The organism is Streptomyces sp. NPDC015139 (assembly GCF_043079785.1).
Classification (GTDB): domain Bacteria; phylum Actinomycetota; class Actinomycetes; order Streptomycetales; family Streptomycetaceae; genus Streptomyces; species Streptomyces albidocamelliae.
The window spans coordinates 57,121-113,298 of record NZ_JBIBUW010000017.1; the positions used below are offsets into that span (position 1 = coordinate 57,121).

At 71.0% G+C, this 56,178-nt stretch carries 53 protein-coding genes, 1 tRNA gene and 1 pseudogene (1 of these 55 only partly in view); 14 read left to right on the forward strand and 41 right to left on the reverse strand.

Translation table 11 applies throughout. The features are described from left to right. A protein-coding gene (locus tag ACF08B_RS33550; RefSeq protein ID WP_392320836.1) for an ABC transporter permease crosses the window boundary here: on the forward strand, positions 1-424 show its end. It extends 452 nt beyond the left edge of the window; 424 of the gene's 876 nt are visible here — the last part of the coding sequence; the start codon falls outside the window, past its left edge; the stop codon is at positions 422-424. Positions 425-431: 7 nt separating this feature from the next. Here the strand turns inward: ACF08B_RS33550 and ACF08B_RS33555 are convergent, their stop codons facing one another. Further along, entirely contained in the window at positions 432-758 is a 327-nt protein-coding gene (locus ACF08B_RS33555) for an ATP/GTP-binding protein (RefSeq protein ID WP_392320837.1), read from the reverse strand. A gap of 221 nt (positions 759-979) precedes the next feature. Between ACF08B_RS33555 and ACF08B_RS33560 the strand changes: the two genes are divergently transcribed. Next, positions 980-2,008 (forward strand): LLM class flavin-dependent oxidoreductase, encoded by a 1,029-nt coding sequence (locus tag ACF08B_RS33560; protein WP_392320838.1) that lies wholly within the window; start codon positions 980-982, stop codon positions 2,006-2,008. 116 nt (positions 2,009-2,124) lie between these two features. Here ACF08B_RS33560 and ACF08B_RS33565 read toward each other — a convergent pair whose 3' ends face one another. Next, positions 2,125-2,517 (reverse strand): SCO5389 family protein, encoded by a 393-nt coding sequence (locus ACF08B_RS33565; RefSeq protein ID WP_093474650.1) that lies wholly within the window; start codon positions 2,515-2,517, stop codon positions 2,125-2,127. Between the two features lie 276 nt (positions 2,518-2,793). Here ACF08B_RS33565 and nucS point away from each other — a divergent pair, with 276 nt between their 5' ends. Then, on the forward strand, positions 2,794-3,465 hold the full coding sequence (nucS, locus tag ACF08B_RS33570; protein ID WP_073889605.1) for an endonuclease NucS: 672 nt from the start codon (positions 2,794-2,796) through the stop codon (positions 3,463-3,465). A 37-nt stretch (positions 3,466-3,502) separates the two neighbouring features. Here nucS and ACF08B_RS33575 read toward each other — a convergent pair whose 3' ends face one another. From ACF08B_RS33575 to ACF08B_RS33590, 4 genes are all read right to left on the reverse strand, one after another. Beyond that, positions 3,503-5,953 (reverse strand): ATP-binding protein, encoded by a 2,451-nt coding sequence (locus ACF08B_RS33575; RefSeq protein WP_392320839.1) that lies wholly within the window; start codon positions 5,951-5,953, stop codon positions 3,503-3,505. Between the two features lie 272 nt (positions 5,954-6,225). Beyond that, complete coding sequence (locus tag ACF08B_RS33580; RefSeq protein ID WP_073889601.1) at positions 6,226-6,549, reverse strand: STAS domain-containing protein; 324 nt, start codon at positions 6,547-6,549, stop codon at positions 6,226-6,228. A 213-nt stretch (positions 6,550-6,762) separates the two neighbouring features. Next, the gene (locus ACF08B_RS33585) at positions 6,763-7,611 is read right to left on the reverse strand and encodes a 3-hydroxyacyl-CoA dehydrogenase family protein (protein ID WP_392320840.1); all 849 of its coding nucleotides are present in this window, start codon (positions 7,609-7,611) and stop codon (positions 6,763-6,765) included. 235 nt (positions 7,612-7,846) lie between these two features. Continuing rightward, positions 7,847-8,488 carry a TetR/AcrR family transcriptional regulator gene (locus ACF08B_RS33590; RefSeq protein WP_392320841.1) on the reverse strand — a complete coding sequence of 214 codons (642 nt, stop codon included), beginning with the start codon at positions 8,486-8,488 and terminating at the stop codon, positions 7,847-7,849. Between the two features lie 79 nt (positions 8,489-8,567). Here ACF08B_RS33590 and ACF08B_RS33595 point away from each other — a divergent pair, with 79 nt between their 5' ends. Genes ACF08B_RS33595 through ACF08B_RS33605 form a run of 3 tightly spaced genes read left to right on the forward strand, consistent with a single transcriptional unit; the run spans position 8,568 to position 10,715 of the window. Further along, entirely contained in the window at positions 8,568-9,353 is a 786-nt protein-coding gene (locus ACF08B_RS33595; protein ID WP_392320842.1) for an ABC transporter ATP-binding protein, read from the forward strand. Positions 9,354-9,379: 26 nt separating this feature from the next. Beyond that, a complete protein-coding gene (locus ACF08B_RS33600) occupies positions 9,380-10,129 on the forward strand; it encodes an ABC transporter permease (protein WP_392320843.1) in 750 nt (249 codons plus the stop codon). Positions 10,130-10,142: 13 nt separating this feature from the next. Beyond that, positions 10,143-10,715: a cob(I)yrinic acid a,c-diamide adenosyltransferase gene (locus ACF08B_RS33605; RefSeq protein WP_392320844.1), complete on the forward strand. Its 573-nt coding sequence runs from the start codon at positions 10,143-10,145 to the stop codon at positions 10,713-10,715. A 123-nt stretch (positions 10,716-10,838) separates the two neighbouring features. On the opposite strand, the gene ACF08B_RS33610 is transcribed toward ACF08B_RS33605, so the two are convergent. The 5 genes from ACF08B_RS33610 to ACF08B_RS33630 are packed head-to-tail and all read right to left on the reverse strand — an operon-like array spanning position 10,839 to position 14,305. Continuing rightward, on the reverse strand, positions 10,839-11,048 hold the full coding sequence (locus ACF08B_RS33610) for a hypothetical protein (protein WP_392320845.1): 210 nt from the start codon (positions 11,046-11,048) through the stop codon (positions 10,839-10,841). Continuing rightward, positions 11,048-11,449, reverse strand: coding sequence for a hypothetical protein (locus ACF08B_RS33615; RefSeq protein WP_392320846.1), 402 nt, complete (start codon positions 11,447-11,449; stop codon positions 11,048-11,050). The genes ACF08B_RS33610 and ACF08B_RS33615 overlap by 1 nt, the downstream gene beginning before the upstream one ends. A gap of 56 nt (positions 11,450-11,505) precedes the next feature. Continuing rightward, the gene (locus tag ACF08B_RS33620) at positions 11,506-12,969 is read right to left on the reverse strand and encodes an ATP-binding protein (protein ID WP_392320847.1); all 1,464 of its coding nucleotides are present in this window, start codon (positions 12,967-12,969) and stop codon (positions 11,506-11,508) included. Continuing rightward, positions 12,966-13,670 (reverse strand): response regulator transcription factor, encoded by a 705-nt coding sequence (locus tag ACF08B_RS33625; protein ID WP_392320848.1) that lies wholly within the window; start codon positions 13,668-13,670, stop codon positions 12,966-12,968. Before ACF08B_RS33625 ends, ACF08B_RS33620 begins: the two co-directional genes overlap by 4 nt. 59 nt (positions 13,671-13,729) lie before the next feature. Beyond that, positions 13,730-14,305, reverse strand: coding sequence for a hypothetical protein (locus ACF08B_RS33630; protein WP_392320849.1), 576 nt, complete (start codon positions 14,303-14,305; stop codon positions 13,730-13,732). A gap of 151 nt (positions 14,306-14,456) precedes the next feature. Between ACF08B_RS33630 and ACF08B_RS33635 the strand changes: the two genes are divergently transcribed. From ACF08B_RS33635 to ACF08B_RS33645, 3 genes are all read left to right on the forward strand, one after another. After that, positions 14,457-15,629 (forward strand): sensor histidine kinase, encoded by a 1,173-nt coding sequence (locus tag ACF08B_RS33635; protein ID WP_392320850.1) that lies wholly within the window; start codon positions 14,457-14,459, stop codon positions 15,627-15,629. Further along, the gene (locus tag ACF08B_RS33640) at positions 15,626-16,267 is read left to right on the forward strand and encodes a response regulator (RefSeq protein ID WP_392320851.1); all 642 of its coding nucleotides are present in this window, start codon (positions 15,626-15,628) and stop codon (positions 16,265-16,267) included. The genes ACF08B_RS33635 and ACF08B_RS33640 overlap by 4 nt, the downstream gene beginning before the upstream one ends. A gap of 125 nt (positions 16,268-16,392) precedes the next feature. After that, positions 16,393-18,213, forward strand: coding sequence for a glycosyl hydrolase family 18 protein (locus ACF08B_RS33645; RefSeq protein ID WP_392320852.1), 1,821 nt, complete (start codon positions 16,393-16,395; stop codon positions 18,211-18,213). A gap of 79 nt (positions 18,214-18,292) precedes the next feature. Here the strand turns inward: ACF08B_RS33645 and ACF08B_RS33650 are convergent, their stop codons facing one another. The 26 genes and pseudogenes from ACF08B_RS33650 to ACF08B_RS33775 all read right to left on the reverse strand — a co-directional run bounded on the left by ACF08B_RS33650 (position 18,293) and on the right by ACF08B_RS33775 (position 45,087). Beyond that, a complete protein-coding gene (locus tag ACF08B_RS33650; protein ID WP_073889588.1) occupies positions 18,293-18,739 on the reverse strand; it encodes a DUF2550 domain-containing protein in 447 nt (148 codons plus the stop codon). A gap of 154 nt (positions 18,740-18,893) precedes the next feature. Beyond that, entirely contained in the window at positions 18,894-19,268 is a 375-nt protein-coding gene (locus ACF08B_RS33655; protein WP_030610105.1) for a F0F1 ATP synthase subunit epsilon, read from the reverse strand. 110 nt (positions 19,269-19,378) lie between these two features. Next, positions 19,379-20,815 carry a F0F1 ATP synthase subunit beta gene (gene atpD, locus ACF08B_RS33660; RefSeq protein WP_392320853.1) on the reverse strand — a complete coding sequence of 479 codons (1,437 nt, stop codon included), beginning with the start codon at positions 20,813-20,815 and terminating at the stop codon, positions 19,379-19,381. After that, entirely contained in the window at positions 20,815-21,732 is a 918-nt protein-coding gene (locus ACF08B_RS33665) for a F0F1 ATP synthase subunit gamma (RefSeq protein ID WP_073889584.1), read from the reverse strand. Before ACF08B_RS33665 ends, atpD begins: the two co-directional genes overlap by 1 nt. 21 nt (positions 21,733-21,753) lie before the next feature. Next, a complete protein-coding gene (gene atpA, locus ACF08B_RS33670; protein WP_392320854.1) occupies positions 21,754-23,346 on the reverse strand; it encodes a F0F1 ATP synthase subunit alpha in 1,593 nt (530 codons plus the stop codon). Between the two features lie 139 nt (positions 23,347-23,485). Further along, positions 23,486-24,301 (reverse strand): F0F1 ATP synthase subunit delta, encoded by an 816-nt coding sequence (locus ACF08B_RS33675; protein WP_392320855.1) that lies wholly within the window; start codon positions 24,299-24,301, stop codon positions 23,486-23,488. Further along, on the reverse strand, positions 24,298-24,843 hold the full coding sequence (locus ACF08B_RS33680; protein WP_073889578.1) for a F0F1 ATP synthase subunit B: 546 nt from the start codon (positions 24,841-24,843) through the stop codon (positions 24,298-24,300). The genes ACF08B_RS33675 and ACF08B_RS33680 overlap by 4 nt, the downstream gene beginning before the upstream one ends. A gap of 41 nt (positions 24,844-24,884) precedes the next feature. Next, complete coding sequence (locus tag ACF08B_RS33685) at positions 24,885-25,127, reverse strand: F0F1 ATP synthase subunit C (RefSeq protein ID WP_093474678.1); 243 nt, start codon at positions 25,125-25,127, stop codon at positions 24,885-24,887. Between the two features lie 75 nt (positions 25,128-25,202). Beyond that, complete coding sequence (gene atpB, locus ACF08B_RS33690; RefSeq protein ID WP_392320856.1) at positions 25,203-26,024, reverse strand: F0F1 ATP synthase subunit A; 822 nt, start codon at positions 26,022-26,024, stop codon at positions 25,203-25,205. A gap of 225 nt (positions 26,025-26,249) precedes the next feature. After that, on the reverse strand, positions 26,250-26,702 hold the full coding sequence (locus tag ACF08B_RS33695) for a hypothetical protein (protein WP_392320857.1): 453 nt from the start codon (positions 26,700-26,702) through the stop codon (positions 26,250-26,252). A gap of 302 nt (positions 26,703-27,004) precedes the next feature. Next, positions 27,005-28,327, reverse strand: coding sequence for an MraY family glycosyltransferase (locus ACF08B_RS33700; RefSeq protein ID WP_392320858.1), 1,323 nt, complete (start codon positions 28,325-28,327; stop codon positions 27,005-27,007). Positions 28,328-28,489: 162 nt separating this feature from the next. Further along, the gene (gene glyA / locus ACF08B_RS33705) at positions 28,490-29,728 is read right to left on the reverse strand and encodes a serine hydroxymethyltransferase (protein WP_392320859.1); all 1,239 of its coding nucleotides are present in this window, start codon (positions 29,726-29,728) and stop codon (positions 28,490-28,492) included. Positions 29,729-29,831: 103 nt separating this feature from the next. Further along, complete coding sequence (locus ACF08B_RS33710) at positions 29,832-30,509, reverse strand: protein-tyrosine-phosphatase (protein WP_392320860.1); 678 nt, start codon at positions 30,507-30,509, stop codon at positions 29,832-29,834. Next, positions 30,506-31,153, reverse strand: a complete 648-nt coding sequence (locus ACF08B_RS33715; protein ID WP_093474687.1) for an L-threonylcarbamoyladenylate synthase — start codon at positions 31,151-31,153, stop codon at positions 30,506-30,508. The genes ACF08B_RS33710 and ACF08B_RS33715 overlap by 4 nt, the downstream gene beginning before the upstream one ends. Positions 31,154-31,202: 49 nt before the next feature. Continuing rightward, entirely contained in the window at positions 31,203-32,048 is an 846-nt protein-coding gene (gene prmC, locus ACF08B_RS33720; protein ID WP_093474688.1) for a peptide chain release factor N(5)-glutamine methyltransferase, read from the reverse strand. A gap of 30 nt (positions 32,049-32,078) precedes the next feature. Further along, a complete protein-coding gene (gene prfA / locus ACF08B_RS33725; RefSeq protein ID WP_392320861.1) occupies positions 32,079-33,146 on the reverse strand; it encodes a peptide chain release factor 1 in 1,068 nt (355 codons plus the stop codon). A 108-nt stretch (positions 33,147-33,254) separates the two neighbouring features. After that, positions 33,255-33,476: a 50S ribosomal protein L31 gene (gene rpmE / locus ACF08B_RS33730; protein ID WP_015657814.1), complete on the reverse strand. Its 222-nt coding sequence runs from the start codon at positions 33,474-33,476 to the stop codon at positions 33,255-33,257. Positions 33,477-33,662: 186 nt separating this feature from the next. Continuing rightward, positions 33,663-34,796: an LCP family protein gene (locus ACF08B_RS33735; protein ID WP_392320862.1), complete on the reverse strand. Its 1,134-nt coding sequence runs from the start codon at positions 34,794-34,796 to the stop codon at positions 33,663-33,665. 271 nt (positions 34,797-35,067) lie between these two features. Then, entirely contained in the window at positions 35,068-37,047 is a 1,980-nt protein-coding gene (gene rho / locus ACF08B_RS33740; RefSeq protein WP_392320863.1) for a transcription termination factor Rho, read from the reverse strand. A 426-nt stretch (positions 37,048-37,473) separates the two neighbouring features. Beyond that, positions 37,474-38,391 (reverse strand): homoserine kinase, encoded by a 918-nt coding sequence (gene thrB / locus ACF08B_RS33745; RefSeq protein WP_392320895.1) that lies wholly within the window; start codon positions 38,389-38,391, stop codon positions 37,474-37,476. Positions 38,392-38,718: 327 nt separating this feature from the next. Beyond that, complete coding sequence (thrC, locus tag ACF08B_RS33750; RefSeq protein ID WP_392320864.1) at positions 38,719-39,777, reverse strand: threonine synthase; 1,059 nt, start codon at positions 39,775-39,777, stop codon at positions 38,719-38,721. Positions 39,778-39,783: 6 nt separating this feature from the next. Then, positions 39,784-41,076, reverse strand: a complete 1,293-nt coding sequence (locus tag ACF08B_RS33755; protein WP_392320865.1) for a homoserine dehydrogenase — start codon at positions 41,074-41,076, stop codon at positions 39,784-39,786. Positions 41,077-41,235: 159 nt separating this feature from the next. Then, positions 41,236-42,627 carry a diaminopimelate decarboxylase gene (gene lysA, locus ACF08B_RS33760; RefSeq protein ID WP_392320866.1) on the reverse strand — a complete coding sequence of 464 codons (1,392 nt, stop codon included), beginning with the start codon at positions 42,625-42,627 and terminating at the stop codon, positions 41,236-41,238. Between the two features lie 54 nt (positions 42,628-42,681). Beyond that, positions 42,682-43,407: a DALR anticodon-binding domain-containing protein gene (locus ACF08B_RS33765; RefSeq protein WP_392320896.1), complete on the reverse strand. Its 726-nt coding sequence runs from the start codon at positions 43,405-43,407 to the stop codon at positions 42,682-42,684. Positions 43,408-43,485: 78 nt separating this feature from the next. Next, positions 43,486-44,199: pseudogene (gene nrtL / locus ACF08B_RS33770) on the reverse strand (ArgS-related anticodon-binding protein NrtL); the annotation flags it as partial. 228 nt (positions 44,200-44,427) lie between these two features. Next, complete coding sequence (locus tag ACF08B_RS33775) at positions 44,428-45,087, reverse strand: PleD family two-component system response regulator (protein WP_392320867.1); 660 nt, start codon at positions 45,085-45,087, stop codon at positions 44,428-44,430. A 60-nt stretch (positions 45,088-45,147) separates the two neighbouring features. Here ACF08B_RS33775 and ACF08B_RS33780 point away from each other — a divergent pair. The 4 genes from ACF08B_RS33780 to ACF08B_RS33795 all read left to right on the forward strand — a co-directional run bounded on the left by ACF08B_RS33780 (position 45,148) and on the right by ACF08B_RS33795 (position 50,515). After that, positions 45,148-45,219: transfer RNA gene (locus tag ACF08B_RS33780), tRNA-Arg, on the forward strand. A gap of 642 nt (positions 45,220-45,861) precedes the next feature. Beyond that, positions 45,862-46,098, forward strand: a complete 237-nt coding sequence (locus ACF08B_RS33785) for a hypothetical protein (RefSeq protein ID WP_392320868.1) — start codon at positions 45,862-45,864, stop codon at positions 46,096-46,098. A 1,654-nt stretch (positions 46,099-47,752) separates the two neighbouring features. Next, positions 47,753-47,965 carry a hypothetical protein gene (locus tag ACF08B_RS33790; RefSeq protein WP_392320869.1) on the forward strand — a complete coding sequence of 71 codons (213 nt, stop codon included), beginning with the start codon at positions 47,753-47,755 and terminating at the stop codon, positions 47,963-47,965. 474 nt (positions 47,966-48,439) lie between these two features. Then, positions 48,440-50,515, forward strand: a complete 2,076-nt coding sequence (locus tag ACF08B_RS33795) for a hypothetical protein (RefSeq protein ID WP_392320870.1) — start codon at positions 48,440-48,442, stop codon at positions 50,513-50,515. A 192-nt stretch (positions 50,516-50,707) separates the two neighbouring features. On the opposite strand, the gene ACF08B_RS33800 is transcribed toward ACF08B_RS33795, so the two are convergent. The 4 genes from ACF08B_RS33800 to ACF08B_RS33815 all read right to left on the reverse strand — a co-directional run bounded on the left by ACF08B_RS33800 (position 50,708) and on the right by ACF08B_RS33815 (position 55,215). After that, positions 50,708-51,289, reverse strand: a complete 582-nt coding sequence (locus ACF08B_RS33800; protein ID WP_392320871.1) for a putative immunity protein — start codon at positions 51,287-51,289, stop codon at positions 50,708-50,710. Positions 51,290-51,365: 76 nt separating this feature from the next. After that, complete coding sequence (locus ACF08B_RS33805; RefSeq protein WP_392320872.1) at positions 51,366-51,686, reverse strand: hypothetical protein; 321 nt, start codon at positions 51,684-51,686, stop codon at positions 51,366-51,368. Between the two features lie 73 nt (positions 51,687-51,759). Further along, positions 51,760-53,898 carry a TerD family protein gene (locus ACF08B_RS33810; protein ID WP_392320873.1) on the reverse strand — a complete coding sequence of 713 codons (2,139 nt, stop codon included), beginning with the start codon at positions 53,896-53,898 and terminating at the stop codon, positions 51,760-51,762. A gap of 156 nt (positions 53,899-54,054) precedes the next feature. Beyond that, a complete protein-coding gene (locus ACF08B_RS33815; RefSeq protein ID WP_392320874.1) occupies positions 54,055-55,215 on the reverse strand; it encodes a Ku protein in 1,161 nt (386 codons plus the stop codon). A 53-nt stretch (positions 55,216-55,268) separates the two neighbouring features. Here ACF08B_RS33815 and ligD point away from each other — a divergent pair, with 53 nt between their 5' ends. Beyond that, positions 55,269-56,156 carry a non-homologous end-joining DNA ligase gene (gene ligD, locus ACF08B_RS33820; RefSeq protein ID WP_392320875.1) on the forward strand — a complete coding sequence of 296 codons (888 nt, stop codon included), beginning with the start codon at positions 55,269-55,271 and terminating at the stop codon, positions 56,154-56,156. Positions 56,157-56,178: the final 22 nt, after the last annotated feature.

Below are 56,178 nucleotides of genomic sequence, written 5' to 3' on the forward strand. Positions count from 1 at the left end.
CCTGGTGTCGTCCGGCCTCGTGGCCATGATCCACGCGTCCATGCTGGAGAGCACGGGCGCGCGCACCCCGACCGGCGGGGACTGGTTCAAGGCGACCGTCGGCGTCAGCCTCTACATCGCGCTGCTCGGCCTGTTCTCGCTGCTGATCGGTTCGGTCATCCGGCACTCCGCGGGCGCCATCACCATCATGATCGGCGTCGTGCTCGCGCCGCTGGTGCTGGCCCTGTTCATGGCGACCGAGTCGCTGAGCAAGGTGCGCGAGTGGCTGTTCGAGTACTCGATCCCGAACCAGCTGAGCGTGTTCTACGCCAACTCGCTGAGCGAGTCCGGCCCGTCCGGCTGGGACCCGCTGTGGATCGTCCTCGGCCTGACGGCGGCCGCGTACGGTGCCGCGTACGCGCTGCTGCACAGCCGGGACGTGTAGCCGCCGCTCAGAACCTCGGCGCGTTACGGGACCGCTGCACCCGCGTGGTGCGGCGGTCCTTCGCGTTCCAGCACGCCTTGTGCCAGTGGCGGCGGTCGTCCACCCCCGCGTGCTCCGGCCAGGCCACCACGTGCGGGACGCCGGAGGGGATCATCTGGTCGCAGCCGGGACAGCGGTAGGTCTTGCCCTCCGTGCTCGCGCCCGCCACGTGCCGCACGCTCCAGTCCTCGCCCCGCCAGCTCTCCGAGGACTGCCAGCCGCCGTACCGGCCGGCGCCGTCGTCCTCGGCGCTCGACGATCCGGCTGCCTTCGGTCGGTTGCGACGCGGGGACACGGGACACCTCTCGGGGCTATACAGGAAGCACGACTGCATCCAGCCTACGCGCCGCCGAGAGGGGTACGCGTACGGAACCAACCCGTACAAGTCCCCCTGCAGGGCGCCCCATTCTGCAGACAATCCGCAAATCTTTCCGCGAGGCCGTGTCCTGGGCACGTGTCAGACGGTTATGCCGCGTGGGGGAGCTCCGGGTCGGAGCCAAGGAAGCAGGAAGAGCGATGCACGTAGGAAGTTTTGTGCTGGCAGCCCAGTTCCCGGGCCAGGGTCAGGGGGAGGCCCTGCACCGGGCGGTCCGCTCGGCCGAGGTCTCCGAGGAGGCCGGGCTGGACGCGGTGTGGCTGGCCGAGCACCACTTCGTGCCGTACGGCACCTGTCCGTCGGCGGTCACCCTGGCCGCCCTGCTGCTCGGCCGCACCCGTCGCATCCGCGTCGGCACGGCGATCAGCGTACTGCCCACCGCGCACCCGGTCGCCCTCGGCGAACAGGCGGCGCTGCTGCACGTGACGAGCGGCGGACGGTTCACGCTGGGCGTGGGCCGGGGCGGGCCCTGGGTGGATCTGGAGGTCTTCGGAGCGGGCCTGGAGGCCTACGAACAGGGGTTCCCGGAATCCCTCGATCTGCTGCTGCGCTGGCTGCGCGAACCGGCGGTGGCGGCCTCCGGCGAGCGGTTCTCCTTCCGCGAGGTGCCGGTCGTGCCCCGCCCGTCGGAGGCGCTGACGGACGCCCCGGGACCCGAGGTCGTGGTCGCGTGCACCTCGCCGGCGAGCGTGCGGCTGGCCGCCGAGCGCGGTCTGCCGATGCTGCTCGGCATGCATGTCGGGGACGAGGAGAAGGCCGAGATGGTCGCCCTGTGGCGGCGGTGCGCCCGCGCGGCGGGCCGGAGCGCCGAGGAGGTCGTGGACGCCGCCCATGTGTCGGCCGGGGTCTGCCAGCTCGCCGACCGGCGCACGGACGCGACGGAGACGCTGCTGAAGGCCATGCCGGGCTGGCTGAGGCAGGGGCTGGCCGCCCATGTGACGGTGGACGGCCGGGCGCGCTCCATGCGCGACCCGCACGCCTACACCGAACTGCTCTGCGGGCTGCACCCGGTGGGCACTCCGCGGCTCGCCGCCGACCGGCTCGCGGCCACCTCGGAGCGCACCGGCATCTCCCGGTTCGCCCTCCTGGTGGAGGGCTCGGGCGACCTCGCGGCCACGGAGGAGAACCTGCGGCGGCTCGGCGCCGAGGTGCTGCCCCAGTTGCGCTGACCGCATCCCGCGCGCAGGCCACCTGGGGGGCTTGCCGCCCCAGTACTGAATGCACCTCCCGGCGGGTGGAGCGGCAAGCGAGCGGCTCAGGGGCTCGGCCGTGCCGGAGCCGCGCGTCAGCAGTCCCGGAGCTCCGGCGACTGGTTGAGCAACTGGTTGCGCACCGAGGTGAAGCGGGCCAGCGTCTCGTCCACCGAGGCGTCCAGCGGGAACACCGCCACGCGGTGGCAGTTCTGGAAGGCCAGCCGCACACCGAAGTGCCGCTGCAGCGCGCCGCGTATGGCGTCACTCGCGAGCGCACGCAGCAGCTGTCCGCGTGCCTGCTCGTCCGGCGGGGGCGTCTGGTTGTCGGCGAAGGAGCCGCCGTCCACCTTCAGCTGGGTCACCAGGGAGCTGATCATCTCCCATGCGTAGGGCAGGGAGGTCCGGACGCAGTCGACGAATGCTGCTTCGTCGACCTCGCCTCGCTCGGCCTGTTCGAGTAGGGCCGGTGAGACGTCGAGCGACATGGGTTCTCCTCTCGCACCCCCGCGGAGCAGGGGTTGCCGGACAGATAAGGGAGTTCGCGATTTCGAACACGCTCAGTACATGGCTCGCGACCTCCCGTTCACTACGGTAGGCAACGGTCGGTGACCACACCAGCAGATTGCGTATATCGAACGGTCCCGTTACGCCCACAATCGGCCAGGGATGAACAAGAGTTTCCAGGGACAAATGGTGCGATCCCTGGGGAGCGGGACGGGCGGATCGCGCGCACCGACGGCCGTCGAGTAGCGTTGCCGACCATGCGTCTCGTCATTGCCCGGTGCTCGGTCGACTATGCCGGCCGGCTCACCGCCCACCTGCCCTCGGCGCCCCGCCTGATCCTGGTCAAGGCGGACGGCAGCGTCTCCATCCACGCCGACGACCGGGCCTACAAGCCCCTCAACTGGATGTCGCCGCCCTGCACGCTGAAGGAGGGCACGGGCGACGAAGAGGGTGTGTGGACCGTCGTCAACAAGGCAGGCGAGAAACTGATCATCACGATGGAGGAGATCCTCCACGATTCCTCGCACGAACTGGGTGTGGACCCCGGTCTGATCAAGGACGGTGTGGAGGCGCACCTCCAGGAACTGCTCGCCGACCGCATCGAGACGCTGGGCGACGGCTACTCGCTGATCCGCCGCGAGTACATGACGGCGATCGGCCCGGTGGACATCCTCTGCCGGGACGCCGACGGCGGGACCGTCGCCGTGGAGATCAAGCGGCGCGGCGAGATCGACGGCGTGGAGCAACTCACCCGCTATCTGGAGCTGTTGAACCGCGACCCCCACCTGGCCCCGGTCCGCGGCGTCTTCGCCGCGCAGGAGATCAAGCCCCAGGCCCGCGTCCTCGCCACCGACCGGGGCATCAACTGCCAGATCCTGGACTACGACGCCCTGCGCGGCATCGAGGACGACAAGCTCCGCCTGTTCTGACGGCGTGCGGCGGTGGCGCCGGGGGGATGCCCCGGCGCTACATCAGCCCGCCGAAGAAGAGGTCCGGCGCCTCCCCGTCGGCGTCCCGCGCCGCGTTCTCCGGGCTGCCCGACGTCGCCGGCCCGCCCGCCGTGTCCGTGGTGGACGGCGTCGTCGAGCCCGTCGGGGTCGGCGACCCCGACGGCGTGCCGGAGGACGGCGGCGTCGAGGAGGGCGTACCCGTGGGCGACGTCCTGGTCGGGTGCGGCGTGGACGGCTTCGTCGTCCGGGACCTGGACGGCGTGGGAGAGGTATGTCCGCCGCCCGTCCCCTTGGTCCGGCTCGGGCCGGCGGAGGGTTCCGCCGGGACCGGCGGTGCCGGGTCGTCCGTCGTGCCGTAGGTGCCGTCCGGCCCCGGCGAGGTCGGCCCGCCGGTGGGCGTGCCCGTGCCGTGGGTGGTGCCCGTGTCGTCCTGGGGATCGGCGTCCAGGCTGCCGTCGTCCACGTCCTGACTCGCCGACGGGTTGACGTCGACCTTGCCGGCCGGGTTGTCACCCGCGTTCTCGTGGGACGTCATGCCGAGGGTGACGACGGTGCCGAGCACGGCGGCGAGCAGCGCCGCGGAACCCGCCGCCACCAGGTTGCGCCGGGCCAGCCGCCGGACACCGCCGAACGGCTTGCCGTCCGGGGGACGGTGGGTGACCAGAGGATCCACGACGGTGGTGTACGGCGGTGGCGCCGACTCCTCGTGCCGTACCTCCGGCACCTCCTCGCCCGCCGTCGCCGCCGCTCCGGGTGTCTCGCCCGCGAGGTCGGCGACCAGCGCCAGCGCACGCCGGCCGGCGACGGCGCCCCGCTTGTCGGCGAGCGCCGCGCGCAGTCCGCCGGAGGCCTCCAGTTCGGCGCGCGCCCGGTCGAGCCGGCCCTCGCAGAGCGCGAGGACACCCAACTCGTGGTGGAAATAGGCTTGTTCGGACACCTCACCGGACGCCCGGGCGGCTTCCGCGCCGGAGCGCAGCGCCCTGTCCCAGGCGTTCCAGTGGAGTCCGGCGGCGAAGGCGGGCGCGGCCGTGCGGGCGAGCCGTACCGCGCAGGCCTCCTCGCCCTCGACGGGCGGGACCGTCTGCGGCACTGCGGCGGCGAGCGCGGCGAGCACCGCGTCGGCCTCCGCGCAGACCCGCTCGGGGGTGACCGAGGGGTGCCCGGCCCACCAGGCGTAGTGCTGGGCGGCGGTGAGGGCCTGGGCCGGGGCGTCGTCGGCGTACCCGGCGGCCTCCAGCTGGGTCCGCACGCCCGCCGCGAGCCGGTAGCGGGCGCCGACCGGGGAGACCAGTCCACAGCCCGCGAGCTCCCCGAGGGCGGCGTCGGCGTGGGTGTCGCCCACGAGGGCCGGCAGATGGGCCTGGTGGGGCACCTCGCCGCCGAGGGCGACCGCGAGGCGCAGGGTGGCGCGGGCGGAGGCGCTGAGCCGGGAGGCGAGCAGCGGGGCGGGGGCGGCGGCCTCGCCGAGGGAGGGCAGCGGCACGTCCTCCGACGGAGCGGCGGCCGGGTCCGCGGGGGCGTCGGCCGGCCGGCGCACGTCCTCGAAGACGCCGTACTCGTCCACCGCGCCGGCGCTGGCCCGCAGCTGGTCGTGCTGCCGCAGGAGGGCGCCGGCCTGCACGAACCGCAGGGGCAGCCCCTCGGACTCGAACCAGAGGTCGCCGGCCCAGTTGGCCTCCTCCTCGGTGAGGACCCGTCCGACGGCCCGCTCCAGGATCTCCACGCCGGCGGCACGGTCGAGACCGCCGAGGAAGACCTCCTCGACCTCCGACTCGGGAGAGGGCGCGGGCACGTCCGGGGTGGCGCCCAGCAAGAACGCGCACTCCGGAGTGGCGTCGAGCAGCTCGTCCAGGGCGGTGCCGCCGAACTCGATGTCGTCGAGGACGACGACCGCGCCGATCTCCCGCAGGAGGGCGAGCAGTTCGTCCCGTTCCGGGCGGTACCCGGGGGCGTCGTGGACGGCGTGGAAGAGATCGAGCATGACCTCGGCGGCCGAGCGGTGGAAGCCGCTGAGCCGGACCACCCCGTCGGGGGCGAGGTCCACGCAGTCCTCGGCGACCAGGTCGAGCAGAGCGGTGCGGCCGGAGCCGCCGGGGCCGGTCAGCCGTACGTTCCGGCCGCGGGCCAGCAGACGGACCAGGCGCTCGCGTTCGTCCTGCCGTTCCAGCAGGGAGTGGGCGGGCCGCACGGGTCCGGCCGGTACCGGCGGGCGGGCGGCGTGCTCGGCGTCGGCGCGCTCGGCGGCGGTGCGCCTGCGGGGAGCGGCGGGGCGCTCGGCGGGCGGGCAGGGCTCTATCTCGCTGCCGTCGACCGGGTTGACGGTCAGCAGCAGGTCACCGGAGACGAGTCGCACCGTGCGGGCGAGCGCGGGCGTGTTCGGGACGAAGTCGGAGGTGAGGGAGTCCCGGGGCGGTCGGCGGCTGTACGCCTGGCCGTGCTCCTCGGGTCCCGGGGTGTTCGGGTCCATGGGTTCCTGCCCCCCAAAAAGCGTCGTGTGGCCGTGATCCGGCCCCTCCCGGCCTGGTCGCACACGGCGCTGTCGCTTCTGGTCCGGGCCCGCTCGGTAGAGGGTTGCGAGGCGGCGGGCGACCGAACCCTAAACCTTCGCTCAGTATCTCCGACAGGGTGGGGTGCCGTGCGGTCCGAGACGTCACGGTCTCATGAGGATTGCCCGCGACGCGCCCTTGGGCGGCTGCGCCCGGGTCTCCCCCGACGCCCGGTTCACACCCGATCGAGGCGTTACACCCGGGGCAGCGACTCGACTCCGATGCCGCCCTCGATGGCGAGGATGCGGTGCAGCCGGGTGGCCACCAGCAGGCGCTGCATCTGCGGCGGCACGCCGCGCAGCACCAGACGGCGGCCGCAGCGGCCGGCCCGCCGGTGGGCGCCCATGATCACACCGAGGCCGGTGGCGTCCCAGGAGTCCAGTTCGGACAGGTCGAGCACCAGGTCACCGACCCCGTCGTCGACGGCCGAGTGGAGGGCCGTACGGGCGTCCGCCGCGCTGCGTACGTCAAGGCGGCCCCCGACGGCCAGCTCGGCGTCGTCGCCCCTGATGTACATATGCGCTCCCCGTTGAGTGCGGTTGGCGTTCTCCGTGACGGTGCATTGCAACGTCTGACTGTGTGAGTGGCGGTGCGGTTGCTGCTTGTAAGCGAACCGATACCGAATTCACCCGCGGGAGTGATGGCTCCCGGGGTGAATGTCCGTCGTATGCACGTACGGAGGCCCCGGTGCGCCGTACCGATGGGTCCCGGTCCGGCGCACCGCGGATTCTCAGTACGTGTAGAAGCCCTGCCCGCTCTTGCGGCCGATGTCACCGGCGTCCACCATCCGGCGCATCAGCTCCGGCGGGGCGAACTTCTCGTCCTGGGACTCGGTGTAGATGTTGCCGGTGGCGTGCAGCAGGATGTCCACGCCGGTGAGGTCGGCGGTGGCGAGCGGGCCCATCGCGTGGCCGAAGCCGAGCTTGCAGGCGAGGTCGATGTCCTCCGCGGTCGCGACACCCGACTCGTAGAGCTTGGTGGCCTCGACGACGAGGGCGGAGATCAGCCGGGTGGTGACGAAGCCGGCGACGTCACGGTTGACGACGATGCAGGTCTTGCCGACGGACTCGGCGAACTCCCGCGCGGTGGCGAGGGTTTCGTCGCTGGTCTTGTAGCCGCGGACGAGCTCGACGAGCTGCATCATCGGCACCGGCGAGAAGAAGTGCACGCCGACCACCCGCTCGGGGTGCTCGGTGGTCGCCGCGATCTTGGTGATCGGGATGGCGGAGGTGTTGGAGGCGAGCACGGCGTCCGGGCGCACGATCTTGTCGAGCGCGCGGAAGATGTCGTGCTTGACCTCCAGCTTCTCGAAGGCGGCCTCGACGACGATGTCGACGTCGGCGGCGGCGTCCAGGTCGGTGGTCGGCGTGATGCGGGCCAGGGCCGCCTCGGCGTCCTGCGCGGCGAGCTTGCCCTTACTGACGAACTTGTCGTACGAGGCCTTGATGCCGTCGGTGCCTCGCGTCAGCGCCTCGTCGGTGACGTCACGCAGCACGACGTCCCAGCCCGCCTGCGCGGCGACCTGAGCGATACCCGATCCCATGAGACCGGCCCCGATGACAGCGAGCTTGCGTGCCACTGACGACTCCTCGAACCCTGTTGACTTCTGCCTCTCGGCGGACCCTAGCGCTCGAGCGACGACTTGAGGACGGTAAGTAATGCGTGTCACTGTCTCAGGGGGTGAGACCCCGGTCACGTCAGATTTGCCGGACATGGCGATCCCCCCGCCGGCCCGCGCGGAAGGATGCGCGCCGGGGCGGCCGGGGCGGTAATTGCGGGCGGGTCGGCACCGGTTGGCGGCCCCGGCGGAACCCTCAGCCGGCCCGCCGGACGGCGTAGCCGAGCACCTTCTCACTCAACAGGTCCTCGATGTCGTCGAGCAGGACGAGCACTTCTCGTGACACTTCGACCGGTTTGCGCCCCGCCAGCATCTCCTGGCCGATGGTGACGAAGACCGCCTGGTGGATCCAGCAGATCTGACCGGCCATCAGGCCGGGCAGGGGGTCGCCGTCGGCGGCGCCGGTCTCCTCGCGCAGGGCCGTCGCCAGGGTGTCGTGGATCTCCTGCTGGAGGCTCCACAGCCGGGAGCGCAGCGGCGGCGCCTCGTGGATGACGCGCATGAAGCGGTCGTACCCCTCCAGCAGGCCCACTCTCGGCGAGACGGCCTCGACCTCCGCGCGCAGTTCGCGCAGGACGGCGCGGGCGGCGGACTCGCCCGCGTCGCGGCCGCGGACCCAGCGCGCGAGCCGGTCGGTCATGCCGGCCGAGCGGTCGAAGAAGAGGTCCTCCTTGGCGGGGAAGTAGTTGTAGACGGTGTTGACGGAGACGTTGGCGGCCTCGGCGATCTCCGCGACCGTCACCGCCTCGAACCCGCGCTCCAGGAACAGGCCCGTGGCGACATCCGAGATGTACTGCCTGGTCTGCCGCTTCTTGCGCTCCCTGAGCCCCTCTGCCATGTCCGCATCCTAACTTCGCTGCACCTTCTGAAAACTTGGAGTCGTTGCAAATTTTCAGTGACTCTGTTTTTCTGGGCGCATGGCAACAGTCATCAGTGCGGCGGGCCTCGCCCGCACCTTCCGGACGAAGGCCGGCCCCGTGGAGGCCGTCCGATGCGTCGACCTCGCCGTACGGGAGGGCGAGATCCTCGGTTTCCTCGGCCCCAACGGCGCCGGGAAGACGACCACCCTGCGGATGCTCACCACCCTGCTGAAGCCGACCGGCGGCGCGGCCTGCGTGGCCGGTCACGACCTGGCCGGCGACCCGGCCGGGGTGCGCCGGGTGAGCGGCTACGTCGCCCAGTCGGGCGGCGTCGATCCGCAGATCACCGTGCGGGAGGAACTGGTCACCCAGGGCCGGATGTACCGGCTGTCCAAGGCGGACGCGGTCGGCAGGGCGGCGGAACTGGCCCGGGAACTGGACCTCGTGGCGTTCCTCGACCGGCGGACCGGCGCGCTCTCGGGCGGCCAGCGGCGCCGTCTCGACATCGCCATGGCGCTCACCCACCGCCCGAAGGTGCTCTTCCTCGACGAGCCGACCACCGGGCTCGACCCCGGCAGCCGCGCCGACCTGTGGGACCTGGTCCGTCGGCTGCGCGACCGGTACGGCACCACCGTCTTCCTGACCACCCACTACCTGGACGAGGCCGACGCCCTCGCCGACCGCCTGGTGATCGTCGACCACGGGGTCGTGGCGGCCGAGGGCACACCGGCCGCGCTGAAACGCCGGTACGGCGGCTCGCCGGACGCCACCCTCCAGGACACCTTCCTCGCCGTCACCGGTCGCGGCCCCGAGCCGGCCGGCGCCGACCCCGTCGCCGTATGAACCCCCGAGCCGGACAGGACCCCGGAATGCTCCTCCACGACACGGCCCTCATCTACGGCCGGTACGTCCGCCAGTCCCTGCGCTCCCGTTTCGCCCTGCTCTTCGGCCTGCTGACGCCGCTGCTGTACCTGCTCTTCTTCGGTCCGCTGCTCACGGGCCTGCCGTTGGGCGGCGAGGGCAGCTCCTGGCAGATGCTCGTGCCCGGCCTGCTGCTCCAACTCGGTCTCTTCGGCGCCCTGTTCGCGGGGTTCACCGTGATCATCGAGAACGGTCAGGGTGTCGTGGAGAGGATGCGGGTGACCCCGGTCAGCCGTCTCGCCCTGCTCCTCGGCCGGGTGCTGCGCGACGCCTCCGTCTTCGTGCTCCAGGCGGTGCTGCTGGTGCTGGCCGCGCTGGTGATGGGCCTGCGCGCGCCGCTCGCGGGCATCCTGATCGGCTTCGCCTTCGTCGCGCTGCTCACGCTCGCGCTGGCCTCGCTGTCGTACGCGCTGGGGATGACGGTCCGCACCCCGCAGGAGTTCGGCCCGCTGATCAACGCGGTGTCGATGCCGTCGATGCTGCTGTCCGGCCTGATGCTCCCGATGACGCTCGCGCCGGCCTGGCTGGACGTGCTCTCGCACTTCGTGCCGTTCCGCTATCTGGTCGACGCGGTGCGCGACGCGTACACCGGGCACTACACGAGCGCGCACATGCTGTACGGCGTCCTGGTCGCGGTCGGGTTCGCGGCAGCCGCCGTGACGGTGGGCACACGGGTGTTCCGGACGGCCGGGGCGTAACTACGCTGGTCACATGGTCAATCTGACGCGCATCTACACCAGGACCGGCGACAAGGGCACCACCAACCTCGGCGACATGAGCCGGGTGCCCAAGACGGACCTCAGGATCTCGGCGTACGCGGACGCCAACGAGGCCAACGCGGTGATCGGCACCGCGGTCGCGCTGGGCGGCCTCGACGAGGAGGTCGTCGCGGTCCTCACCCGCGTCCAGAACGACCTGTTCGACGTGGGCGCGGATCTGTCCACGCCGGTGGTGGAGAACCCGGAGTTCCCGCCGCTGCGGGTGGAGCAGTTCTACATCGACAAGCTGGAGGCGGACTGCGACCGCTTCAACGAGCGGCTGGAGAAGCTGCGGTCCTTCATCCTGCCGGGCGGCACACCGGGCGCGGCCCTGCTGCACCAGGCGTGCACGGTGGTCCGCCGGGCCGAGCGCGCCACCTGGGCGGCGATGGAGGCCCACGGCGACACCATGAACCCGCTGACCGCGACCTACCTCAACCGCCTCTCCGACCTCCTGTTCATCCTGGCCCGCGCGGCCAACGGCGAACTCGGCGACGTGCTGTGGGTCCCGGGCGGCGAACGCTGAAACGGCCCGACGGGCGGTAGGCCCGGGCCGCACCGGGCGCCACAGGGCTTCGTGCGCGGTGGGCCGGGCCGGGGAGTGGCTCCCCGGCCCGGCCGTCGGTCCGTGCGCGGGCGGGCCCGGGGTTCAGCGGTCCGCGGTGCTCGTCGCGTCCCGGTCGGCGGCGGCCGCCGCGGACTCGGCCGCGTCGACCTTCTTCTTCATGTCCGCGTAGCCCGAGGGCGCGCCGGTGGGCGTCGAGTCCGGGGACGCACCGTCCGTGTGGGTACAGCCCGCCGTGAGCGTCACGAGCAGGACCGCCGTCGCGACGGCGGGCAGCCGCCGCCGGGCCCGCATCAGCCCGCCGCCTTCCCGTCGTCGTTGCCGCGGCACCACGTCCTGACCGCGGCCAGATCCTTCTGCCGCTGCCGCAACGTGGTGCCCAGCGACTTGCGGAACGTCAGCCGGTTCTGCAGGTAGGTCGCGATCTCGGTGTGCCCGGCCTTCTTCGCGTTGTCCACGCGCTTCTCGAGCCGGGCCACGGAGCCGCGGGTGCCCGCACCCGCGTCCAGTCGCCGCAGGGCCCGTTCGATGCGCCGGTCGACCTTCGGCGCCCGCTTGCACAGCGCCTTCGCGCCGTCGCCGGAAGGCCCGGCCGCGTGCGTGCCGCCGGCGGCGGACGCCGTTCCCGCCGTACCCAGCACGGCCGTCACGGCGAGCCCGGCGAGCAGCGTGCGCGTCCCTCGTCGCATGTCCATCTGCCTCTCCGTTCACGTCCCGGACGGCCGGGGCCGGCCGTCCGTCGCGACGGAGGCTAGGGACGGTCTTTGGGGAAACTCTGTGACCGGTCCGCCCCGGCCGTGCCGATCAGCCAGTCACGGCGGCCCGGCAGCCCGCCGCCGTCCGGGGGCAGCCGCACCTCGAAGCGGGCTCCCACCCCGCCGGGTCCGTCGACGACGCTCACGCTCCCCCGGTGCAGGGCGGCCTGCTGGGCGACGAGCGTGAGACCGAGTCCGGAACCGGCGCTGTCCGGGCCGCGCAGGAACCGCTCGAAGACGCGTCGGCGGGCGTCCGCAGGAACCCCGGGCCCGTGATCGTCCACGGTGATCGACACATGGTCCGGCAGCCCGCGCACCCCCACCCGCACCAGCGCCCGCCCCCGCTCGTCCCGGCCGTGGGCCAGCGCGTTGCCGACCAGGTTGTCCAGCAGCATCCGCAGACCGGGCGGCCAGCCGTGCACGGTGATCCCGGCCGGGGCGTCCAGCCGTACGTCGGCGTCGGGGGCCCCACGACGGGCCGCGGCGACGGCGGCCTCGGCCAGGTCGGACAGATCGACGGCGCGGAACGCCTCCGCCTCCACCAGGTCACCGCGCCCCAGCTCGCGCAGCATCACCAGGAGGCCCCGCAGCCGTGCGTGTTCGCGGCGCAGGTCGGTGACGACCTCGGCCCGCTCGGGTCCGGGCAGGCCGGGGTGCCCGGCGAGGATGTCCAGGTTGGTGCCCATGCTCATCAGCGGGGTGCGCAGTTCGTGCGCGGCGGCCGAGGAGAAGGAGCGGGCGGTCTCCAGGGCCTCGGCGGTACGGGCGGCCTGTTCGTCGTAGCGGGAGAGGACGGTCCGTACGGTGGCCGCCAGTTCGTCGACCTCCCTCACCCCGGTCGGCCGGTGGTCGAGCCGGACGCCGCTGGTGCGCGGGTCGAGGCCGGCGGTACGGCGGGTCAGCCGGCGCAGGGGGGCGCTCGCTCCACCGGCCACACCCCAGGCGAGCAGGCCGGACAGGGGCGCGGCGAGCAGGGCGGTCAGCAGCGCCCGCCGCCGCACGAGCCGTACCTGGGCGCGGTCGGCGGTGTCGGGTGCGAAGACCCACAGGGTGCCGGTGGCGCCGGAGGCGCGGACGGACCGGGACAGGCCGCGCCACCTACGGGCGCCGTCGCGGACGGTGACCGGTCCGGCGGCGTGGGCGGGCAGGGTCACCGACGGCCCCGGCCGGGGTCCGCCGCCGACGTCCGTGCCCGCTCCGGTGACGCGGACCCCGACGTCGAGGGCGGCGCTGAACAGCTGCCGTTCCCTGGTGTCGGCCGCCCTGGGGCGGCCGCCCGCGGTGGCCCGCAGCAGGGCCCGGGCGTCCGGGGCGAGGGCCGTGGCGCGTTGCCGCAGGTGCTGGTCCTCGGCGCGGTGCAGATCGCGGGCGACCAGCTGCAGCAGGAGCCAGCCGGAGGCCAGGACCAGCAGCGGGACGGTGCAGCCGACGGCGAGGCCGATGCGGGTGGAGAGCCTCACCGGGCGCCCCGCTCCTCGCGGAGCACGAAGCCGACCCCGCGGACGGTGTGGATCAGCCGGCCGCGCCCGTCCGCCTCCAGCTTGCGCCGCAGGTAGCTGACGAAGGTGTCGACGGCGTCGGTGCGCACGTCGAAGTCGTAGCCCCACACCCGTTCCAGCAGCTGGTCCCGGCTGAGGACGAGGCCCGCGTTGCGGGCGAGCACCTCCAGCAGTTCGAACTCACGGCGGGTCAGCTCCAGCGGGCGGCCGTCCCGGTCGGCGGTGCGGGCCGCCGGGTCGATCACCAGGCCCGCGACCCGCAGCGGCTCCCGGCCGGCCGGCGGCCGCCGGCGCAGCAGGGCGTGCAGCCGCAGCACCAGTTCCCGCAGGGCGAAGGGCTTGACGAGGTAGTCGTCGCCGCCCGCCTGCAGCCCGGCTATCCGGTCGGCGGTCTCGTCGAGCGCGGAGACCATGAGCACCGGCAGGTCGCGCCCCTCGTCGCGGAGCCGTGTGCACACCTCGATGCCGCTCAGGCCGGGCATCGACACGTCCAGCACGAGGACGTCGGGCGGCGCGTCCCGGACCGCGTGGAGCGCCTCGGCCCCGTCGGCGGCGGTCCTGACCGCGAAGCCGTTCAGCCTCAGCCCTCGCTCCAGTGAACGGCGGATCGCCGTGTCGTCGTCGACGACCAGGACCGTGCCGGAGCCTGCCGTGTCAGCCATGCACCCTCCTCGACGCCCGGTCAGGGTACGGCCCGAGGCTGTGCGGGCGGCGGGAGACGTCAGCGGTGCTCGGCCGGTTCCGGGTCCCGCTCCGGGCCGTGCTCCGGCCGGCGTTTGGGGAACAGGGTGTAGCTCGCCGCGATGACCAGGTTGATGCCGATCACCAAGAGCATCCGCGTCTGCCAGGCCCGCAGCGAACCCGTGTCGCCGTCGCCGCCGACGTACCGGACGGCCGCCTCGAGCAGCGCGAGGGCGACCGCGCACGCCAGGATCCAGCGGCCCGCGACCTTCCACTCGTGGACGGCGCGGGCCGTGCCGTACTTCGGCGGCCGCACGGGCGGCGGGCCGTCGGCGAAACGGTGCGCCACCCGCGCGTCGGCCCACTTGACGGTGGAGTGGCCGAGGCCCACGGTGAAGCCGATGTAGACGGCGGCGAGGCCGTGCCGCCAGTCGGGTTCCGCACCGTTCCTGAGGTCGACGGCGGTGACCGCGAACAGCACCACCTCCAGCAGGGGTTCGCACAGCAGCAGCGCGAGACCGGTGCGGGGCATCCGCAGGCCGTACCGGAAGAGCAGTCCGGCCGCCAGCAGCACCCAGAACGCCACCTCACAGGCGATGATCAATCCGACGAGCACGGCTCGCTCCCTTCGTCCACCCCTCAAGGCTCCCGCGGGCCGGGGCGCGGATCGTCGTCATCGCCGACGAGACCGCCGTAAACGAAAGTCGCAGTCCGGGACCCTTCCCCGGGAGCAGGCGGGGCGTGCGGGGGCCGTGTTGGATGGGGGCATGCGCCTCGCACTCCCCCACCCCCACCGCGACGACTGGCGCATCGCCGTGGGCGGGCTGCTCGGCGGGGTGCTGCTGTGGGCGCTCGGTATCCATCCGCGCCTGGGCACGGACCCGCTCGTGCTGTGGCACGCCCCGTGGGCCCCGCTGGTGCCGCTGGCGGTGACGGCCGCGTGCGAGCCGCTGCGCCGCGGCCGGCCCCGCCTCGGTCTGCTGATCGGCACCGCCGCCCTGGTGCTGGACACGGTGACGCTCGGCAGCGTCGTCACCATCGTGCTGTACACCGACCTGATGTACGCCGCCGTCCTGTACGGCACACCGGCCGCCGCCCGCCGTATCCCGTGGGTCACGGGGATGCTGACGGTGCTCGGCGGGGTCGTGCCGGCCGCGCTCTGGCGCGATCCGCAGGCGCTGCTGATCGGGGTGGGCGTCGGGGTGGTCGCGTTCGGTCCCGCCGCCACCGGCGCGCTCGTCCGCAACCACCGCGACGCGGCCGAGGCGGCCCGGCTGCGCGCCGAACAGACCGCGCTGCTGGCCGAGATGGACCGCACGCAGGCGGTCACCGCGGAACGGGCTCGGATGGCCCGGGAGTTGCACGACATGGTCGCCAACCACCTTTCCGCCATCGCCATCCACTCGACGGCGGCGCTCTCCATCGGCGATCCGCGGACCTCCGGGGAGGCCCTGGCCGTCATCCGGGAGAACAGCGTGGCGGGGCTGGCCGAGATGCGCCGGCTGATCGGCATCCTGCGTGACGGCTCCGGCGACCTGGAGCCCGCCGCGTCGCCGACGCTCGACGGTCTGGACGCGCTCGTGGACGGTGCCCGCGCGAACGGTCTGGACGTCACCCTCGACGCCGGTCACGGCATGGTGCCCACGCCGGTCGGCCTGGCCGCCTACCGGATCGTGCAGGAGTCCCTGACGAACGCCATGAAGCATGCGGCGCGGGGGTGCGTGCACATCGTCCTCCGGCAGGCGGACGGGACGCTCGGCATCAGGGTGACCAGCCCCTACCGGCCCGGCGACACCCCTCGCGCGCCCGGCTCGGGCGCCGGTCTGGCCGGCATGCGGGAGCGGGCCGCGCTGCTGGGCGGCACCTTCGAGGCCGGCCCCGGGGACGCGCTGTGGACCGTGTACGCCACCCTGCCGCTCAGCGAAGGAGAGCCCGCATGATCCGTGTCGTGGTCGCCGAGGACCAGTCCGCCGTCCGCGCCGGGCTCGTCCTGATCCTGCGCAGCGCCCCGGACATCGACGTGGTCGGCGAGGCGGAGGACGGCCTGCGGGCGGTCGAACTGGCCCGCGAGACCGGGCCGGACCTGGTCCTGATGGATGTGCAGATGCCTCGTCTGGACGGGGTCTCGGCCACCCGGCAGATCGTCGCCGAACGGCTCGCGGACGTCCTGGTGCTGACCACCTTCGACCACGACGAGTACGTGTTCGGGGCGCTGCGGGCGGGGGCGGCCGGGTTCCTGCTGAAGAACACCGAGGCGGGGGATCTGCTGGAGGCGGTGCGCACGGTGGCCCGCGGGGAGGGGGTCGTCGCGCCGGCGGTGACCCGGCGGCTGATCGCCGAGTTCGCCGCGGGGCCGGTGCGGGGGACGACAGCGGATCCGGCCGTGCTGGAGGCTCTGACCCGGCGCGAGCGGGAGGTGCTGTCGTGCGTCGGCGAGGGGCTGTCCAACGCCGAGATCGCCGAGCGCCTGCGGATGGCCGAGGGAACGGTGAAGACGCACGTCAGCCGTCTGCTGGCCAAGCTGGAGCTGCGCAGCCGGGTCCAAGCGGCGGTGCTCGCACAGGAGTTGGGTGTCTGACCCCGCCTCACGGCAACTGGTCCAGACCTATTGACCCGTGGTCCAGACCTTTCTACTCTCGCAGCACCGTGGGCGTGAAGGCTCAGTCATGCCCCTGACACCCCCGATGAAGAGGGAGGCGCAGCATGCGCTTCAGACACAGAGCCGCGGCAGGGTTCGCGACCCTGTTGCTCCCCCTGGCCGGCCTGGTCGGTCTCGCGAGCCCCGCCCAGGCCGCGACGAACGCCACCGCCACCTACACCAAGTCCAGCGACTGGGGAACCGGTTTCGGCGGTCAGTGGACCATCAAGAACACCGGCAGCAGCAGCATCAGTTCCTGGACCGTCGAGTGGGACTTCCCCTCCGGTACGTCCGTCACCTCCGCCTGGGACGCGGACGTCACCAGCTCCGGCACCCACTGGACCGCGAAGAACAAGTCCTACAACGGCACCCTCGCCCCCGGTGCCTCCGTCTCCTTCGGCTTCAACGGCGCGGGCTCCGGCTCCCCGTCCAACTGCAAGCTGAACGGCGACAGCTGCGACGGCACCACCGTTCCGGGTGACGCCTCGCCCTCCGCCCCCGGCACCCCGACCGCCTCCTCCGTCACCGACACCTCGGTGAAGCTCTCCTGGGGCGCGGCCACCGACGACAAGGGCGTCAAGAACTACGACGTGCTGCGCGACGGCGCCAAGGTCGCCACGGTCACCACCACGTCGTACACGGACACCGGCCTGACCGCCGGCACCGACTACTCGTACACCGTGCGGGCCCGCGACACCGCCGACCAGACCGGTCCGGTCAGCGGCGCGGTCAAGGTGCACACCACCGGCGGCGGCACCACTCCCCCGCCCACCGGCGACAAGGTCAAGCTCGGCTACTTCACCGAGTGGGGCATCTACGGCCGCAACTACAACGTCAAGAACCTGGTGACGTCCGGTTCCGCCGCCAAGATCACCCACATCAACTACGCCTTCGGCAACGTCACCAACGGCCAGTGCGCCATCGGCGACTCCTACGCCGACTACGACAAGGCGTTCACCGCCGACCAGTCGGTGAGCGGCGTGGCCGACACCTGGGACCAGCCGCTGCGCGGCAACTTCAACCAGCTGCGCCAGCTGAAGGCCAAGTACCCGAACATCAAGGTGCTGTGGTCGTTCGGCGGCTGGACCTGGTCCGGCGGCTTCGGCCAGGCCGCGGCCAACCCGGCGGCCTTCGCGCAGTCCTGCTACAACCTGGTGAAGGACCCCCGCTGGGCCGATGTCTTCGACGGCATCGACATCGACTGGGAGTACCCGAACGCCTGCGGCCTGAGCTGTGACACCAGCGGCGCGGCCGCCTTCAAGAACCTGATGGGCGCGCTGCGCGCCAAGTTCGGCTCCAGCGCCCTGGTCACGGCCGCGACCACCGCCGACGGCTCCGCCGGCGGCAAGATCGAGGCCGCCGACTACGCCGGTGCCGCCCAGTACGTCGACTGGTACAACGTGATGACGTACGACTTCTTCGGCGCCTGGGACGCGAAGGGCCCGACCGCCCCGCACTCCCCACTCACCTCGTACTCGGGCATCCCCAAGGCGGGCTTCACCACCGCCGACGCGATGGCCAAGTTCAAGTCGTCCGGTGTTCCGGCGAAGAAGCTGCTCATCGGCATCGGCTTCTACGGCCGTGGCTGGACCGGCGTCACCCAGGACGCGCCGGGCGGCACGGCCACGGGCCCGGCGGCCGGCACCTACGAGCAGGGCATCGAGGACTACAAGGTCCTGAAGTCGTCCTGCCCGGCCACCGGCACCGTCGCCGGCACGGCGTACGCGCACTGCGGCAGCAACTGGTGGTCGTACGACACCCCCGCCACCATCGCCACCAAGATGGCCTGGGCGAAGGACCAGGGCCTCGGCGGCGCGTTCTTCTGGGAGTTCAGCGGCGACACCGGCAACGGCGAACTGGTGAGCGCCATCAACAGCAACCTGTAGACCGCCAAGAACCCCTGAGTGACGTTGACGCTCTCCCGGACTCCGTCCGGGGGGACCCCCACACAGCGAGTGAACGTGGCTACGCCACGTTCACTCGCTGTCCGGGCGGGGCTGCTTCCAGCCACGCGAGAAACCCGGTCAGCGCGTCTTCGCTCATGGCGAGTTCGAGGCGCGTGCCCCGGTGGGTGCACGCGAGGACCACCGCGTCGGAGAGCAGAGCCAGCTCCTCCTCGCCCTCGGGCAGCCGGCGGCCGGCCACCTCGATCTGCGCCCGCTCCAGGGTGCGGCGCGGCCGGTAGGCGTAGGAGAAGACGCGATACCACTCGATGCGGTCGCCGTTGTAGCGGGCGACGCCGTAGCTCCAGCCCTTGCCGCCGGTGTCCGGTTTCTCGGCCACGTCCCAGCGCAGGGAACAGTCGAAGGTCCCGCCGGAACGCTGGATCAGCCTGCGGCGCAGCCCGAAGAAGAACAGTCCCGCCAGCACGAGCGCGACCACGATCCCGCACACAGTCAGAGCGAGGACCATCGGCACCGACCTCCTCGTCTCCCAGGCAGCAGCACTGCTCTTGTTACTGAGTAATGAAACGGAAAAAACACCCACATCTGCCTCAGCCGCGACCGGCACCGGATTGCTCCGGGCCGGCCGCGGCTGAGTGACGTCAACGTACAGCGCGGCTGGGTCAGCGCGCGGTCGCCGCACGAAGTCGGACGTCCGCGCGTCGCTCGGCGGCGGCATCGCCCTCCGCCTTCGCGCGCTCCAGCTCTCGCTCCGTGCGCTGGACATCGATCTCGTCCGACAGCTCGGCGATCTCGGCCAGCAGCGACAGCTTGTTGTCGGCGAACGAGATGAAACCGCCGTGCACCGCGGCGACGACCGTTCCACCTTCACTCGTACGGATGGTCACCGGGCCCGACTCCAGCACACCGAGCAGCGGCTGGTGACCGGGCATGACGCCGATGTCGCCGGACGTGGTGCGCGCGACGACCAGGGTGGCCTCGCCGGACCAGACCTGGCGGTCGGCGGCGACCAGCTCGACGTGCAGCTCAGCAGCCAAGGTTGGCTCCTCGGGTCACCACCCGGCGGTAGTGCCGGGTGTTGGGGTCAATTCTAGTAGGCGTGGCAGAGGGGGCGGGACGCGCCCGCCCCCTCGGACGAGCACGGGGCTCAGGAGACGCCCAGCTCCTTGGCGTTGGCCTTGAGGTCCTCGAGGCCACCGCACATGAAGAACGCCTGCTCGGGGAAGTGGTCGTACTCACCGTCGCAGATCGCGTTGAACGCGGCGATCGACTCGTCGAGCGGCACGTCCGACCCGTCCACGCCGGTGAACTGCTTGGCGACGTGGGTGTTCTGGGACAGGAAGCGCTCCACACGACGGGCACGGTGGACGACGAGCTTGTCCTCCTCGCCCAGCTCGTCGATACCGAGGATCGCGATGATGTCCTGGAGGTCCTTGTACTTCTGGAGGATCGTCTTCACGCGCATGGCCGCGTTGTAGTGATCCGCCGCGATGTAACGCGGGTCCAGGATCCGGGACGTGGAGTCCAGCGGGTCCACGGCCGGGTAGATGCCCTTCTCGGAGATCGGACGGGAGAGCACCGTCGTCGCGTCGAGGTGGGCGAAGGTGGTGGCCGGGGCCGGGTCGGTCAGGTCGTCCGCGGGGACGTAGATCGCCTGCATCGAGGTGATCGAGTGACCACGGGTCGAGGTGATGCGCTCCTGGAGGAGGCCCATCTCGTCGGCCAGGTTCGGCTGGTAACCCACGGCGGACGGCATACGGCCGAGCAGCGTGGAGACCTCGGAACCGGCCTGCGTGAAGCGGAAGATGTTGTCGATGAAGAACAGCACGTCCTGCTTCTGGACGTCACGGAAGTACTCGGCCATGGTGAGGCCGGCCAGCGCGACGCGCAGACGGGTGCCCGGGGGCTCGTCCATCTGGCCGAAGACCAGGGCGGTCTTGTCGATGACGCCCGAGTCCGACATCTCCTCGATGAGGTCGTTGCCCTCACGGGTGCGCTCACCGACACCGGCGAACACGGAGACACCGTCGTGGTTGTTGGCGACGCGGTAGATCATCTCCTGGATGAGCACCGTCTTGCCGACGCCGGCACCACCGAACAGACCGATCTTGCCGCCCTTGACGTACGGGGTCAGCAGGTCGATGACCTTGACGCCGGTCTCGAACATCTCGGTCTTCGACTCGAGCTCGTCGAAGTTCGGCGCCTTGCGGTGGATGCCCCAGCGCTCACCGGTGTACTGCTCGTCGACGTTCAGCACCTCACCGAGGGTGTTGAACACCTTGCCCTTGGTGAAGTCACCGACGGGCACCGTGATGGAGTTGCCGGTGTCGGTGACCGCGGCCTGGCGGACCAGACCGTCGGTGGGCTGCATGGAGATGGTGCGGACCAGGCCGTCACCCAGGTGCTGGGCGACCTCCAGGGTCAGCGTCTTCTTCTCGCCGGCGTTGGCCGGGTCGGCCACCTCGACGTGAAGGGCGTTGTAGATGTCCGGCATCGCGTCGACGGGGAACTCCACGTCGACGACCGGGCCGATGACCCGGGCGACGCGGCCCGTAGCCGTCGCGGTCTCAACAGTGGTGGTCATTATCGGTCACTCCCCGCGGTCGCGTCGGCCAGGGCGCTGGCGCCACCGACGATCTCGCTGATTTCCTGGGTGATTTCGGCCTGGCGGGCCGCGTTGGCAAGACGGGAGAGCGTGTTGATCAGCTCACCCGCGTTGTCGGTGGCCGACTTCATCGCGCGCCGCGTGGCGGCGTGCTTCGAAGCGGCCGACTGGAGCAGCGCGTTGTAGATGCGGCTCTCCACGTAGCGCGGCAGCAGGGCGTCGAGGACGTCCTCCGCCGACGGCTCGAAGTCGAACAGCGGAAGGATCTCGCCCTTGGGCGTGGCCTCTTCCGCGACCTCTTCGAGTCGCAGCGGCAGCAGCCGGGCGTCGAGCGCCGTCTGCGTCATCATCGAGACGAACTCGGTGAAGACGAAGTGGAGCTCGTCCACGCCGCCCTCGGCCGTGTCCTTCTCGATGGCCTCGATCAGGGGCGCCGCGACCTTCTTGGCGTCCGCGTACGACGGCTCGTCGGTGAAGCCGCTCCACGACTCCGCGATCTTGCGCTCACGGAAGTTGTAGTGGGCGACACCGCGCCGGCCGACGATGTACGTGTCGACCTGCTTGCCCTCGCGCTCCAGGCGCTCGGTCAGCTGCTCCGCCGCCTTGATGGCGTTGGAGTTGAAGGCGCCGGCCAGACCGCGGTCGCTCGTGAGGAGCAGCACCGCGGCACGGGCCGGGTTCTCCACCTCCGTGGTGAGCGGGTGCTTGGTGTTCGAACCCGTACCGACCGCCGTGACCGCGCGGGTCAGTTCCTGCGCGTACGGCGTGGAGGCCGCCACCTTGCGCTGCGCCTTGACGACGCGCGAGGCGGCGATCATCTCCATCGCCTTGGTGATCTTCTTGGTCGCGGTGACGGATCGGATGCGACGCTTGTAGACCCGGAGCTGGGCTCCCATGAGTCAGGTCCCTTCCTTACGTCACTTGGCGGCAGCGGCCGGAGTGTCCTCGCCGAGCAGCTTGCCGTCCGAGGTCTCGAACTGCTTCTTGAAGTCCGCGATCGCGTCGGAGACGGCCGTCAGGGTGTCGTCGGACATCTTGCCGCCCTCGCGGATGGAGGTCATGAGGCCCTGCTCCTTGCGGTGCAGGTACTCCAGCAGCTCCTTCTCGAAGCGGCGGATGTCGGCGACGGGCACCTCGTCCATCCGGCCGGTGGTGCCGGCCCAGACGGAGACGACCTGGTCCTCGGTCGACATCGGCTGGTACTGGTCCTGCTTCAGCAGCTCGACCATGCGCTGACCGCGCTCCAGCTGCGACTTCGAGGCCGCGTCCAGGTCGGAACCGAAGGCGGCGAACGCCTCCAGCTCACGGAACTGGGCGAGGTCCACACGAAGGCGGCCGGAGACCTGCTTCATCGCCTTGTGCTGCGCGGAACCACCGACTCGGGAGACGGAGATACCGACGTTCAGCGCGGGGCGCTGACCGGCGTTGAACAGGTCCGACTCCAGGAAGCACTGGCCGTCGGTGATGGAGATGACGTTGGTCGGGATGAACGCCGAGACGTCGTTGGCCTTGGTCTCGACGATCGGCAGACCGGTCATCGAACCGGCACCCATGTCGTCGGAGAGCTTGGCGCAGCGCTCCAGCAGCCGGGAGTGCAGGTAGAAGACGTCACCCGGGTAGGCCTCACGGCCCGGCGGGCGGCGCAGCAGCAGCGACACGGCGCGGTAGGCGTCGGCCTGCTTCGACAGGTCGTCGAAGATGATGAGGACGTGCTTGCCCTCGTACATCCACTGCTGACCGATGGCCGAACCGGTGTACGGCGCCAGGTACTTGAAGCCGGCCGGGTCGGACGCCGGGGCGGCGACGATGGTCGTGTACTCCAGGGCGCCGTTCTCCTCCAGCGCGCGGCGCACGCCGGCGATGGTGGAGCCCTTCTGGCCGATGGCGACGTAGATGCAGCGGACCTGCTTCTTCGGGTCGCCCGAGCGCCAGTTGTCGCGCTGGTTGATGATCGTGTCGACGGCCAGGGCGGTCTTGCCGGTCTGGCGGTCACCGATGATCAGCTGACGCTGACCACGGCCGACGGGGGTCATCGCGTCGACGGCCTTGTAGCCCGTCTCCATCGGCTCGTGCACCGACTTGCGCTGCATGACCGTGGGGGCCTGCAGCTCGAGGGCGCGGCGGCCGGACGTCTCGATCTCGCCGAGGCCGTCGATCGGGTTGCCGAGCGGGTCGACGACGCGGCCGAGGTAGCCCTCGCCGACCGCGACGGAGAGGACCTCACCGGTGCGGTGCACCGGCTGACCCTCCTCGATGCCGCTGAACTCACCGAGGACGATGGCACCGATCTCGCGCTCCTCGAGGTTGAGGGCGAGGCCGAGGGTGCCGTCCTCGAACTTCAGCAGTTCGTTGGCCATGGCCGAGGGCAGGCCCTCGACCTTCGCGATGCCGTCGCCGGCAAGGGTGACCGTACCGACCTCCTCGCGCGAGGCCGCGTCCGGCTTGTACGACTGGACAAAGTTCTCCAGCGCGTCCCGGATCTCCTCCGGCCGGATCGTGAGCTCCGCCATCTGGGTTCCCTGCTCTCCTTGTTGGGCCCGAAGTTTCACTTGGGGGGGATGGGGACTCCCCCCTGAAAGAGGTGAATCCTCTGCACGGCCCAACCAGGGCCGTAATTACGTACTGCGTTCTCGAGATGTCGAGTTGCTGCTAGCTCGCCATGCGGCGGGCGGCCTCGTCCAGCCGGTCCGCCAGGGAGCCGTTGATGACCTCGTCACCGACCTGCACCCGGATCCCGCCGAGGACCTCGGGGTCCACGTCGAGGTTGAGGTGCATCCGACGCCCGTAGAGCTTGGTCAGGGCGGCGCCGAGGCGCTGCTTCTGCCCGTCGCTCAGCGGCACCGCCGAGGTGACGACGGCGACCATGCGGTCCCGGCGCTCCGCGGCGAGCTTGGACAGGGACTCCAGTCCCGCCTCCAGGCTACGTCCACGCGGCGCGGTCACGAGGCGGACGACCAGACGCTCGGTGGCGGGCTTGGCCCGGCCGCCGAGGAGTCGGTGCAGCAGCTCGGTCTTGGCCTGGCCGCCGGCGGCGCGGTCGGTCAGCGCGGCGCGCAGCTCGGTGTTGGAGGAGACGATCCGGCCGAACCGGAACAGCTCGTCCTCGACGTCGTCGAGCGTGCCCGTCTTCTCCGCGGCGGTGAGGTCGGCGATGTTCGCCAGTTCCTCCAGCGCGTCCACCAGGTCGCGGGGCTGCGACCAGCGGGCGCGGGCCATCCCGGACAGCAGGTCGGCGGCGGTGCCGCTGACCTGGCCGCCGATCAGGCGCTGGACCAGCTCGGCCTTCGCCTCTCCGGGCTTCGCCGGGTCGGTGAGGACCCGGCGAAGGCCGGCCTCGCGGTCGAGCAGCGCGGTGACGGCCGCCAGCTCTTCGGCGAGCTGAGCGGCGTCCACGGACGTGGAGTCCGTCAGCGCGTCGAGACGCTCACGTGCGGCTGCCAGGGCCTCGCGGCTCGCTCCGTTCATCGCGTGGCCTCGGCCTTCTCCTCGAGCTCGTCGAGGAAGCGGTCGATCACACGGCTCTGCCGGGCGTGGTCCTCGAGGGACTCACCGACGAGCTTGCCGGCCAGGTCGGTGGCGAGCTTGCCGACGTCCTGGCGCAGCGCGGAAGAAGCGGCCTTGCGGTCGGCGTCGATCTGCGCGTGACCGGCGGCGACGATCTCCTCACGCTGCCGCTGGCCTTCCGCGCGCATCTCGGCGATGAGCGTGGCGCCCTGCTCCTGCGCCTCCTGACGCAGACGCGCGGCCTCGTGCCGGGCCTCGGCGAGCTGAGCCTTGTACTGCTCAAGCACGCTCTGGGCCTCGGTCTGCGCGGCCTCGGCCTTCTCGATACCGCCCTCGATGGCCTCGCGGCGCTGCTCCAGAACCTTGTTGATGTTCGGAAGGAGCTTCCAGGCGAGGAAGCCGAAGACGATGACGAAGGCGAGCAGGCCGATGACGAGCTCGGGGATCGGCGGAACGAGGGGGTTTTCCTTGCCCTCGGCCGCCAGAATGAGCAGCTGGCTCATGTCAGTGCCTTTCGTCTAGGGGGCTGTCGCTGATCGACTGATCAGGTGCCGTAGACGAACGGCATGACCAGGCCGATGAGGGCGAGCGCCTCACAGAAGGCGAAGCCGAGGATCTGGTTGGCGCGGATCAGGCCGGCAGCTTCGGGCTGACGGGCCAGAGCCTGGGTGCCGTTACCGAAGATGATGCCGACGCCGACGCCGGGGCCGATGGCGGCGAGGCCGTAGCCGATGGAACCGAGGGAGCCGTGGACGCCGTCGGCAGCAAGGGTCTGGAGAGCGGACATGCCGATTCTTCCTTCTTCTTTACGGACCGGTGGGGGTTGGCCACCGGACGATCAGGGGGTGGGGCTGGGCGGCACTCAGTGGTGCTCGGCGAGGGCGCCCTGGATGTAGGTGCACGTCAGGAGGACGAAGACGTACGCCTGCAGAGCCTGGATGAAGAGCTCGAAGGCCGTCATCACGATCGTCATGATGAAGCTGACGCCGGCGTAGGCGATGCCGACGCCGTTCAGCAGGTACCAGCTGGCGATCGTGAAGAGCAGCAGCAGGGTGTGCCCGGCGAACATGTTGGCAAACAGTCGCACCGCGTGGGTGAAGGGCCGCACCAGCAGGTTCGAGAAGAACTCGATGGTCATGGCCAGCGGCAGCACCGCGCCCAGCGACTTGTCGTACCCGGTGACGTTCTTGAAGAAGCCGACGAAGCCGTGGCGCTTGAACGTCAGCGAGATCCACAGGACGTAGACGATCAGCGCCAGGACGAGCGGGTACGAGATGATCGCCGTCACCGGGAACTGGGCGAGCGGGACGATCGACCAGAGGTTCATCATCCAGATGAAGAAGAACAGCGAGACGACCAGCGGTACGTACTTCTCGCCCTCCTTCTTTCCGATCGTCTCGTAGACGACACCGCGCCGGATGAAGTCGTAGCCGGTCTCGGCGACCATCTGGAGCTTGCCCGGGACGACCTTGGGCTTGCGGAAGGCCGCCCAGAAGAAGCCGACGATGATGATCGAGCCGAGCAGCGCCAGCAGCATCGTCTTGTTGAAGTACACGTTGCTGTCGGCGTCGCCCCAGAGGGGCTTGAACAGGAACGAGTGCAGGCCAGGAGCCGGGAATCCACAGCCGTCGAAGATGTGGCAGTCGGTCTCGAAGGCGAGCACCTGCGTCGGGTCAGCACTCACCGCGGGCTCCTTCAGCGTGGCGCATAGGTACGGCAACCTCGTTGTGTCGGCGCGGCGCGAGGCCGCGGTTCGGCACGGGACTGGTGTTACGGATGTGGGGGCGGCTGGGGGGCATCTCGCCTCGCGATTGAGCAGGCGTCAGCTCGGATGCCCGCGCCCGCGATGCCGCAGTTGGCACCGGACGATAGCAGGATCTCTCACGCGTCTTTATCCCGGCCCTACCCCTCACGACGAGTGCCCCGACTTGTGGGACTTTTCGTCGCGGGAGGAGGCGTCCGAGGACGAATCCGGTTCGACGTAAAGGATCTTGGACTTCATGTGCGCACGCGTCTGCGCGGCGATCCACGTGAGGGTGCCGGCGACGAGCGTGAGCGCGAAAGCCCGGGGGTTGAACAGGGTGGTGTGCTTGAAGGCCGCCACGAAGACGAACAGCAGCAGGATCTGCGCCGCGTAGAGCATCAGTCCCACGGCCTGGAACAGGTGCGGAAGCGATTTGGCAGTGCGCTGCAGGACGTAGAGACCGAGACCCATGAACAGCAGGACGATCACCGTCGCGACGACAGCCCCGATCGCTCCCTTGCCGCCCGCGACCACACCGCTGACGGCGGCGGCGATCGCGCCGACGGCAACCGTGGGCACGGCGGCCTGGGCCAGGATCCGGACGTCATTGGACGGCATGGCGGCAACTCCGCTTTCACAGGGGGGCAGGTGTCGTCATGGACGAGCGTAGTCCCGGGCCGAGGGGGTCGAGACCTCACTCCGATGGACCATCGCACTGGGTCCTTCGGCTCTATCCGGGGTTCTCGTGAACCGTATCACAAACTATTTGATGAGGTCTTTACCTGCTGGGTGTGCTTGCTGTCACACATGAGAGTGACAGTGCGCGTCTGTGCAAAAACCGCGCCCACTTGTCTGGTATTGGGAGACTTTGCTCCCCCACGACTTGGCAATGCTCTAGTCAGATTCTTACCTTGGCAGGCTCAGCCGCGGTCGAGGAAACGCGAACGGGGGCCGATCGCCGTAGCCCCGTTGACGCCCGAGACACCCGCCGTGACAGGGGCCCGGTCATCGGGCTCCGCGGGCTCCACGGCCGTCTGCGCGGCGGGGTCCGCGAGGACGGCCGCCTCGTCCGCGCCGCGCCGCCTCCGGTAGCGCGGGGGCACGAACCGCTGCGCCCAGGCCGGTACGCGGGGCGTGAACCGCGGGAGCAGCAGCAGAACCAGGCCCACGGCGCTCAGGAAGACCACACCCAGCACGATCCACATCGACGCCGAGTTGACCGAGTACGCCAGCGCCCCGAAGCCGATCAGCGCCGACCAGAAGTACATGATCAGCACGGCCCGGCTGTGCGAGTGGCCGATCTCCAGCAGGCGGTGGTGCAGATGGCCCCGGTCCGCGGCGAACGGGGACTGGCCGCGCCAGGTGCGCCGGACGATCGCCAGGACCAGGTCCGCAGCCGGCACGGCGATGATCGTGAGCGGCATCAGCAGCGGGATGTAGACCGGCACCATCTGGTGCACGGTGCTGCGCTCGGAGGCGCCGAAGCCGAGGTTGTCCGGGTCGACCTGTCCCGTGACGGAGATCGCACCCGCGGCCAGCACCAGCCCGATCAGCATCGACCCCGAGTCGCCCATGAAGATGCGCGCGGGATGCATGTTGTGCGGCAGGAAGCCCAGGCACATGCCCATCAGGATGGCGGCGAACAGCGTCGCCGGGGCGGCGGCCTCGATGCCGTACGAGTACCAGATGCGGTACGTGTACATGAAGAACGCGGCGGCGGCGATGCACACCATGCCCGCGGCCAGCCCGTCCAGGCCGTCCACGAAGTTCACCGCGTTGATGGTGATGACGACCAGCGCCACCGTCAGCAGGGTGCCCTGCCACTGGGTCAGCGCGACCGTGCCGACACTGGGGATGGGCAGCCAGAGGATCGTCAGACCCTGCATGACCATCACGCCGGCCGCGATCATCTGGCCGCCCAGCTTGATCAGGGCGTCGATCTCGAACTTGTCGTCCAGGACGCCGATCAGCCAGATCAGCGCGGCTCCGGAGAGCAGCGCCCGCGGCTCGTTGGACTTGACGAAGACCTCGTTGAGGTTGGTCAGGTGGTCGGCGACCAGCAGGCCCGCGCAGAGCCCGAAGAACATGGCGATCCCGCCGAGCCGCGGAGTGGGTTCCCGGTGCACGTCACGGGCCCGGATCTCCGGCATCGCCCCGGCCACGATCGCGAACTTCCGTACCGGCCCTGTCAGCAGATACGTCACCGCGGCCGTGACGCAGAGCGTCAGCAGGTATTCACGCACGGGCTTCCCCACAGGTCTCGCTGGCCATCACAGCCCCACACCCTAGCGACGGACGCTTGACGATGGAGACTTCCGGGTAGCGACGATGGTTGCACGGGTGGCTGTGCGTCACGCTCCGCAACCGGACACATCGGACATGTACAGAGGTCCGTCTACCCCCGCTCAGCCGGGATACGGCGGGAACGCGGCGGTCAGCTCGCGCACCGCCTCCCGCGCCCCGGCCGGGTCCGTACCGCCGCGCAGCACCGAACCGAGCAGGGCCGCGATCCGCACCATCTCCGGCTCCCCCATGCCCTGCGTGGTCACCGCGGCCGTGCCCAGCCGCAGACCGCGGCCGTCACCGTGGGGAAGAGCACAGCAGTCCAGCACCAGACCGGCCGCGAGGAGCCGGCCGCGCGCGGTGCGCCCGTCCACGCCGAGCGGGGCCGGGTCCGCGGTGATGAGGTGGGTGTCGGTGCCGCCGGTGGTGACGGCGAGCCCCTCGGCGGCCAGGTGGCCGGCGAGCACCCGTGCGTTGGCGACCACCTGATGGGCGTACGCGCCGAACGCCGGCGTCGCCGCCTCGCCGAAGGCGACCGCCTTGGCGGCGATGGTGTGCATCTGGGCACCGCCCTGGGTGAACGGGAACACGGCCCGGTCGACGCGCTCGGCCAGCTCGGCGCCGCACAGGATCATCCCGCCGCGTGGCCCGCGCAGCACCTTGTGTGTCGTCGCGCACACGACGTCCGCGTACGGCACCGGGTTCGGCGCCGCTCCTCCGGCGACCAGGCCGATCGGGTGCGCCGCGTCCACGATGAGATAAGCGCCGACCTCGTCGGCGACCTCCCGGAAGAAGGCGTGGTCGAAGTGGCGGGGGTAGGCGATGGAACCGCAGACGATGGCCTTGGGCCGGTGGTTGCGGGCCAGGTGGCGCACCTGGTCGTGGTCGACGAGACCCGTCTCGGCGTCGACGCCGTAGCCGACGAAGTCGAACCAGCGCCCGGAGAAGTTCGCCGGTGAGCCGTGGGTGAGGTGGCCGCCGTGGGGCAGGCCGAGGGCGAGGACGGTGTCACCGGGGCGCAGCAGGGCCGCGTAGGCGGCCAGGACGGCCGAAGAGCCCGAGTGGGACTGGACGTTGGCGTGCTCGGCGCCGAAGAGCGCCTTGGCCCGGTCGACGGCGAGACGCTCGGCGACGTCGACGAGTTCGCAGCCGCCGTGGTGGCGGGCGCCCGGATAGCCCTCGGCGTACTTGTTGGCGAGCGGGGAGCCGAGGGCGGCGAGCACGGCGGGCGAGGTGAAGTTCTCGGCGGCGATCAGCTGGAGCGTCGTCGACTGCCGGGCGAGCTCCCCGAGCAGGATGTCGGCGAGTTCGGGGTCCTGCCGGCGCAGGACATCGGTCTCGTGCAGGGTGGGAACCGACATGACGGGCTCCGGGCGGTCGAGGGTGACGTACCCCCCAATGTAGGCCCGTGCGTGCGGGAGGCGCCCGGTGATGGGCCGCACGGGGGCCCGGGGCCCCCGCCGCCTACGCCCGCGCCGGTACTCCGGTCAGCGCCGTGACGACCGGGTCCAGCGCCTGGTGTATCTCGTCGCCGATCGACCGGAAGAAGGGGAGCGGGGCGCCGTACGGGTCGTAGACCTCGTCCGCCTCCGCGGTCGGGGCCAGCAGCCAGCCGCGCAGCGCGGCGGCCGCGCGGACCAGCGCACGGGCCCGCATGACCACGCCGTCCTCCAGGGGCGGCAGCGTCGTCGGGTCTATCGCGCGGACCAGGCGGGTGAACTCCTTCAGGGTGAAGGTGCGCAGGCCCGCCGAGTGGCCCATGGAGATGACCTGGGCGCGGTGGTCGCGGGTGGCGGTCAGCACGAGGTCGGCCATGATGACGTGCTCGTCCAGCAGCTCCCGGCCGGTGAAGCCGGCGGCGTCCGCGCCGAACTCGGCGAGCACGGCCTCCGCGTTGGCCTCCATGGGCGCGCCCTCGTGGCCCCAGGTGCCCGCGCTCTCCACGATCAGCCCGCCGCCGAGCACGCCGAGCCGCTCCATGACGAAGTGGCGGGTCAGCCGCTCGGTGATGGGTGATCGGCACACGTTGCCGGTGCTGACGTGGAGGATGCGGAAGGTGTCGTGCGGCAGGCCGAAGGTCGTCGTCTCCTCCGCCGCACGCTGCCCGGTGCCTATGCCACGCCCCGCTTCAGGGGCCGTCAATTCGCCACCTCGAGGTCGGGTACGACCTTGCGCAGCTCGTCCGGGGAGATGGCGCCCTCGCGCAGCAGCAGCGGCACCTCGCGGGAGACGTCCACGATGGACGACGGGATGTTCCCCGGCGTCGGGCCGCCGTCGAGGTAGACGGAGACGGAGTCGGCGAGCATCTCCTGGGCGGCGTCGCAGTTCTCCGGCGCCGGGTGGCCCGTGAGGTTCGCGGAGGACACGGCCATGGGGCCGACCTCGTTGAGCAGCTCGATGGCGACCGGGTGCAGCGGCATGCGCACGGCGACCGTGCCACGGGTGTCGCCGAGGTCCCACTGGAGGGACGGCTGGTGCCGGGCGACCAGCGTCAGCGCGCCCGGCCAGAAGGCGTCGACGAGCTCCCAGGCCAGCTCGGAGAAGTCCGTGACGAGGCCGTGCAGCGTGTTCGGGGAGCCGATGAGGACGGGGGTGGGCATGTTGCGGCCCCGGCCCTTGGCGGCGAGCAGGTCGGCGACGGCCTCGGAGGAGAACGCGTCGGCGCCGATGCCGTACACCGTGTCGGTCGGCAGCACCACCAGCTCGCCCCGGCGGACGGCGGACGCGGCTTCGCGCAGACCCGTCACGCGGTCGGTCGCGTCGTTGGTGTCGTATCGCCGTGCCATGTCTAGCGGGCCTCCTCGTACACGTACTGCGGGGTGAAGTTCGGGGTGCTCACGGCAGCGCCTTGCGGGCGGTCGCGAACCGGGGACGCTTGTTGAGGTCGGGGTGATCGGCCGCGTCGGCCCAGCCCCGCTCCTCGGTGAAGATCCACGGCACCTGACCGCCCTGGGTGTCGGCGTGCTCGATGACGACGACACCGCCCGGGCGCAGCAGCCGGTGCGCGGTGCGCTCGATGCCGCGGATCAGGTGGAGGCCGTCCTCGCCGGAGAAGAGCGCCAGCTCCGGGTCGTAGTCGCGGGCCTCCGGGGCGACGTACTCCCACTCGGTGAGCGGGATGTACGGCGGGTTGGAGATGACGAGGTCGACCTGGCCGTCGAGGTCGGGGAACGCGGTCAGCGCGTCACCCTGGCGCAGGTCGACCCGGGAGCCCGCCATGTTCTTGCGGGTCCACACCAGGGCCTCCTCGGACAGCTCCACGGCGTGCACCCGCGAGCGCGGGACCTCCTGGGCGAGGGCCAGCGCGATGGCACCGGAGCCGGTGCACAGGTCGACGATGCAGGGCTCGACCACGTCCATGGCGCGCACGGCGTCTATGGCCCAGCCGACCACGGACTCGGTCTCGGGCCGGGGCACGAACACGCCCGGTCCGACCTGGAGTTCCAGGTACCGGAAGTAGGCCCGCCCGGTGATGTGCTGCAGCGGCTCGCGCTGCTCGCGCCGGGCGATGACCTCCCAGTACCGGGCGTCGAAGTCCGAATCCTTCACGGAGTGCAGTTCGCCGCGCTTCACACCGTGCACGAACGCGGCGAGCTCCTCCGCGTCGGTGCGCGGCGAGGGCACGCCGGCGTCGGCCAGCCGCTGGGTGGCCTGGGCCACCTCCGCGAGCAGCAGGTTCACGCAAGTCCTCCGGAAGTACTCGTACGTGCCTTACGCGGCCGCGAGCTTCGCCGCCGAGTCGGCGTCGACACAGGCCTGGATCACCGCGCCGAGGTCGCCGTCCAGGACCTGGTCCAGGTTGTAGGCCTTGAAGCCGACGCGGTGGTCGGAGATGCGGTTCTCCGGGAAGTTGTAGGTGCGGATCTTCTCGGATCGGTCGACGGTGCGGACCTGGCTGCGGCGGGCGTCGGCCGCCTCCCGCTCCGCCTCCTCCTGCGCCGCCGCGAGCAGCCTGGAGCGCAGGATACGCATCGCCTGCTCCTTGTTCTGCAGCTGGCTCTTCTCGTTCTGGCAGGAGGCCACCACTCCGGTGGGCAGGTGCGTGATGCGCACCGCGGAGTCGGTGGTGTTCACGGACTGCCCGCCGGGGCCGGAGGACCGGTAGACGTCGATCCGCAGGTCGTTCGCGTTGATCTCGACGTCCACCTCCTCGGCCTCCGGGGTGACGAGCACACCGGCGGCGGAGGTGTGGATACGGCCCTGGGACTCGGTGGCCGGCACACGCTGCACGCGGTGCACCCCGCCCTCGTACTTCAGCCGCGCCCACACGCCCTGGCCGGGCTCGATCTGCCCGCGGGCCTTCACCGCGACCTGGACGTCCTTGTAGCCGCCGAGCTCGGACTCGGTGGCGTCGATGATCTCGGTCTTCCAGCCGATGCGCTCGGCGTAGCGCAGGTACATGCGCAGCAGGTCCCCGGCGAATAGGGCCGACTCGTCACCGCCGGCACCCGCCTTGATCTCCAGAATGACGTCCTTGTCGTCACTCGGGTCGCGCGGGACCAGCAGCAGCCGCAGCTTCTCGGTCAGCTGCTCGCGCTGCTTCTCCAGGTCCTTGACCTCGGCCGCGAAGTCGGGGTCGTCGACGGCGAACTCACGCGCGGTCTCGATGTCGTCGCCGGACTGCTTCCAGGAGCGGTACGTGGCGACGATCGGGGTGAGCTCGGCGTAGCGCTTGTTCAGCTTGCGCGCGTTCGCCTGGTCGGCGTGGACCGACGGATCGGCGAGCTTCTGCTCCAGATCGGCGTGCTCGGCGACGAGTTCCTCGACGGCCTCGAACATCTTTCGGCTCCTGTACTGCGATGAAAGGGAAGGGCGGGCGACCAAAAACGCCGGTCCCGGGCACACCCCCGAGAAGGGCGCGACCGTGGACCGGCGAAATGGGGCTCGCTACTTCTTGGAGCCGGCAGCCTTGCCGAAGCGGGCCTCGAAGCGGGCCACACGGCCACCGGTGTCGAGGATCTTCTGCTTGCCCGTGTAGAACGGGTGGCACTCGGAGCAGACCTCGGCCCGGATGGTGCCGGACTCGATGGTGCTACGGGTGGTGAACGACGCGCCACAGGTGCAGCTGACCTGCGTCTCGACGTACTCGGGGTGGATGTCGCGCTTCAAGGTGTCTCCTAGATTTCGGGAGGGCGCCGGGTCGCCGCCGCGGGATGCGGGGACGTGAACCGGAGCCGACGTACCAGTCTGCCAGGACTGGGGCCATCCACCCAAACCGGGGGTGCGGTTGTTCTATTCCTGGGCGTGGGGGGGCGCTGACCCGCGGTCCCCGGCGGCCGGGGGCGCCGTCGCCGCTCAGCCGCCGAGGACGCCCTTGGCCTCGCCGGTCGCCGTCCCCTCGGTGGCGGACTTCGGGACGGGCCGGTCGTTCTTAAGGGCGTCCCAGACCTGCTGGGCCTTCGTCTTCTCCAGCACGACCCGGTTGGGGTCGGCCGGGTCGTACTGCACCGGCATCGTCACCATCTTCATGTGGGACGAGCTGATGCCCTTGAGGCCGCCCGCGAAGTCCATGAGGGAGTTGACCGAGCCGAGATCGGAGTCGGTGGTGACGGCCTTGGTGGCGGTGTCGGCGAGGTCGTACAGCTTCTTCGGGTTCGAGAAGACGCCGACGTGCTTGACCTGGTCGATCAGTGCCTTGACGAACGCCTGCTGGAGCTGGATGCGGCCCAGGTCGGAGCCGTCGCCGACGCCGTGCCGGGTGCGGACCAGGCCGAGGGCCTGCTGTCCGGTGAGGGTGTGCGTGCCGGCCTTGAGGTGCAGGTGGCTCTGCGGGTCGGCGATGTTCTTCGTCGTGGTGACCTCGACCCCGCCGAGGTCGTCGATGAGCTTCTGGAAGCCCTCGAAGTCGACCTCCAGGTAGTGGTCCATGCGGATGCCGGTGATCGACTCGACGGTCTTCACCGCGCAGGCCGCGCCGCCGGTGGAGTACGACTCGTTGAACATCACGCCGTTCGCGGCGGGGTGCTCGGCGCCCTTGGTGTCGGTGCACGCGGGGCGGTCGATCAGGGTGTCCCGGGGGACGGAGACCACGCTGGCCTTCTTGTGGCCCTGGTAGACGTGGACGATCATCGCCGTGTCGGAGCGGGCGCTGCCGTCGTCGGTGCCGCCGCCGAGCTTCCTGTTCTTGCCGGCGCGGGTGTCCGAGCCGAGGACCAGGATGTTCTGCGAGCCGTTGTCGATCTTCGTGGGCCGGTCGTTGCCGAGGGCCTGGTTGATGTCGACGCTCTTCAGGTTGCCGTTGAGCTTGAAGTAGACGTACCCGAAGCCGGTGCCGGCCAGCACGACCACGCCCGCGGCCGTCCAGGCCGTGACGAGCAGCGCCTTGCGGCTCGTGTTGCGGGTCTTGCGGCGGCGGCCCCTGCCGCGGCGGCTGGGGCCGGTCTGGTCCGGCTCCGGTATGCCGGGCTCCGGCGTGCTCTCGGCGGACACATCGCTCCTAGGTCTCGTCGGTCGGTTACCCCCTGCGTTCAGGGTCAGGCGTGGTCGTCACCGCACCATCGTCGCTCCGCCCGGTCAGACGGAGAAACTCGGGAAAGGGTTGCACAACGCAGAGTGCCCATCGCGTACGGCGATGGGCACTGCGTGTTACTGCCTGGGCGGGGTCACACCCCGCTCACCTGCGTCTTCGACGCGCCCGGGCGGAGTGCCCGGCGTAGGTACCGGCCGGGATCCCTGTGGTACAGATCTCGGCGGAGGACGGTCAGTCCCCGTTGCCCGGGGTCGGCGTCGTCTTCTGGATCTGCATCAGGAACTCGACGTTCGACTTGGTCTGCTTCATCTTGTCGAGAAGCAGCTCGATCGCCTGCTGCTGGTCCAGCGCGTGCAGGACGCGGCGGAGCTTCCAGACGACCGCCAGCTCCTCGTTGCCGAGCAGGATCTCTTCCTTACGGGTGCCGGACGCGTCGACGTCCACCGCGGGGAAGATGCGCTTGTCGGCGAGCTTCCGGTCGAGCTTGAGCTCCATGTTGCCGGTGCCCTTGAACTCCTCGAAGATCACCTCGTCCATGCGGGACCCGGTGTCCACCAGGGCGGTGGCGAGGATCGTCAGCGAGCCGCCGTCCTCGATGTTGCGGGCCGCGCCGAAGAAGCGCTTCGGCGGGTACAGGGCGGTCGAGTCGACACCACCGGACAGGATGCGGCCGGAGGCCGGCGCCGCCAGGTTGTAGGCACGGCCCAGACGCGTGATGGAGTCGAGCAGCACGACCACGTCGTGACCCAGCTCCACCAGGCGCTTGGCGCGCTCGATGGCGAGCTCGGCGACCGTGGTGTGGTCCTCGGCCGGACGGTCGAAGGTCGAGGAGATGACCTCGCCCTTCACCGACCGCTGCATGTCGGTGACCTCTTCCGGACGCTCGTCGACGAGGACGACCATCAGGTGGCACTCGGGGTTGTTGTGCGTGATCGCGTTGGCGACCGCCTGCATGATCATGGTCTTACCGGTCTTCGGCGGGGCCACGATCAGACCGCGCTGGCCCTTACCGATCGGCGACACGAGGTCGATGATGCGGGTGGTCAGCACGCCCGGGTCCGTCTCCAGGCGGAGGCGGTCCTGCGGGTAGAGCGGGGTCAGCTTGTTGAACTCCGGGCGGCCACGGCCGTGTTCGGGCGCCATGCCGTTGACGGAGTCCAGGCGCACCAGCGCGTTGAACTTCTCGCGGCGCTCGCCCTCCTTGGGCTGGCGGACCGCACCGGTGACGTGGTCACCCTTGCGCAGACCGTTCTTGCGGACCTGGGCGAGGGAGACGTACACGTCGTTCGGGCCCGGCAGGTAGCCGGAGGTCCGGATGAACGCGTAGTTGTCGAGGATGTCCAGGATGCCCGCGACGGGGATCAGGACGTCGTCCTCGGCGAGCTGCGGCTCGGGGGCGATGTCGTCGCGACCGCGACGGCCACGGCGGTCGCGGTAACGGCCCCGACGGCCACGGCGGCCGCCCTCGAAGTCGTCGTCGTCCTGCTGCTGCTGCCGGTCCTGGCGGCCGCCGCCCTGCTGCTGGCCCTGCTGCCGGCCCTGGCCGCCCTGACCCTGCTGGTCGTCGCCCTTGTTGCGGCGGCCGTCGCGGTCGCGGTCCCGGCCGCGCTCACGGCGGTCGCGGCGGCCACGGCCCTCGCCGTCACCGGCGTCGCCCTTGGCCTCGCCCTGCTGCTGCGCGGGCGCCTCGGCCTTGGTCTCGGTCTTCGCGTCCGCGACGACGGTCTCGGCGCCGCCCGCGGCGGGGCTGCCCGCGTCGGCGGTGGCGCGGCGGCGACGGCGCTCGCTCGGCGCGTCCTCGGAAGCCGGCTGGCCCGGGATCTCGATCTGCTGCTGGGCCACGGCCTTCTCGGCGGCGGCCTCGCTCTTCGCCTCGGCCTTCTTCTCCGCGTCCTCACCCGTACGGGCCTTGGAGGTGGCCCGGCGCTTGGGCTTGGTCTCGGTGGCGGTCTCGGCCTTGGCGGCCGGAGCGCCCCCACCGGCCTGCGCCTCCTTGATGACCTCGATCAGCTGGCTCTTGCGCATGCGCGCGGTGCCCCTGATACCGAGGCCGGATGCGACCTGCTGCAGCTCGGCCAGCACCATGCCCTCGAGGCCGGTACCGCGGCGCCGCCGGGAGCCGGCACCGGTGGCAGGCGCGGAGGCGTCCGTGGCGGGCGCGGCAGCGGTCTCCTCGACACGTGCGCCCATCAGATCGGTGGTGTCGCTCACGAAGGGTCCTTCCCTGGAGCGGACGTCGGCCTGTCTGGCTCGGCGACCGGTTGTGCTGTCCGGCTACGGTCCCGTCTTCCGTGAACCGTGCCGGGGCGGTGGTCCGCCAAAGCGGCGGAAGAGGAAAATTTGCTGGTGATGGCGCTTCCCGCAGCCGTGGCACCCGGTGTCACGTGGCGTGGTCGCACCGATTCCGGAGCTCCCCCAGCGGGGTTACCCCCACCGTTGGCCCGCTCAGTGCCCGCATACGACGTACTGCCCAGGTACGGCACAAGGGACACGGAGTGGCTCGGGAGGCTCCCGGAAGAATGTCTGTCCCGGACGGGGACACGAGGCACCTCGCCATGGTGGGGTCGGGTGCAGACTTGAGATTAACACTACCGGATCCAACAAACATTCCCCCTCTCCATATCCGGCAACCGTGTGTCAGGTCGCAAGCGGCAGCACGCTCGCTCCCTCGACGTCCAGGCTCAGCCGGTTGGCGGCCCATTCGGCGCCGGCCAGGGCCTCCACCTTGTCGGCGGTACCGACGTCGGCGAGTGCCATGACGGTGGGCCCGGCACCCGAGATCACGGCCGGGATGCCGTCGGCCCGCAGCCGCTCCACCAGCGCCGCGCTCTCCGGCATGGCGGGGGCGCGGTACTCCTGGTGCAGGCGGTCCTCGGTGGCGGGCAGCAGCAGCTCGGGGCGCCGGGTGAGGGCCTCGACGAGCAGGGCGGCACGGCCCGCGTTGGCGGCGGCGTCCACGTGCGGCACGGAGCGCGGCAGCAGGCCGCGCGCGGTCTCCGTCAGGACCGGCTTTCCGGGCACGAAAACCACCGGAACGATGGAATCGCTGGGGTCCATCCTGATGGCCCGGGCGGCCCCGGCCTCCATCCAGGACAGGGTGAAACCGCCGAGCAGACAGGCCGCCACGTTGTCGGGGTGGCCCTCGATCTCCGTGGCCAGTTCCAGCAGCGCCGCGTCGTCCAGACGGGCCTCGCCGCCTATGGTCACCGCGCGGGCGGCGACGATTCCGGCGCAGATGGCGGCGGAGGAGGAGCCGAGGCCGCGGCCGTGCGGGATGCGGTTGGCGCAGACGATCTCCAGGCCGCGCGGCTGGCCGCCCAGCAGGTCGAAGGCGGTGCGCAGGGAACGGACGAGCAGGTGGCTCTCGTCCCGCGGCAGGGTCTCGCCGCCCTCACCCGCGATGTCGATGTGCAGCCCGGAATCGGCCACCCGGACGACCACGTCGTCGTAGAGCCCCAGCGCGAGGCCCAGGGCGTCGAAGCCCGGACCGAGGTTGGCGCTGGTGGCGGGAACGCGCACCCGGACGGCGGCGGCGCGGAACGCTGGACCGGCCATCGCTCGTTGACTCTCCTTGAGCTGCGTGACGGTCGAATGACGCTCGAGGGACTCGATGGACATGCGACCGATGTTCGGTGGACATCCGATGACGTACGAAGACCCGTCGGGCCGCGGAGACGACGCGGTGCCGTGCCACACGCGGGGGCATATGCGGTGGGCGGGTTCGGTACAGCCTATCGAAGGAAGGTTCTGTGGCGACATAGGGCGCACGGGAGGCGCACGATGCGTGTCGGAAGCCCCTCGTGCACCCCGGCACGGAGGGCCCCCGGTTCTTGCCGGTGGCAAGGTCCCGGGCCCCTTGCCAGGGGCCCGGGACCCGTGCGCTCAGGCCAGGCCGAGGCGCTCGGCCGCGGTGGCCGCGTCGACCGGGACGGTGACCGGCTGCGGCGCGCCGGCGACGGCCCAGTCGGGGTCCTTCAGGCCGTTGCCGGTGACGGTGCACACGATGCGCTGGCCCGGGTCGACCCTGCCCTGCTCGGCGGCCTTCAGCAGACCGGCCACGGAGGCGGCGGAGGCGGGCTCCACGAAGACGCCCTCCTGCGCGGCCAACAGACGGTAGGCGCGCAGGATTTCACGGTCCGTCACCTCGTCGATGACACCACCGGACTCGTCGCGGGCGGCGAGGGCGTAATTCCAGGAGGCGGGGTTGCCGATACGGATCGCGGTGGCGATGGTCGAGGGGTCCTTGACGACCTCGCCGCGCACGATCGGCGCACTGCCGGACGCCTGGAAGCCCCACATGCGCGGGGTCCTCGTGGAGACGCCGTCGGCGGCGTACTCCTTGTAGCCCTTCCAGTAGGCCGTGATGTTGCCGGCGTTGCCGACCGGCAGGACGTGGATGTCGGGCGCGTCGCCGAGCATGTCCACGATCTCGAAGGCAGCCGTCTTCTGGCCCTCGATCCGCACCGGGTTGACCGAATTCACCAGCGCCACGGGGTAGTTCTCGCTCAGGGCGCGGGCGAGGGTGAGGCAGTCGTCGAAGTTGCCGTCGACCTGGAGGATCTTCGCGCCGTGCACGAGGGCCTGCCCCATCTTGCCGAGGGCGATCTTGCCCTGCGGCACGAGCACGGCGGAGACCATGCCGGCCCGGACGCCGTACGCGGCCGCGCTGGCGGAGGTGTTGCCGGTGGAGGCGCAGATGACGGCCTTCGCCCCCTCCTCCTTGGCCTTGCTGATGGCCATGGTCATGCCGCGGTCCTTGAAGGAGCCGGTGGGGTTGGCCCCCTCCACCTTCAGGTGGACCTCACAGCCCGTGCGCTCGGAGAGCACCTGCGCGGGCACGAGGGGCGTGCCGCCCTCGCGGAGCGTCACGACCGGCGTGGTGTCGGATACCGGCAGCCTGTCCCGGTACTCCTCGATGATTCCGCGCCACTGGTGGGTCATTGCTGGTTACTCTCCTTCAACCCGCATGATGCTGGCGACACCCCGCACGGTGTCGAGCTTGCGCAGCGCCCCGACGGTCCCGCTGAGGGAGGCGTCGGACGCGCGGTGGGTGACGACGACGAGGGAGGCCTCGCCGTCCTTGCCCTGCTGGCGAACCGTATCGATGGACACCCCGTGCTCGGCGAACACGGTCGCGACCTGGGCCAGTACACCCGGTTTGTCCGCGACGTCGAGGCTGATGTGGTAGCGCGTGACGACCTCGCCCATGGGCGAGACCGGCAGAGCTGCGTACGCCGACTCACCGGGCCCCGTTGCGCCGTTGAGTCGGTTGCGGCACACGGCGACGAGGTCGCCGAGCACGGCGGAGGCGGTCGGGGCGCCGCCGGCGCCGGGACCGTAGAACATCAGCTGGCCGGCCGCGTCGGACTCCACGAAGACGGCGTTGTACGCGCCGCGCACGGAGGCGAGCGGGTGGCTCAGCGGGATCATCGCGGGATGCACGCGCGCGGTGACCGACGCACCGTCCTTGGAGCGCTCGCAGATGGCGAGCAGCTTGATGGTGCAGCCCATCTCCTTGGCCGAGCGGAAGTCGGCGGCGGTGACCTCGGTCATGCCCTCGCGGTAGACGTCGTCGAGACGCACGCGGGTGTGGAAGGCGATCCCGGCGAGGATGGCGGCCTTGGCGGCGGCGTCGAAGCCCTCGACGTCAGCGGTCGGGTCGGCCTCGGCGTACCCGAGGGCGGTGGCCTCGTCGAGGGCCTCCTGGTACCCGGCCCCGGTGGAGTCCATCGCGTCGAGGATGAAGTTGGTCGTGCCGTTGACGATGCCGAGCACCCGGTTGACCTTGTCCCCGGCGAGGGACTCGCGCAGCGGGCGGATCAGCGGGATGGCGCCGGCGACGGCCGCCTCGTAGTAGAGGTCCCGGCCGTGCTCGTCGGCGGCCGCGTGCAGGGCGGCGCCGTCCTGGGCGAGCAGGGCCTTGTTGGCGGACACGACCGACGCGCCGTGCTCGAAGGCGGTGGTGATCAGGGACCGGGCGGGCTCGATACCGCCGATGACCTCGACCACCACGTCGATGTCCCCGCGTTTGACGAGAGCGGTGGCGTCGGTGGTCACGAGTGCCGGGTCGATGCCCTCGCGCACCCTGCTCGGGCGCCGCACGGCCACCCCGGCGAGCTCGACCGGGGCGCCGATCCGCTGGGCGAGGTCGTCGGCGTGCGTCGTCATGATGCGCGCCACCTCTGAGCCGACCACTCCACAGCCCAGCAGCGCCACCTTCAGCGGACGCGTACGCATCATCCGACCTCGTTTCCTCATACCGTCTACGGTTGGTCCAGTCTCACTCACCGGACGGGAGTTTCTACCCTTCGTCCGGATCGTGAGACATCTATTTCATTTGTGCAGGGGCGGCAGACCGTAGATCTTCCGCCCCCGAGGTACGACCGGCCCCGGTCGCCGTCACCCGACGTCGAGACGCAGGAGGTCGTCCTCCGTCTCGCGCCGCACGATCACCCGGGCCTCGCCGTCCTTCACGGCGATCACGGGCGGCCGGAGCACGTGGTTGTAGTTGCTCGCCATGGACCGGCAGTACGCGCCGGTGGCCGGCAGGGCGATCAGGTCACCCGGTGCCAGGTCGGCCGGCAGGAACGCGTCCTTGACCACGATGTCCCCGCTCTCGCAGTGCTTGCCGACGACACGCACGAGCATCGGCGCGGCGTCCGAGGTGCGCGAGACCAGGGCGACGCTGTACTCGGCGTCGTACAGCGCGGTCCGGATGTTGTCGGACATGCCGCCGTCGACGGAGACGTACGTCCGCAGCCCCTCCAGCGGCTTCACCGTGCCGACCTCGTACAGCGTGAACGCGGTCGGCCCGACGACGGCACGACCGGGCTCGACGGAGATCCGGGGCGTGCGCAGCCGGGCGGCCTCGCACTCCCGGCCGACGATCTCCGTGAGCGCCTTGGCGATCTCGTGCGGCTCCCGGGGGTCGTCGTCGCTGGTGTAGGCGATGCCGAGGCCGCCACCGAGGTCGATCTCCGGCAGTTCGACGCCGTGCTCGTCACGGATGGCCTTCAGCAGCCCGACGACCCGGTGGGCGGCGACCTCGAACCCGGACATGTCGAAGATCTGCGAGCCGATGTGGGAGTGGATGCCGATCAGTTCGAGCCCGTCCAGCCGCAGCGCCCGCCGCACCGCCTCCGCTGCCTGCCCGCCGGCGAGCGGAATGCCGAACTTCTGGTCCTCGTGCGCGGTCGCGATGAACTCGTGCGTGTGCGCCTCGACGCCGACGGTGATCCGGATCTGGACCTTCTGCCGCTTTCCGAGGGACTGCGCGACATGGGCGACCCGCACGATCTCCTGGAAGGAGTCGAGGACGATGCGTCCCACTCCGGCCTCGACGGCCCGCGTGATCTCCGCGACCGACTTGTTGTTGCCGTGGAAGGCGATCCGGTCGGCGGGCATGCCGGCGGACAGGGCGGTGGCCAGCTCGCCGCCGGAGCACACGTCCAGGTTCAGGCCCTCCTCGTTCAGCCAGCGCACGACGGCGCGCGAGAGGAAGGCCTTCCCGGCGTAGAAGACGTCGGCGTCGGTCCCGAAGGCGGTGCGCCAGGCGCGGGCCCGGGCCCGGAAGTCGGCCTCGTCGAGGATGTACGCGGGGGTGCCGAACTCCTCGGCGAGCCGGTTGACGTCGATCCCGCCGACGCTGACGACGCCGTCGGCGCCGCGCGTGACCGTCTGGGCCCACACCTTGCGGTCGAGGACGTTGAGATCGGCGGGCGGCGCGGAGTAGTGCCCCTCGGGAAGGACGTCGGCGTGGCGGGGCCCGGCGGGGTGCGCGGAACGGCTCATGACGTGACTCTCAGACTCTCTGTATCTCTCCGGGGCTCATGTCTTCACCGGCCCTCAGAGGTGTTCGGGTGCGTCGATGCCGAGCAGGGAGAGGCCGCCGGCCAGCACCGTCCCGGCGGCTTCGGCGAGAGCCAGCCGGGCCCGGTGGGCGGCCGAGGGTTTCTCCTCACCACGGGGAAGCACACAGGGCAGAAACGGCAGCACGGCATCGGCGACGGTGACGAGATGCCGGGCAAGCCGATCCGGGGCGCGATGGGTGGCGGCCACGGCGAGGATGCGGGGGTGATCGGCGAGGGGGGTTTGGAGGGGGGTGGGGGTGGGGGTGCGCTGGGGGTGGGGGGCACCTTGGGCGCCGGGGTGCGGGGGGACGGCGGGGCGGGTGTCGGCCGCCGGGCGGAGGTTGGTGGCGCGATCGGCGTCGGCCGCGGGGCGGGTGTCGGCCGGAGGGTCGGCGGGACCGGCGTACGGCTGGGCACCGTGAGCGATGTGGTCGTCGTCGCGGGCCGTCGATGCCAGGGCGGGGCCGGACTCGGCGGCGATGGCGGGAGCGACGGCGCCTTGGGCGTCGGTGGTGGGAGCGGCGCCGCCTTGGGCGTCGGTGTCGACTGGGGCGCCGGTGTGCGGGGGGACGGCGGGGCGGGTGTCGGCCGCCGGGCGGAGGTTGGTGGCGCGATCGGCGTCGGCCGCGGGGTCGAGGGGACCGCCGTCCGGCCGCCGGGCACCGTGACCGAAGCGGGCGTCACCGTGGCCCGTAGGCTGCGCCATCAACTCTTGCCCCATCGGCTCCTGACACGCCGACTCCTGACCCGCCGACTCCTGACCCGCCGACTCCTGATCCGTCGACTCCTGATCCGTCGACTCCTGAAGCGGGCCCGGCTCGGCGGTGAAGCCGAGGCGGGCGGCGTTGCGGCTGAGGGAGCGGATCCGGGCGTGGGCGTACCGGACGCGGAAGAGGGGGTTGCTCTCGCGCTGGACCAGGTGATCGGCGGTGATGCGGGGCCGGTCGTGGGGTGCGGGGTGGAGGAGGGCCCACTGGGCGGCGTCGGGACCGAGTGGCGCGGGGTCCTCGGGGGCCGGCACGGGCCGCAGATTGACGGGCTCGCCGTGCTCGACGGTGGCCCGTCCGCCCTGGGTGGCGACGATCCGTACGACCGCGTCGGCGACGACCTCGGCCCGCACCTCGTACGGCACCCGGAGCGCCACGACCTCCCCGGCGAGGGCGTCACCGTGCCCGTACTCGGTACCGCGGGACCGGATCTCCCGCACGAGGGCGGTGAGGACGTCGGCCTGGCCGTCGAGGCTGATGTTGAGGAAGCCGGGCCCGGTTACGACGACGTCCCGGACACCGTCGGCGCCGGCGAGATGGGGCCGCAGGATCTCGGCCACGCGCCGCGGGGGCTGCCCGGCCGGCCGGGCGAGCTGCAGGGCGATGTTGGTGGCGAAGTCCCCGCACCCGCCGGGCCCCGGCTCGGTCACCAGGGCACGTTCGGGCACGGTCACGTCCAGCTCCCCGCCGTCGACGGCACGACGCACCGCGTGCAAGACGGTGCGGGAGAGCTCGACGGGGGTCACGGGACAAGCGTAGGGGAGGAGGGGGGTGGGTAGGCGAGGCGGCTCAACCTGCGGACGGTACGGGTCGCGGCGCGGCCAACGGGGGCGTGTGACCTGCGGCCTTCCATGGAGGCGGCAGAGGGGGTCTCGCGTCCACCAGGCCCGCGGGGCTCGTCGGGCTCGTCTCCCGATGCGGGTACCGCCGACTGGAAACGATGCGCGCAACCAACGGCGACGGCGACAGCTGCTCTAACCGCCGAAGGGAACTTCGTCCGGGACACCGTCGACGTCACGGCTCACACCGTTGCCGTCGGAATCAGCACCGCCGTCATCGTCCCCACCGTTGCCGGCTTCCGCCTCGGGACCGGTCCCATCCTGACCGTGACGCCTGTGTCCTTCCCTCCCCTGCCCGTTCTGCTGATGCCCGTCACGGCGCCCGATCAAGTCCTTGACGAGGCGTACGAGCTCGGCGGGTTCGAAGGGCTTGGCGAGAAACGCGTCCACGCCGACGTCGAGGCCGGTCTCGACCTCGTACTGCGTGCAGGCGCTGATGATGGCGAGGGGAAGGTGGTGCGTACGGGGGTCGGCACGGAGCCGAGCGGCGGTGCGCAGCCCGTCGAGGCGGGGCATGACGACGTCGAGGGTCACGAGGTCGGGGCGTACCTGATGCACCACGTCCAGACACTCGGCACCATCGGCCGCGGTCACGACCTCGAGCCCTTCCAGCTCAAGGTTGACCCTGATCAGCTGCCGGATGACCTTGTTGTCGTCCACAACAAGCACCCGACCCGACACGCCTGGCACAACTCGAGAGTAGGTCCGCGCCGGCCACCGCGTCCGGGTTTTGCCCACTTCCACCCCGTACAGGGGACCGCCTCCACCGACCCGTCGAAACGGATTCCTGATCATCCCCGCGGACCTGCTAGTGTTCTACCCGTCGCCGCGAGCGAGCAGCTCAGCAGCCGACACGCCCCCGTAGCTCAGGGGATAGAGCAACGGCCTCCGGAGCCGTGTGCGCAGGTTCGAATCCTGCCGGGGGCACTCGTCCAGGATCAGCAGAAACCGCGCGCTGACCAGGGCGGATGCCGACGAAAGAGGGCGGGAGTCAGTCTCACTGACTCCCGCCCTCTCCTGTTGTCTCTCACTATCCGCGCACCGTCTGGGATGCACGCGACACACCTCCGACACGCTCACGCGCTCCTCACGAGCAGGGCACACCTGACGACGTCGGGGGCTCTGCGGAAGCATGTGGACATGCCCAAACCGCAGAGCTTCACAGCGTGGTTAATGACCTAAACCGATCGAAACAGAGGCATCGGCGACCTCGCCGGCGATCTCGCTGATAATCCCGACTGGCCCTCACGGAAAGGGCGGTCGGGCAGCACGCCTACCTCGAAGAGTGCGGCGCCATCCCAGCCGCCATCGAGATGTTCGAAGACGCCCGGGTTCGATACGAGGCGTACCGGGCGGCGCTAGGCGATGCGTGAGCCGACAGCGCGGGCCAACGGGACTTTCGGACACTCGCTGCACCTCTAGGGCTACGGCCTGTCCGAAGGGTCGCGTCACCGACCTCGCACGCGACAGCAATGTCACCCGAACGGCCTAACCTGACGTGTCACCCACATGGATGAACATCAAGCTTGGTGGTGTCCCAACCGAGGCAATCCGTGAAAGGCGAACCAAATGCACATTCGACGAATCCTCGCCGCCGTCATCGCCACGGCAGCCCTCGCCGGACTCGGCCTCACAGGCGCCGCCACCGCAACCGCCACGACCGCCACCGCCACAACCGCCACCCCCGCCAGCCTCACCCCGGGTGAGTGCGAGCAGGGCGGCGGAACGGTCGATCGGTCGACCACGTCCGCGGCCGGGCTCCCGACCTGCAAGGGCGGCAAGTTCAACGGGCAGGATGTCGACTAAACCCCACTAGGCGCCCTGCAGCCACGCGCTGCGGGGCGCTCCCTCGCGAGCGTAGCCGGGAGAGCCGCAGGTACGTGCCGACCCATAAGGGCGGTCCGAATCTCCCGCACCACCCTCGCAGCGCGATGACACGGAGCGCTATGCAGCGTCTCCGTCCTTCCCATGCCCTTGTGATCTTCTGTGATCTTCGCGTTGGCGGCTTCCTCGTGGCCGTCGATGCACCCGTGGTAGCGCCGGTGGATCGCCTCGGGAGAGTTGCCGACCTGCCGGGCAACCTCAGCGATCGGTACCCCAGCGTTCAGCCACCGCCTGATGCATGCGTGCCGCAGGTCGTAGGGGCGCCCGGCCAACGGCGAGTCGACGCGCTCGGGCGGGAGCGCATACTCCCGCGCTTTCTCCCACACCCGCCAATAGGTGTATAAGCGCCACCAGGACGGGCGGGATAGGCACCGGTCGGTCGCTCTTCGGCCTCCCTCGCCTTCAGCCCGCGGCGGTCGTGACGCTCCCCGGAATCGGTCCACTGTTTCCCGGAGACGGGACGCCTCTCCCGGAGCGTCAGCGTGCCCCATCCTTCGTCCGGGAGGTGGCAGTCAGGCCGCCTCAGCCGGACGCAAGCGGGCGTAGCACAGGACCGCGTGGAAGGCCACCAGACGCCTCCCACGGCACCGATCCCACGACCCGGCGCAGGAATCTGCCGCGAGCAACTGACGGGCCTGTAGGGCGTTCACGAGTACGCGACGGTCCACCACGTCATTGGAGCCGACGTGCTGACGGCGGGCGCGCTGAAGCGGGTTCTCCGAGAGCTTCGATGCCAAGTGCCGGAGCCACAGCCGTACCTACGTCCTGAAGAAGTACTACCGTCAGGTGCCCGTCGGGCCGCCCACCTCCACACCCTGCGCTGCGGCACGAGCGCATGGGGCTGGAAGCACATCAAGCTGCGGCACGGTTGGGACAGCGCGATGGACCGGAAAGTCGGCGCCGCCATCGGGTCCGGTGACCCCAATGGCCGTGGTGGCTACTCCACCTATACCGATCAGTGTCCGCGAGTGGAGAAGTTCCGCACCATCCTCGGTACTCCGGGCGGCAACAACCACCTCCTGACCGCCTACAAGTTCGACCAGCCGGCCTTCGTCGGCCCTGTTGCCTGCTAGATGCCGTGCTGCGGCGCGGGCCGAGGTGAAAGGTGGATGATCTCCCGTGGTCTGGACGACAATCCCGGGTGGATGTGCTCACCTCGCCCACGCCTCCTCCCGACCGGCTACGGCAGCTCGTCCACCTCGTGCATGCGCATCTGGACGAGTGGTGGGACACGAAGGGGTACAACCGGCGGTCGGCGAAGTTGGGGCGGCGACTTCCTGACCAGGGACAGTGCTCCGGCCTCGCCGTACAGAGGCGACGCTCAGAGGCGACGCTTGCAGAGCCGGTCGCACCGAGGGTGCCCAGGCGGGCCGCGGTGACTACTGGTCCCGTCGGGCTCTGCCGGCGCCTCGGCCACCGCCGCCTCGTCGCGCAGGAGAGCTACGGCAGATGGCTCTCGGCCCGAGGGGTCGGCCCCCGGCAGGGCCGCTTGCCGGCGCCTGCCGGCACCGCTCCGGGGCATCCCCCCTGTCTTCGCCTGGTGGCGGCAGGCTAGGCGGGACGGTGCAGGCACCCCGTGCGGGCCGCTCTCGCCGAGAAGGACGCCGCCCCCGGTGCCTCGAGCGCGGTCATGACAGGTGGCTTTCGGTCCTACCGGCGGTTCTTCGGGTTCGTCGGCGGTGCTGTCTCGGTCGTACCAGTCGACGCCCTGACCGACGGCCGGCTGCGCGTCGTCCTGTTGTGGATCATCGTGCCGCTGCTGGTCGTCGCCCTGTCCATCCTTGCTTGACTTCCGTCAGGCCCTCGAAGCGCGATCAATGGCAGGGGCATGAGCGGCCTATGGCCGGCGTCACTTGTCACCGAGAGAAACCCCCCGCTCACTCGGCCTCACACGTGGGGAAACGAGCCCGTGCAGTGCGTGTGAAAATTGGGCGACCGGGGCGTCGAGATCGGCGGCAGGCGGTCGCGGTGACGAAATTCTCCCTCCTGGGACCGTGGCCGGGACGGCGTCGCGTCTGACCAGGCATGCAGCCGATCGGCGGGGGTAAGCGGGGGCTGCGTGGCCGTAGTTGTGGAGGCTGCTCGGAACCGGCCATTCATGGGTTCCGTCTCACCCAGAGTGCCAAGAACGCGACGATGCAGGTAAAGTCCGACCACCTTCTAGATGAACATCCGTACGCATCGGCTTGCGGCTCGCGGCCATCCCAATCGCGCCCGTCAGCAGTCAGTGCCCGTGGATGTTGAGTTGCCTGGAGCCCGCTAAGTGTCAGCGTCCCCCCCTTCCGCTCGGTTGCGCGCCGCAGCGGTACGCCTCTTCCTGCCGACGGTGATCGCCCTGTCGTTCGCCGCTCAGGCGGCAGGTGCGCTCCTCCCCAGCGTCCCCCTGCTCGTGGCCTCCACCGCTGTCGGACTGGCGGCGGACCTCGCTCTGCACCGGTGGCAGCGGGGCATGGCCACGACTCTCGGGAAGCTGCATGCGACCGTGACCGTGCGCCAGGCAGTGCGTGATCTTCTGCTCGTGACCGGCCTGATCCGAATAGAGGACCAGGACTACGAGACGAAGTACATGGCTCTCGCCTGCGGTCTCCTGATCTTCTACGCCCTGCACTTCGCGTCGCAGGCCCTGGCGATCGTCGTACGGCGCAGCCGCACCCTGCCGATCCTGACCCGGAACATCGACGCCTCGCCCCTGCGGCTGAGCCCCGCTCCCCCGGCGCTGCTGATGCGCCGCTCCGGGCAGCGGCTCCTGGTGTTCGGTCTGCCCGCGACGGCCGGCCTGCTGGTCGCCGCCGTCGCCGACTCGGGCCGGGCGGCCGCCGCGGGCATCACGCTGTCCGCCGTCCTCGCGCTGGCGGCCATCGTCGTGCTGGCGGTCCGGCTGCGGACGAGCCGCAAGCCGGTGACGAGCGAGGAGGCGCTGGAGTGGTTCGAGTCCTGGATCGCGGAGTACCAGCCGACCGTGGGCATGTACTTCTCCGGCGGCACGAGCTCCGCCTACCAGGCGAACATGTGGCTGGAGCCGCTGGCCCGGCTGGAGGGCCGCCCGCTGATCGTGCTGCGTGAGCGCTTCATGATGCGCAAGATCGCGTCCACGGACATCCCGATCGTGTGCCTGCCGAAGGTCGCGGACGTGATGCGGCTGGAGCAGTCCACGCTGAAGATGCTGATCCACCCGTCGAACTCGGGCAAGACCTCGCAGGTGCTGCGGATCCCCACGATCAAGCACGCCTTCGTCAACCACGGCGAGAGCGACAAGCTGTCCAGCTGCAACCCGTACGCGAAGGCGTACGACGAGGTGTGGGTGGCCGGCCCCGCGGCGCGCGAGCGGTACGCCCTGGCCGGCGTGGGCGTCGACGACAAGGACATCGTGGAGATCGGGCGCCCGCAGCTCGACGTGATCAAGCCGTACGCCGGTGCACCGACGGGCTCGTACACCACGGTTCTCTACGCCCCCACGTGGGAGGGCTGGGACGGCAACCCCGGCAACACCTCGATCATCGAGGCGGGCGAGAACATTGTCCGCTCGCTGCTGGCCGACCCGGGCGTCCGGCTCGTCTACAAGCCGCACCCGCTGACCGGCTCGGTCGAGCCCCGCGCGGGAGCCGCGAACATCCGGATCCAGGAGATGATCCGCGCCGCCGGCGCGACCCGTGCCACGGAGCACGCGAACGAGCGCCCCGCCGCCTCCGCCGCGGCCGAGCTGGAGCGGCGGACCGCCGAGCTGGAGCGACTGACCACGTCCACGTTCCGGGACAGCGCGGACGACGCCGAGCGGATGCTGCTCCAGGCGGTGCCGGAGACCGGCCGGGCCGCGGCGGTGGCCGCCGCGACCGCCGCGTGGGAGACCGCGTACTGGGACTCGTTCCCGGCGTGGGAGCACCTGATCATCACCGACGCGCGGCCGAACGTCTACGCCTGCTTCAACGTGGCCGACCTGCTGATCAGCGACGTCTCCAGCGTGATCTCGGACTACCTGGCGAGCGAGAAGCCGTACGCGGTCACCAACACCAGCGGTCTGCCGGAGCGGGACTTCCGCACCACCTTCCCGACCGTGCGCGCGGGCGCCGTCCTCACTCCGGACGCCTCCGGCATGCCGGCGCTGCTGGAGTCCGTGCGGAACCCGGAGAACGACCCGTACGCGGCCGCCCGCACCGAGCTCAAGGAGCACCTGCTCGGTCCGTCCGACCCGCCGTCGGTCGTCCGCTTCAACGACGCCTCCCGTGCGCTGTGCGCGAAGGCCGAGGAGCACCGCGCGGGTATGGCGGTGCGGGCGCTCATGGCGATCCCCAGCCAGCGGGACGCCGAGTCGCCGGCCGACAACGAGCACGTCAAGGGCTGACCGCCCGACCGTTGACAGGGCGTGTACGCCGGCACCAGCCGGTGGCCCCCGGAGCAGCGGCTGCCGTACCGATCGGGTGCGGCGGCCGTGCGCTTCGGGGGCCGTTCCGTTTCCGCGGTGCTCGGCCGTGCTGGGGCCCCTCGCCTCAGCATGCGGTGCGGTGCGGTGCGCCGCGGCGGCGGAGCGTCGGCCTCAGGCGCGGAGTGCGGTGTCCAGGTCGCGGATGAGTTCTCCCACCCGGCCTCCCCCGGGAGGTGCGGCGGGCAGGCGGCCCAGCACCGCGGTGACAGCCGGTGGAGCGTGGTGGCGCGCCCATTCGAGGGTCTGTCCGGTGGCCCCTTGGCCTTCTCCGGACAGCAGCTCCTCGGCCCGTGCCGCGTGCGCTGCCGCGCCGAGGATGTGTTTCACCTGGTGAGCGCTGGCCTTGGGGTGCAGGTACGCGGCAGCGGCCGCGTGGCTCGCCGCCCGCGCCGCGTCGGCCGCGGCCGCTCTGCCGGGCACGTCCCCGGCGACGCCACCCGCCGCTTCACCGGTCACTTCGCCCGCCGCTTTGTACGCCGCCCAGCCGCACGTCCGCAGTGCTTGCGTGCGCCGGCCGCCGTCGGCGAAGGCCTGCGCGGCCTCTACGGCGTCTCGGGGGCGGGAGTCGTCGGGGAGACTCCGCTCGAAGATCGACAGCACTCTGCGCGCACACTCCGCAGCGAAGCCCGTGATCTCCTGGAGTTCCTCTGTGCTGAGCTCGATGGTGTCCGGCTCGGTCGGCTTGGCTGGCATGGCTCCAGCCTGTCGAAGGCCGCCGATCACGGCCGCGCTCTTCCGCGTCATTTCCCGGCCGCTCCCCTGTGCAGCGTCAGCTCCCGGCGTCCCCTCTTCCGAGGCGCCAGGCCACGACGTCGAAGACCCGCAGCAGAGTCGTGTCGGCTTCATCGACGCCGACCTGGAACGCCAGAAGGAGGTCTGGACCGTCCTCGCCTCCCACGCGCCGGCCGTTCAGTTCGTTCGGCCCGCTGCCCGTAGCGAGGCGGTCGTAGGCGGGACAGGCGTGGACGGGGCCCTTGCCGAGAGTCGCGGCCTCCCGGTTGGCCGTCTCGTCGGAGTAGTCCTTGATCCAGAAGGCCGCCTTCTCGATGTCGACCCGGCGGCCACCGACATGGATGTGGTTGTCGGTCATGCTCCCTGCTCGCTCGGTGAGGGGCCGGCGGCCGAGCGTCGGGCGCGTCGGCCGCCGGGACGGGTCGCGGGTGTCAGCCGGTCGGCGTCGCTTCCCTGGAGGGTGTGCGGCGAGGTGTCGGGCGGTCCAGGTGGGCCACCACGGTGGTGTAGAAGCGGTGCACCGCGTCGTCGACGCTGCGGATGAAGCCGGTCTCGGCGTTGCCGCGGCTGCTTCCCATGCCCTTGAGCAGGGACAGGCGGAAGCCGGTGATGCGGCCGGCGCCGTCCTTCGGCAGCAGGTCCGCGGGTTCGGGACGGAGCCGTTCGAGCGTGCCCCGGGGACCGCTCGTCTCGCCCTCGACGAGGGTCTCGATGTGGAGGTCCGCCGGCGCCTCGGCCAGGGTCCGGATGAGCCGTTTCGCCCAGGAGAGGGGGTAGCCCTGCTCGGGTGCCGGGATCGCGAGGGACGTACGCAGTCTGCCGGTCCGGAGATCCGCGGTGACCGCCAGCACGCCGGGCGTGCCCTCGATGCGCAGTTCCGCCTCGAGCCGGCCGTCGGCGCAGAGCTGCTCGGCGAGAAGGCTCCGGCGCGCTCCGGGGTCCGTCCCCCGCTTCGCGCGCTGGACGGGCAGCACCTTCTGTCCCAGTTCGCCGCCCAGCCCGAGACAGACCTGGCGGATCAGCCGCTCCCAGCTCTGCACGACCTCCAGGGCGCGCGGGTCCCCCTGGCACAGGGTCTCGTCGTCGATGCCGTTGCGTACGGGGACCCAGGCCGGGCCCATGTTCTGGAAGCCGTGGCAGCCGGAGTTCTCGTGCTGCAGGTAGTGCAGGAGCTCCTGGAGGAGCCAGGCGTGCGCCGCGTTGCCGACACCCTCGTGCCGGATCAGCATCTGTGCCTGGTGGGCGACCTCGGCCCAGGACAGGTGCCGGAGCGCGACCTTGTGCTTGCGCCGCTTGTCGATCTTGACGTCGACGAGCGGGCTGCCCTCCAGGGCGACGTCGTTCGACAGCGTGATCACGGCCTCGTAGCCGCGGCGCGCGGCGATGTCCATGTACGCCTGCACCTGCTCCGTCCTGAGGGCGTTCCCGTTGGTCTTCGTCTCGACCAGGGCCGTCCACAGCTTCCCGGCACGCTCGACGCGGATCACTCCGTCGGGGCGTCGCGGTGAGTCACCGTGCGGGAGGCTGACCTCGGTGAACGTCTCCATGCGTCCTGCGGGCGCTCCGAAGGCCGCGGTGAGTCTCCTGCCGAATTCCGGTACCTGGGCCATCACCGACAGCAGCACCGAGGTGGCCCGCGTCTCGCGGTCGCGGTCGCTCTTCAGCGCCGACACCGGGAAGAGCCGGGCCTCCCTCCAGGACTCGTTCTCGGCCAGGCTCTTCCTGGCCACCTTGGGCAGGGTGACCTTCTTCTTCGCGGTACGCGGCCGGGCGGCCCGCTTCTGCGGCTCGCCGTCCTCGGCGGGCCTGCGAGGGGACGGGACCGCGGTCAGCGGCTCCGGGGAGGTCCCCTCGGCGGCAGGGCCGGCTGCGGGGCCCGACGCCGTGGCCGGGGCGGTCAGGTGTGCCGGATCACCGGTCGCCGCGCTGGGCTGCTCCTCGGCCACCGCCGTACCGGACTCCGGTTCCAGGGCCGCCTGTCCTGCCTCCGGTTCCAGGTCCGCCTGTCCGGCCTCCGCTTCCACCGTCGCCGCGTCGTCCTCGATGTCGACGCCGAAGTCCGTCGCGAGACCGGCGAGGCCGCTGGCGTAGCCCTGGCCCACGGCGCGGAACTTCCATTCCTCCGCACGCCGGTAGAGCTCACCGAAGATGATCGCGCTCACCGAGTCGACGTCGTCGATGGTGAAGCGCAGCAGCTCCTCGCCGGTCCCGTCGGCCAACGAGAGGCGCACGTCCTCCAGTTCGCCGAAGCGCGCTCCGCCATAGCGGCTGGCGGCCACGACGATGCGGTCCACGTCGGCCGGGACCGCGGTGAGGTCGAAGCTGATCCGGTCCTCGCTGCCGTCCTCGGTCGGCGTCTTGCCCAGCAGCTGCACGCTTCCGTCGGCGGCGACCGGGTTGTTGTAGAAGTAGAAGTCGGTGTCGCTGCGGACCTTGCCGTCGGCGTCCAGCAGCAGCACCGAGACGTCCGCGTCGCCTTCGCCGGTCGGGCTCCCCCAGCCCAGGCCGACGATCACCGAACCGACGTCCTCGCTCAACGCCGCCAGAGCGACGTTCGAGCCCTTGATCATTTCTTGCACTGTGCCCCCCAACTGGCGCAAGCCGGGCAGGAATGCGCCCCTCCCCCGGCCGCTTGGAACACGACGCGGTGTGACGCGCCGCACATGGGTAACTGTAATACCCACGGAGTGGCGGGCAGGGGTAAGTCGGGACTTCCCGGCAGAACCTCAGGCCGAGCGTTTGCGGGAGGGTGTCTTCTTCGCCGGCGTCGCCTTCGCCTTCGCCGTCGTCGCCGTCGTCGTCTTCTTCGTCGCCGCCGCCGTCGACTTGGCCGGGTTCCCGGTCGCCCCGGTCCTGGCCGTGCTCTTCGCCGCCGTGTTCTTCGCCGTCGTACTCTTCGCCGTCGTGTTCTTCGCCGTCGTACTCTTCGCCGCCGTGGTCTTCTTCGTGCCCGGTGTCGCCTTGGACGTCGACTTCCTCGCGGGGGCCGGCTTCTTGGCGGCGGCCGTCCTCTTCGTCGTGGACGTCGACTTCTTGCCGCCCGTCTCCTTGGGTGCGGTCCGGCCCCGGGGCAGGGGTCTGACCTCGGCCTCGCCGCCGGCCGCCGGGGCTCCGCGTGACTCCCGTGCGGCCCTGACGCTGTTCTCCAGGGCGGCCATCAGGTCCAGCACCTGCCCCCCGGCCGCCGGCGCGGGGGCCTCCGGTGGGGCCTCGCCGGAGGCCTTCGCCGCGATGACCTCCTCCAGCGCTTCCCGGTACTCGTCGTGCAGGTCGTCCAGGTCGACCTCGCCGAGGGTGTCCATCAGGGCGTCCGCGAGGTCCAGCTCCTTGTCGCGGATGGTGACGTCGGTGTCCGGGGCGACGCCCTCGGGGGTGCGCACCTCGTCCGGCCAGAGCAGGCCGTGCATGACGATGGCCTCGCCGACCACGCGCAGCATGCCGAGGCGCTCGCGGCCGCGCAGCGCGAACTTGGCGATGGCCACCTTGTCGCTGCGCCTGAAGGCCTCGCGCAGGAGGGCGTACGGCTTGGCGGCGGGCGCTCCGCCGGCCGCGAGGTAGTACGCCGAACCCATCTGGAGCGGGTCGATCCGGTCGGCCGGCACGAAGGCGACGATCTCGATCGTGCGGGCGGTGGGGATGGGCAGGTGGGAGAGGTCCTCGTCGGTGATCGGGATGATCGTGCCGTCCGCGTCCTCGTACGCCTTGCCGATCTCGGACTGGCCGACCTCGCGCTCCTCCAGTTCGCAGACCTTGCGGTAGCGGATGCGGCCGTTGTCCTCGGTATGGATCTGGCGGAAGGAGATCGCGTGGCTCTCCGTCGCGTTCACCAGCTTGATCGGGATGCTGACGAGACCGAAGGAAATGGCGCCGTTCCATATCGATCGCACGTGCCGCACCCTTCCTTTCCCGTTTTTCCCTGTTCGTCTGGGATTGTCATCCTATGACGCCTATCACGGAGGTGGAGGGGCGGCGGGTCGCGCTCAGCAACCTGGAGAAGGTGCTGTATCCGGAGACCGGCTTCACCAAGGGGGAGCTGCTGCACTACTACGCGACCACCGCCGGCGCCCTGCTGCCGCATCTGCGCGACCGGGCGGTGTCGTTCCTGCGCTACCCGGACGGTCCGCAGGGCCAGCAGTTCTTCACGAAGAACGTGCCGCCGGGTACGCCCGAGTGGGTCACGACCGCCGGGGTTCCCCGGTCGTCCGCGGACGCCCCGGCGCGGATGGTGGTCCTCCAGGACCTGCCGAGTCTGGTGTGGGCGGCGAACCTGGTCACCGAGTTCCACACGCACCAGTGGCTGGTACAGAGCCCGGACGAGGCGGACCGGCTGGTCTTCGACCTCGATCCGGGCGCTCCGGCGACCGTCGTCCACTGCTGCGAGGTCGCCCTGTGGCTGCGGGAGCGGCTGGCCGCCGACGGGATCGAGGCGTACCCGAAGACGGCCGGGTCGAAGGGCCTGCACCTGCTGGCGGCGGTGCGCGGGGGGTCGTCCGAGCGGACGTCGGAGTACGCGAAGGCGCTGGCGGTGGAGGCGGAGCGGGCGATGCCCCGGCTGGTGGTGCACCGGATGACGAAGAGTCTCAGGCCGGGGAAGGTGTTCGTCGACTGGAGCCAGAACGCGGCCCGCAAGACGACGGCGGCGCCCTACACCCTGCGTGCCCGCCGCGCCCCACTGGTGTCCGCGCCGGTGACCTGGCAGGAGGTCGAGGACTGCCGAGATCCCGCCCGGCTGGACTTCCGGGCGGACGACATCGCTCCGCGCCTCCAGGACCTCGGCGACCTGATGGCTCCCCTGCTGGACCACGACCGGGCGGCACCCCTGCCCTGACCGGCGCTGCGGGCCGAAGAGG

What these genes read in the sequence shown, in the direction of transcription:
- ACF08B_RS33560 (WP_392320838.1), top strand. Translation starts at nt 980, where the DNA reads ATGCACGTAGGAAGTTTTGTGCTGGCAGCCCAGTTCCCGGGCCAGGGT.
- ACF08B_RS33565 (WP_093474650.1), bottom strand. Translation starts at nt 2,517, where the DNA reads ATGTCGCTCGACGTCTCACCGGCCCTACTCGAACAGGCCGAGCGAGGC.
- nucS (WP_073889605.1), top strand. Translation starts at nt 2,794, where the DNA reads ATGCGTCTCGTCATTGCCCGGTGCTCGGTCGACTATGCCGGCCGGCTC.
- ACF08B_RS33575 (WP_392320839.1), bottom strand. Translation starts at nt 5,953, where the DNA reads ATGGACCCGAACACCCCGGGACCCGAGGAGCACGGCCAGGCGTACAGC.
- ACF08B_RS33580 (WP_073889601.1), bottom strand. Translation starts at nt 6,549, where the DNA reads ATGTACATCAGGGGCGACGACGCCGAGCTGGCCGTCGGGGGCCGCCTT.
- ACF08B_RS33590 (WP_392320841.1), bottom strand. Translation starts at nt 8,488, where the DNA reads ATGGCAGAGGGGCTCAGGGAGCGCAAGAAGCGGCAGACCAGGCAGTAC.
- ACF08B_RS33595 (WP_392320842.1), top strand. Translation starts at nt 8,568, where the DNA reads ATGGCAACAGTCATCAGTGCGGCGGGCCTCGCCCGCACCTTCCGGACG.
- ACF08B_RS33600 (WP_392320843.1), top strand. Translation starts at nt 9,380, where the DNA reads ATGCTCCTCCACGACACGGCCCTCATCTACGGCCGGTACGTCCGCCAG.
- ACF08B_RS33605 (WP_392320844.1), top strand. Translation starts at nt 10,143, where the DNA reads ATGGTCAATCTGACGCGCATCTACACCAGGACCGGCGACAAGGGCACC.
- ACF08B_RS33610 (WP_392320845.1), bottom strand. Translation starts at nt 11,048, where the DNA reads ATGCGGGCCCGGCGGCGGCTGCCCGCCGTCGCGACGGCGGTCCTGCTC.
- ACF08B_RS33615 (WP_392320846.1), bottom strand. Translation starts at nt 11,449, where the DNA reads ATGGACATGCGACGAGGGACGCGCACGCTGCTCGCCGGGCTCGCCGTG.
- ACF08B_RS33625 (WP_392320848.1), bottom strand. Translation starts at nt 13,670, where the DNA reads ATGGCTGACACGGCAGGCTCCGGCACGGTCCTGGTCGTCGACGACGAC.
- ACF08B_RS33635 (WP_392320850.1), top strand. Translation starts at nt 14,457, where the DNA reads ATGCGCCTCGCACTCCCCCACCCCCACCGCGACGACTGGCGCATCGCC.
- ACF08B_RS33640 (WP_392320851.1), top strand. Translation starts at nt 15,626, where the DNA reads ATGATCCGTGTCGTGGTCGCCGAGGACCAGTCCGCCGTCCGCGCCGGG.
- ACF08B_RS33645 (WP_392320852.1), top strand. Translation starts at nt 16,393, where the DNA reads ATGCGCTTCAGACACAGAGCCGCGGCAGGGTTCGCGACCCTGTTGCTC.
- ACF08B_RS33650 (WP_073889588.1), bottom strand. Translation starts at nt 18,739, where the DNA reads ATGGTCCTCGCTCTGACTGTGTGCGGGATCGTGGTCGCGCTCGTGCTG.
- atpD (WP_392320853.1), bottom strand. Translation starts at nt 20,815, where the DNA reads ATGACCACCACTGTTGAGACCGCGACGGCTACGGGCCGCGTCGCCCGG.
- ACF08B_RS33665 (WP_073889584.1), bottom strand. Translation starts at nt 21,732, where the DNA reads ATGGGAGCCCAGCTCCGGGTCTACAAGCGTCGCATCCGATCCGTCACC.
- atpA (WP_392320854.1), bottom strand. Translation starts at nt 23,346, where the DNA reads ATGGCGGAGCTCACGATCCGGCCGGAGGAGATCCGGGACGCGCTGGAG.
- ACF08B_RS33675 (WP_392320855.1), bottom strand. Translation starts at nt 24,301, where the DNA reads ATGAACGGAGCGAGCCGCGAGGCCCTGGCAGCCGCACGTGAGCGTCTC.
- ACF08B_RS33680 (WP_073889578.1), bottom strand. Translation starts at nt 24,843, where the DNA reads ATGAGCCAGCTGCTCATTCTGGCGGCCGAGGGCAAGGAAAACCCCCTC.
- ACF08B_RS33685 (WP_093474678.1), bottom strand. Translation starts at nt 25,127, where the DNA reads ATGTCCGCTCTCCAGACCCTTGCTGCCGACGGCGTCCACGGCTCCCTC.
- ACF08B_RS33695 (WP_392320857.1), bottom strand. Translation starts at nt 26,702, where the DNA reads ATGCCGTCCAATGACGTCCGGATCCTGGCCCAGGCCGCCGTGCCCACG.
- glyA (WP_392320859.1), bottom strand. Translation starts at nt 29,728, where the DNA reads ATGTCGGTTCCCACCCTGCACGAGACCGATGTCCTGCGCCGGCAGGAC.
- ACF08B_RS33715 (WP_093474687.1), bottom strand. Translation starts at nt 31,153, where the DNA reads ATGGCACGGCGATACGACACCAACGACGCGACCGACCGCGTGACGGGT.
- prfA (WP_392320861.1), bottom strand. Translation starts at nt 33,146, where the DNA reads ATGTTCGAGGCCGTCGAGGAACTCGTCGCCGAGCACGCCGATCTGGAG.
- thrB (WP_392320895.1), bottom strand. Translation starts at nt 38,391, where the DNA reads ATGGCCGGTCCAGCGTTCCGCGCCGCCGCCGTCCGGGTGCGCGTTCCC.
- thrC (WP_392320864.1), bottom strand. Translation starts at nt 39,777, where the DNA reads ATGACCCACCAGTGGCGCGGAATCATCGAGGAGTACCGGGACAGGCTG.
- ACF08B_RS33755 (WP_392320865.1), bottom strand. Translation starts at nt 41,076, where the DNA reads ATGATGCGTACGCGTCCGCTGAAGGTGGCGCTGCTGGGCTGTGGAGTG.
- lysA (WP_392320866.1), bottom strand. Translation starts at nt 42,627, where the DNA reads ATGAGCCGTTCCGCGCACCCCGCCGGGCCCCGCCACGCCGACGTCCTT.
- ACF08B_RS33765 (WP_392320896.1), bottom strand. Translation starts at nt 43,407, where the DNA reads ATGGGGCAAGAGTTGATGGCGCAGCCTACGGGCCACGGTGACGCCCGC.
- ACF08B_RS33775 (WP_392320867.1), bottom strand. Translation starts at nt 45,087, where the DNA reads ATGATCAGGAATCCGTTTCGACGGGTCGGTGGAGGCGGTCCCCTGTAC.
- ACF08B_RS33785 (WP_392320868.1), top strand. Translation starts at nt 45,862, where the DNA reads ATGCACATTCGACGAATCCTCGCCGCCGTCATCGCCACGGCAGCCCTC.
- ACF08B_RS33800 (WP_392320871.1), bottom strand. Translation starts at nt 51,289, where the DNA reads ATGCCAGCCAAGCCGACCGAGCCGGACACCATCGAGCTCAGCACAGAG.
- ACF08B_RS33805 (WP_392320872.1), bottom strand. Translation starts at nt 51,686, where the DNA reads ATGACCGACAACCACATCCATGTCGGTGGCCGCCGGGTCGACATCGAG.
- ACF08B_RS33810 (WP_392320873.1), bottom strand. Translation starts at nt 53,898, where the DNA reads ATGATCAAGGGCTCGAACGTCGCTCTGGCGGCGTTGAGCGAGGACGTC.
- ligD (WP_392320875.1), top strand. Translation starts at nt 55,269, where the DNA reads ATGACGCCTATCACGGAGGTGGAGGGGCGGCGGGTCGCGCTCAGCAAC.